Source organism: Streptomyces sp. NPDC052225 (assembly GCF_040679615.1).
Classification (GTDB): domain Bacteria; phylum Actinomycetota; class Actinomycetes; order Streptomycetales; family Streptomycetaceae; genus Streptomyces.
Window position 1 is genome coordinate 171,515 of sequence record NZ_JBFAVD010000011.1, and the last position, 55,701, is coordinate 227,215.

Sequence of the window (55,701 nt, forward strand, 5' to 3'; positions counted from 1 at the left end):
GCCGAGCAGCCGGTTGTAGACATGGTCGCCGAGGCCACCGCCGATGGACGGCTCTCCGGCGGCGGAAGGCATCTGAATCGTCACGTATCCACCTGCTCGTCTCTGACGGCTACGCGCCGTCTCGCGTCTCTAACTGAGGCCGGGCCCCTCACTCGGGGACTCCCCTGCCCTCGTATTCATGGACCCTAACGCGCGGGTCCCTCCGGGGAATCCCGCGAAGGGAACTGTTCGCTGTGAGCGCAGGTGGGGGTCGGCCCCGGGCAGGGGCGCGACAGGCCCCCGGGACGGTGTCCCGGGGGCCTGTCGCGTGACTACAGGGAGGCTCAGGCCTCCTTGGTCTCCTCGGCCTCGGCCTCGGTGGACTCGGTGGCGGCCTCGACGGTCTCCGCCGACTCCTCCTCGTCGTCCTCGAGGTCGACGATCTCGCCGTTGGTGTCCTTGACCGTGGCGGCCTCGACGACCACCGCGAGGGCCTTTCCGCGGGCGACCTCGCCGACGAGCATCGGCACCTGGCCACCCTCGACGACGGCCTGGGCGAACTGGTCGGGGGACATGCCGGAGGAGGCGGCGCGACGCATGAGGTGCTCGGTGAGCTCCTCCTGGTTCACGTTCAGCTTCTCCTTGTTGACGAGCTCGTCCAGGACGAACTGCGTCTTGATGCCCTTGACGGCCTGCTCGCGCGTCTCGGCGTCGAACTCCTCGACCGTCTTGCCCTGGATCTCGAGGTACTTCTCGATGTCCAGGCCCATCTGGCCGAGCTGGTGGTGCTCCAGGTTGTGCTTGCGGGTGTTGACCTCGTCCTCGAGGAGCTTCTCGGGGACGGGGACCTCGACGAGCTCCAGGAGCTTCTCGAGGACGCGCTCCTGGGCCTGCGTGGCCTGGTCGTACTGCTTCATGTTCTCGAGGCGCTTGCGGCTGTCGGCCTTCAGCTCGTCGAGGGTGTCGAACTCGGAGGCGAGCTGGGCGAACTCGTCGTCCAGGGCCGGGAGTTCACGGGCGGCGACCTGGGTGACCTTGACGGTGACCTCGGCGTCCTTGCCCTCGGCGCTGCCGCCCTTGAGCTGGGAGGTGAAGGTGGCCTCGCCACCGGCCTCCAGGCCCTTCACGGCGTCGTCGATGCCGTCGAGCAGCTCGCCCGAGCCGATGGTGTAGGAGACGCCGGACGCGACGCCGTCCTCGAGGACCTCGCCCTCGACCTTGGCCTCGAGGTCGATCGTCACGACGTCGCCGTCCTCGGCGGCGCGCTCGACCGGGGAGGTCGAGGCGAAGCGGTCGCGCAGCTGCTCGACCGACTTCTCGACGTCCTCGTCGGTGACCTCGACCGCGTCGACCTCGACCTCGATGCCGGAGTAGTCCGGGATCTCGATCGCCGGGCGGACGTCGACCTCGGCGGTGAAGTTCAGCGTCTCGCCGTCCTTCAGCTCCGTGATGTCGACCTCGGGCTGGCCCAGGACGTTCAGCTCGGCCTCGTTGACGGCCTCGGTGTAGAACTTCGGAAGCGCGTCGTTGACGGCCTCTTCGAGGACCGCACCGCGGCCGAACCGCTGGTCGATGACTCGGGCCGGGATCTTGCCCTTGCGGAAGCCCTTCACCGTGACCTGCTGGTTGATCTTCTTGTACGCCGCGTCGAGGCTGTCCTTGAGCTCCTCGAAGGGCACCTCGATGCTGAGCCGAACCCGGGTCGGGTTCAGGGTCTCCACGGCGCTCTTCACGGTTCGGTCTCCTTGGGGGCTGACTTCTTGGGTTCTGCCCGGCTTAGAGACACACGGGCATGCAGCTTGCATAGTAACGGCACGCCGCAGCGCACCCACAATGCGATCTTGATTCCCGGTTCGGTGAGGATGCCCGGATGCGGTCGGCGGCCGTGTGCCGCGGCGACAACGCTGGTCGGGGTGGCGGGATTTGAACCCACGGCCTTCCGCTCCCAAAGCGGACGCGCTACCAAGCTGCGCCACACCCCGTCGGTGCGACACGTAGGGTACATGCCCGCAGGCAGTGCGGCGCCCGCATTGCGGGGCCCTCGACGGGGGCCGGCAATGGGGTGTGCGGACGGGGGCCTGGACCCGCTACGATGCCTGCGTGCCGTGGTCACCGACCTGCGGCGCGCTCCGTGCGGGCGTAGCTCAATGGTAGAGCCCTAGTCTTCCAAACTAGCTACGCGGGTTCGATTCCCGTCGCCCGCTCTTCAGAACAAGGCCTCCGGGCCGGTTCCGCTCGCCGCGGACCGGGCCGGGGGCTTTTTCGTGTCCCCCGGCCTGGGTCTCAGAATTTGATCGCGCTGATGCTGTCCGCGACGGAGTTGAGGAAGTTGTTGATCGCAGGCGCCATTCCGGTCGAGGCCAGGAAGAAGCCGAAGAGGACCGCCACCACGGCAGGTCCCGCCTTGATCGAGCCGCCGCGCATCAGCACCACGAGGACGATCGCCAACAACAGCACCACTGACAGCGAAATGGCCACACTGATCACACCCTAGGTCGGTCCGCTCTCCCGGCCCGGGGGGCACAGCCCCGCACACCCCCCGCCAGAACCATCGTGCCACCAACACGGCCTCCGTATGCGGTCGGTGACGCATCGTCGGCCACGCGCGCGTGGGGGCGCGAGGCCCGCGCGCCCTTGGGGCGCATGAGCCGCGCACGTCGGCGGGGGCGCGGGGGCGCCCGGGGAGGCGCGGAATTCGGCTTGATCGTTTCTATTGGCGCACATGCGGCCCACACGTGCCCCTCGCATGGTCCGCGCACGCCGCTCGCGGTTTTCCCGCACTTTCTCCTTGAGTACGACACAGCGAATTCACGGGAATTCGGCGGCTCATTAATGCCGCCCGCCGATTCCGGCCTATCGGGCATATCGACGTAGTCAGTCGCGGGCGTTATGCGCCGTTTAAGAGGGATTAGAGGTGCGATAACGGACAGATCGGCAATGAGGGGCCGTCGTACGACTCTCTTTCGGCTCCATGTCGACTTTGCCGAATCCTGGGTACCCGGGGTCGATAAGGAGGAATCGAGTTGAGGGTTTTACGGAATCCCGCGGGCACCGCTAGGGTGCCTCAGATGTTCGACACTGCCTTGATCCCCACCGGCGCAGTGCGGTCCCCGGTCGTCCCCCCTCGTTCCTGGTGGGAGGGCCTGTGACCAACTCGCTGTACCCGCACGGCTCGCACCGCAGCCCGCTGCCCCCGGCCGCGCGGCCCGCGAGCCCAGTCCCCCCGCCCCCTGCCCCCGCTTCCACCACCGCTCCCGCGCCGGCCCCCGCTCAGGCCGCCGCCCCCAAGCCCAGGCAGCGGGACGCGTTCTTCGACAACGCCAAGTACCTGGCCATCGTCTTCGTCGCGATGGGCCACTGCTGGGAGCCGCTGACCGACGGCAGCCGTACCGCCGAAGCGCTGTACATGACCGTCTACACGTTCCACATGCCGGCGTTCATCCTGATCTCCGGCTACTTCTCGCGCAGCTTCGACATGCGGCCCGACCGGCTGCGCAGGCTGATCACCGGTGTCGCGGTGCCGTACGTGCTGTTCGAGATCGCGTACACCCTCTTCAAGCGGACCGCGGGGGACGACCCCTCGTACCCGATCAGCCTGCTCGACCCCTGGTACCTGACGTGGTTCCTGGTCGCGCTGTTCGTGTGGCGGCTGACCACGCCGCTGTGGAAGATCATCCGCTGGCCGATCCCGGTGGCGGTCGCCGTCGCCGTGCTCGCCTCGGTCTCCCCCGAACTCGGGGACGACCTGGACCTCCAGCGCGTCCTTCAGTTCCTGCCCTTCTTCGTGCTCGGCCTGTTCATGAAGCCGGAGCACTTCCAGCTGGTGCGGCGGCGCGAGGTGCGGATCCTGTCCGTGCCGATCGTGCTCGGCGCGCTCGCCCTCGCGTACTGGGCCGGGCCCCGGATGACGTCCGCCTGGTTCTACCACCGGGACAGCGCGCAGGAGCTGGGCGCCCCGTGGTGGGCCGGTGTCGTGATGACCCTTGCGCTGTTCGGCTGCTCGATCGTGCTCACCGCGTGCTTCTTCGCGTGGGTGCCGCGGCGCAAGATGTGGTTCACGGTGCTCGGCGCCGGGACCCTGTACGGGTACCTGCTGCACGGGTTCCTGGCGAAGGGCTCGCGCTTCTGGAACTGGTTCGACGCGGACTGGGTCCACACGCCGGCCGGTCAGATCGCCGTCACCGTGGTCGCCGCGGCCGTCGTCACGGTGCTGTGCACACCGCCGGTCCAGCGGATCTTCCGGTTCGCCATGGAGCCGAAGATGGAGTGGGCGTTCAAGAAGGACCCCGCCGAGGTGGCGCGGGCCCGGGCCCGCGCCTAGTCCTCAGTCGGTGAGTCTTTGAGGCCCAGGAGGGCGCGCATCGTCGCGTACTTCCGGGTCAGGCGGGCCCGGGTCGGTTCGTCCAGGACCGCGAGGCGGGCCGGGTCCGCGTTGTGTGCGAGGTCCGACTCCTTCACCAGGCGGGCCCCCGGGGTGGCGAGAATGCGCTGCGCGTACGCCTCCGGGGGCTCGCCCTTGTGTTTGGTGAGGGCCAGGACGATCGCCTTGGTCTGCTCCGGGAGTGCGGCTTCGGACAGCCAGGCGGGGGTGAGGGCGTCGTCCTCGATGGCGTCGTGGAGCCAGGCCGCGGCGATCTGCTCCGCGGTTCCGCCGCGCCTTCGTACTCCGTGGGCCACGGCTTCCAGGTGTTCTGCGTAGGGGCGGCCGGCCTTGTCGGTCTGGGTCGCGTGGGCTCGGCGGGCCAGGGCTTCTACCTCGGGCAGGGTCAGCATGGCGTTGACCTTAGGGGTGTAGAGCCGCCTGGGCGTCTGCCGTGTGCGGTTGCACGGCGGGTGCCGCTTTCGTCGTGGTTGCTCGCGCAGTTCCCCGCGCCCCTTAAGGGGCTGTCCTCAAGGCCCACTTTGCGGGGAAGGTTGTTGCTGCCAGGCCCAGGCACAGGGCTGTGCCTGCGAAAGCGGCGTAGAGGGCGGGTGGGATGTGGGGGGCCTGGCCTGTGAGGCCGGTCATCATGGGGATCAGGGTGGCCAGGGCGATTCCTGTGCCGAGGGTCACTCCCGCGCCCGCCACGAGGAGGGCTTCCCAGCGGAGCATGCGCAGGATCTGGCGGCGGGTCGAGCCGATGAGGCGGAGGGTGCCCAGTTCGCGGCGGCGGTCGAGGACCGTCATCGCGAGGGTGTTGACCGCGGCGATCGCCGCGAAGCCGCCGAGGACCGCCGCCATGGTGGTGTTGGCCCAGGCGTTCATCTCGCGGTCGAGGGACCGGGCGGTGGTGTAGTCGGCGCGGGCGAGGGGGGTGCCGATGCGGGCGAGGCCCTCGCCCGTGCCGCCCTTCGTCCAGACCTCCGTGTCGTACGGGTTGGTGACGTGGCCCGTCAACGCCGCGCGCGGGAGGGTGACTTGGGGCATGCCGAGGCCGCGTTCGTACGTCGCCGAGACCGTCGGGGCCGCCTTGGTGCCGTCGGGGAGGCGGAGGCTGAGCTTGTCGCCGACGCCGACGTGGGCGGCGTGGGCGAGGGTCGCGTCCAGGGCCACCGTGCCGGGGTCCGCGAGGTCGAGGGTGCCGTGGGTGACCTTGAGGTCCTGGACCCGGGCGAAGTCCTCGGCGGTGCCGGTGACGGCCTGGGTGGAGGCCGACTGCAGTTCGGAGCTCGCCGGGACGAGGACGGCGGTGTTGAGGATGCCGACGGCGGAGGTGACGCCGGGGGTCCTGGCCGCCTCGGCGGCCGCGCCGGGGGCGAGGCCCGTGTCGGACGTGACGATGTGGTCGGCGGTGATGGCCGCCTTCTGCTGGTCGGCCGCGACGTTGTCCTCGCTGGTGTGCATGAAGACGAGGACCGACGAGAAGGCCATGGCGAGCACGATCGGGGTGATCGCGGAGGCCAGACGGCGGGCGTTGGCACGGGAGTTGGCGGCCGCGAGCGAGGCGGACGCGCCCGCGCCGCGCAGCGGGAGGCCGAAGAGCGCGGCGCACAGCCGGGCCACGAGCGGGCCGAGCAGCGCCACCGCGAGCATGAAGCACATGACGATGCCGAGCGCGGTGTTGGCCGCGTCGTCACCGGTCAGGTTGGCGGCGACGAAGGAGAGGACCAGGCCGCCGACCGCCGCCGCGATGCCGAGCGGGGTGCGGATCCAGCCGACGCGCAGCCGTTCCACCGACGCCTCGGCCAGGGCCTGTCCCGGCTTGATGCGCGACGGGCGGCGGGCCGCCAGGTATCCGGCGAGCAGGCCGGTGAGGAGGGCCGTGCCGACGGCTGCTGTGAGGGGGATCCAGGAGACTGCCAGGTCGACCGCCTGCGGGACGGCGCCCTTGGCCTGGAGCTGTCCGAACCACCAGCGGGCCAGGGCGATGCCGGGCAGGCAGCCGAGGGCTCCGGCGAGCGGGGCGACGAGGAGGGTCTCGGTGGCGATGGAGCGGCGGATCTGGCGCGGGGTGGTGCCGATCGCGCGCAACAGGGCGTACTCGCGGGCGCGTTGGCCGACGGAGAGGGCGACGGCGCCGGCCGCGGTGAACACGGCGACCATGGTGGCGATGCCGCCGAACGAGCCGCCGATCCCGACCAGCATCTCCTTGGCGTAGGCGAGCGTGGAGTCCTCGACGGCGCCGCGGTCGTCGCCGGTGTGGACCTTGGCGCCGCCCGCGCCCGAAGTGGCCTTCTCCACCTGCGACTTGAGGGTGCCGGTGGAGACGCCGGCCTTGGGCCAGACGGCGACCGCGTCGACGCGTCCCGGGTGCCCTGACACGCGTACGGCCTCGGTGTCGGTGAACCAGGCGCCGGGGGCGGTCGTCGTGCCGGAGACGCGGTAGGTGTGGGGACCGTCGGGGGTGGTGAGGGTGACGCGGTCGCCGAGCGCGGCACCGGAGAGCACGACCTCGCCCGCGCGCGGGACGGCGCCCGCGGTCAGCTTGTCGCCGGTGAAGGCGGTGGAGCCCCAGTTGTGGGCGTCGAGCGCCTTGCCGTCGCGCTGGACGGGGAAGGTGACGTCGGCGACGGCCTCACGGGCGCCGGGGGCCGAAGCCGCCTTCGCCACCACGGAGTCGGGGATACGGGCGCGGTCCGGGAGCGGGACGGCCTCGTCCTCGCGGTCCTCTCCGGAGCCGGTGATGTGGTGGGCGCTCTGGTCGGCGGCAACGAGCACCGGGGCGCCCGCGTAGCGCTCCGGCGGGACCGAGGCGCGCAGGCCCGTCTCCAGGAGGATGCCGCACGCCGAGACGATCAGGGCGGACATCAGCAGGGCGACGAACGTGCCGACGAAGGCGGCCGGCTTGAAGCGGAGGGCGGAACGGGCGAGGCCGTTGGGGCGCAGCGACATCAGGCGGCCGCCCCTACCGGCGTGCGGACGGTCAGGGTGCGCATGCGGTGGGCGATGCGGTCGGCGCCCGCCCCTTCCAGGTGGTCGACGATCGCGCCGTCGGCGAGGAACAGGACCCGGTCCGCGTAGGCGGCGGCCGCCGGGTCGTGCGTGACCATGACGACGGTGGCGCCCATCCGGTCGACGGCGTCGCGCAGAAGTCCCAGGATCTCGGCGGCGGTTGTGGTGTCGAGGGCGCCGGTCGGCTCGTCGGCGAAGATCACGTCGGGCCGGGTGACGAGCGCGCGGGCGATGGCGACGCGCTGCTGCTGGCCGCCGGAGAGCTCGCCGGGACGGCGCCGGCCCTTGTCGCCGAGGCCGACGCGGGCCAGGACGTCGGCGGCGCGGCGCCGGTCGGGGCGCTCGCCCGCGAGGCGCATCGGGAGCAGCACGTTCTGTTCGACGGTGAGCGAGGGCAGCAGGTTGAACGCCTGGAAGACGAAGCCGAGGCGGGTGCGGCGCAGGGCGGTGAGCTTGTTCTCGCTCATGCCGGTGATGGTGGTGCCGCCGAGCGCGACGGTCCCCTCGGTGGGGCGGTCCAGGCCCGCGGCGCACTGAAGGAACGTGGACTTGCCGGAGCCGGACGGGCCCATCACCGCGGTGAACGAGCCGGTGGGCAGGGCGAGTTCGATCCCGCGCAGGGCGTGCACGGTCCCGCTGCCGCGGCCGTACCTGCGGCGGACTCCGCGCAGTTCGACCGCCCAGTTCCCGGTGGCGGGCGTCGCCGCCCCCTCCTGGTGGTGCCGCTTCTTGCGCAGGCCCATGGTCGCCCTCTCGTACGTGATCGATCGCCTTGTGCGCCGATGTCTCGAACGTACGGATCCGGAGGGTCCCGCAGCCATGAGGGCGGCTGGCGGATCCGGGGTGGGGTTATCCCCCACCAGGGCCTTCCGGCCCCTCTTCCCGGTCCTTTGGTAAGCTAACTATTGACGCTTTCTTGACGTTCTCTTTACCAAGACTCTCAGCTACGGCTCTTCACCAAGGAGGAACGGGCCCATCGGACACGCAGACACCTTGATAGCCATGGGTGGCGCCTTTCTCGCCGCCGCCGTCCTCGCCCGCCTCGGCGGGCGCATCGGACTTCCCACCATCCCTCTGTTCATCCTGGCCGGCATCCTGCTCGGCCCGCACACACCGGGCGTCGTGCTCGTCTCGGACCCGCACGACCTGGAGATGCTCTCCGCACTCGGCCTGGTGCTGCTGCTCTTCTACCTCGGCCTCGAGTTCCACATGGACGACCTCAAGGCGGGCGGCCGCAAGATGGCCGTCGCCGGCGGGACGTACCTCGCCCTGAACGTCGGCGCCGGCCTCGGTTTCGGATTCGCCCTCGGCTGGGGCACCTCCGAAGCTCTGGTCCTCGCCGGGGTGCTCGGCATCTCGTCGTCCGCGATCGTGACCAAGGTCCTCGTCGACACCGGGCGGCTCGGCAACCCGGAGACCAAGCCGATCCTCGGCATCATCGTGGTCGAGGACGTCTTCCTCGCGCTGTACCTGGCGGCGCTCCAGCCGATCCTGTCCGGGGCCGACTCACTGGCCGCGGCGGTGCTCGACGGCGGGAAGGCGTTCGGGTTCCTGCTGCTGCTCGCGCTCGCGGCACGGTTCGGGACGCGGGTCGTGGGGCGGCTGTTCGACGTGAAGGACGACGAGCTGCTCGTCATCTCGTTCCTCGGCGCGGCGGTGTTCGTCGCGGGGGTCTCCGAGTGGTTCGGGGTCGCCGACGCGATCGGGGCGTTCATGGTCGGGCTCATGCTCGGGTCGACCGCGTCCGGGGAGCGGATCCGGAAACTGGTGCATCCGCTGCGGGACGCGTTCGGGGCGATCTTCTTCTTCGCGTTCGGGTTGTCGATCGATCCCGGGGATCTGCCGAGTGTGGTGTGGCCCGTGCTGGCCGCTGTCGCGGTGACGCTGGTGATGAATGTGCTGGCCGGGCTGGGGGCGGCTCGGGTGTACGGGTTCGGGAGCGGGCCCGCGGCCAATATCTCCACGACGCTGTTGGCTCGGGGGGAGTTCGCGTTGATCCTCGCGACGATGGCGGCGGGGGCCGGGCTCGATGCGCGGCTGTCTCCGTTCATCGCGGGGTATGTGCTGGTGCTCGCCGTTCTCGGGCCGCTGGCGGCGGGGCGCTCCGCTTGGCTGGCCCGGGTTTTGCGGGCCGGGGTCTAGCGGCGGCTCGCCGCGGCTTCAGCGGTTCGTCGCCGGGTGCAGGTTCGGTGGGGCTGGCCGCGCAGTTCCCCGCGCCCCTAGAAGGCATGCGCTGCGCGCAGCCTACATCGGGGAACCGCGCGGCCAGCCACGACGAAAGCCGCAGCCGCACACCCGCCGACGCCGGACGGCGCTACGCGTCCCGGCAGATCAGCAGCAGAGCCCTGTCGTCGTTCACGTCCTTGGCCACCGCCTCGATGAGATGCCAGGCCGCGCCGTGGAACCCCCCGGTGACATAGCGGTCCGCCTCGCCGGTGAGGCGGTCCATGCCCTCCGCGATGTCGCGTTCCGACGTCTCGACGAGGCCGTCCGTGAAGAGCATCAGGACATCGCCGGGCCGCAGCGTGCCCTTCGTCGCGTCGAACTCGGCACCGTCGTAGACGCCGAGGAGCGGCCCTTCCGCGGCCTTCTCCTCCCAGCGGCCCGAACCCGCGCTGAGCTGAAGGCCCGGCGGGTGGCCCGCCGAGTAGAGCTCGTAGTCGCCGGATTCGAGGTCGAGGACGAGGTGGATGGAGGTCGCGAAGCCCTCGTCCCAGTCCTGGCGGAGCAGGTAGCCGTTGGCGGCGGGGAGGAAGGCGTGCGGCGGGAGCGAGCCGAGGAGGCCGCTGAAGGCGCCGGCGAGGAGCAGCGCGCGCGAGGCCGCGTCCATGCCCTTGCCGGAGACGTCGGTGAGGACGACTTCGAGGGTGCGGCCGTTGTTGGTGCGGGCGGCGACCACGAAGTCGCCGGAGAACGACTGGCCGCCGGCCGGGCGCAGCGCCATCTCGCGGTGCCAGCCGGGCGGGAGTTTGGGCAGGCGTGACTGGGTACGGATCCGCTCACGCAGGTCGAAGAGCATCGTGCCGCCGCGCCGCCAGGGCACGCCGACGCGGCTGCGGAACTGCGCTATCAGGAGGCCGAAGAAGCCGCAGGCCGCGACCGTGAGGACGGTGCCCGGCGTGACCGCGGCCGCGTGCTGCGAGTAGGGGCCGAGCTGGACCGACTCCACTATCAGGGCCGTCGCGGCGGCCGCGTACAGGCCGAGCAGGCTCGCGGGGCGCAGCAGCAGGCCGCCCGCGACGATCGGCAGGACCAGGACGGACGGCGAGCACCAGACCGGGTTGAGGATCGTGCCGCACGCGATCAGCGGCACCGTGATCAGGAGTCCGGCGAGCGCGATCCAGTCCGAGCCGTCGCCGCGGAAGTAGTCGACACCGGATCTGCGCACGGCGGTGCGGACCCGGTGCATACGCATCTTCATCCGGGCCGGAAACGTCTCGGCCTCCGCGCGCTGCTCGCGCCCGCGCCGCTCTCTTCGTACCGCCATTGCTCGTGGACCTTATCCGTGGAGCCTCCGACTGTGCACAGGAGGTCCCACTTGTCCCCCTTTCCGGGCATCAAAATGTCTCGCCCCGCGCCGGGTCCCCTGGTAGGGATGGCATATGACGACCGACCTGCGCACGCTGCGCCGCGACGAGTGGGAACACTGGTACTCCAGGCTTGAGTTGGCCTTCGGAGGGGTCGCGGAGCCGCCGCAGGAGCGGCAGCTGTGGGACGACCTGACCGAGCTCGACCGCTCGTACGGCGTGTGGGACGGGGACGAGTGCGTGGGCACCGCGGGCGCCTTCTCGTTCCGGGTCTCGGTCCCCGGCGGCGCCTTCGTGGACGCCGCGGGCGTGACGATGGTCACCGTCGCGGCGACGCACCGGCGGCGCGGCATCCTGACCTCGATGATGCGGCGCCAGCTCGACGACCTACGGGCCGGGGGCGAGCCCCTCGCCGTCCTGACGGCGTCCGAGCCCGCGATCTACGGACGGTTCGGGTACGGCATCGCGACCCGGCAGGCGGCACTGACCATCGACTCGACGCGCGTACGGATCCACGCCCCGGCCGGCACGGACGACGTACGGCTGCGGTTCGTGGACGCCGCCGAGGCCGCCGGGCGGTGCGAGGCCGTGTATCTGCGCACGGTCGGCACCCGGCCCGGGATGATCGCCCGCACGCCCGGCTGGGAGCGGCTGCCGCTGCTCGACGACGAGCAGAACCGCGGCGGCGCGTCGCCGCTGCTGTGCGTGGTCGCCGAGCGGGCCGGGGAGACGGTCGGGTTCGCCCGCTTCCACAACAAGCCGCAGTCCGCGCACTCCGTGCCGCACGGCCGGATCCAGGCGCGGGACGTCACGGCGCTCGACCCTGCGGCGTACGCGGCGCTGTGGCGGTTCCTGTGCGACATCGACCTGACGGAGACCGTGGAGGCCCGCAACCGGCCGGTCGACGACCCGGTCCTCTCGCTGGTCTCCGACATCCGGCGCTGCGAGGTGCGGGTGCGCGACTCCCTGCACGTACGGCTCGTGGACGTGGGCGCCGCGCTCGAAGCCCGTACGTATCTCGCCCCCGTGGACGTGGTGTTCGAGGTGGAGGACGCCTTCTGCCCCTGGAACCAGGGGCGTTGGCGGCTGTCCGGGGACGCCAAGGGCGCGTCCTGCGAGCGGACCGAGGAGCGGGCCGATCTCGCCCTGTCCGTAAGGGAGTTGGGCGCGGCGTATCTCGGCGACGTGTCACTGGCCGAGCTGGCCGGGGCCGGGCGGGTGCGCGAGCTGCGGCAGGGGGCGCTCGCCGAGGCGTCCGTGGCGTTCGGGTCGGTCGTCGCGCCCTGGCTGCCGCACGGGTTCTAGCGGGTGCGGGGCGGCTGGCAGGTCGGGCACCAGAAGAGATTGCGGGCCGCGAGTTCCGCCGTACGGATCTGCGTTCCGCACAGGTGACAGGGCTGCGGCGCGCGGCGGTACACGTAGACCTCGCCGCCGTGGTCGTCCACGCGGGGCGGGCGGTTCATCGCCTCGGGGGTGTGCTCGGGGCGGACCGTGTCGATGCGGTTCGCCCGGACGCCGTCGCGCATGAGCGCCACCAAGTCGTCCCAGATCGCGGTGAATTGGGGTTCCGTGATCGACCGGCCCGGGGTGTACGGGTCGATGCCGTGCCGGAAGAGGACCTCCGCGCGGTAGACGTTGCCGACGCCCGCGATGACCTTCTGGTCCATGAGCAGCGCCGCGATCGTCGTACGGCTGCGGGAGATACGGGCGTACGCCTTCTCGGGGGTGTCCGCGGCGCGCAGCGGGTCGGGGCCGAGGCGGTCGTGTATCGCCTGCTTCTCGGCGTCCGTGATCAGGGCGCAGGTGGTGGGGCCGCGCAGGTCCGCGTAGTGCGCGGCGTTGGCCAGGCGCAGGCGGACGGTGTCGGTGGGCGGCGGGGCGGGGGTGTCGCCGAGGGTGTACTTGCCGAAGAGGCCGAGGTGGATGTGGACCCAGGTGTCGGCTCCGCCGAAGCCGAGGAAGAGGTGCTTGCCGTGGGCCTCGGTGCGGGTCAGCTTCTGGCCGGTGAGGAGCGCTGCCGCGTCGGAGAACTTGCCCTGGGGGCTGGTGACCGTCGTCTTGCGGCCCGCGAACCGGTCGGCGTGATCCTGGGCCAGGCGGTGGATGGTGTGGCCCTCGGGCACGGCATTTCCTCTCGGGGCGGGCATGGCAACGGCGATTGAGGCGCGGGTCGCGGGGCTCTGCCCCGGGCCCCGCTCCTCAATCGCCGGAGGGGCTTACTTGTCCTGCGGGTGGTGGGGCGGGATCGCCGGGAGCTCGCCCGTCTCCTCGTACCGCGACAGCATGTCGATGCGGCGCTGGTGGCGCTCCTCGTTGGAGTACGGCGTCGACAGGAAGATCTCGACGAACTTCGTCGCCTCCTCCTGGGTGTGCATCCGGCCACCGATGGAGATCACGTTCGCGTCGTTGTGCTCGCGGCCGAGCGCGGCCGTCTGCTCGCTCCAGGCGAGGGCGGCACGGACGCCCTTGACCTTGTTCGCGGCGATCTGCTCACCGTTGCCGGAGCCGCCGATCACGATGCCGAGGGACTCGGGGTCCGCCGCCGTCCTCTCCGCGGCGCGGAGGCAGAACGGGGGGTAGTCGTCCAGGGCGTCGTAGATGTGGGGCCCGCAGTCGACGGGCTCGTGGCCGTGGGCCTTGAGCCACTCGACGAGGTGGTTCTTGAGTTCGTAGCCGGCATGATCCGAGCCGAGGTACACGCGCATGGGTCCGAGTGTGGCACGCCGGGGGCCGGGTAGCAGCGTCCGGGTGCGGCGTCGGAGGGGGCGCGGGCCCGTGAGGGGGTTGACGTGCTGTTGACAACAATCCGGACTCAAGCCTTCCGCCTGCGCCGCCCGCGTGCCTTCAATGCGACCGCACGTTGACACCAGACGTAAGGACCCGTGCATGACCACGCAGTCATCCCCCACCACGGACGCCGTACCGGGCACCCCTCCGGAGAACGGCGGCGACGGCCTCAAGGCAGGGCTGAAGAACCGGCACCTGTCCATGATCGCCATCGGTGGAGTGATCGGCGCCGGCCTCTTCGTGGGCTCCGGTTCCGGTATCGCGGCCGCAGGGCCCGCCATCCTCATCTCGTACGCACTCGTCGGCGCCATGGTCGTCTTCGTGATGCGGATGCTGGGTGAGATGGCCGCCGCCCGGCCGACCTCCGGCTCCTTCTCCGCCTACGCCGACCAGGCCCTCGGCCGCTGGGCCGGCTTCTCCATCGGCTGGCTCTACTGGTTCTTCTGGGTCGTCGTGCTCGCGGTGGAGGCCACGGCCGGAGCCAAGATCCTCAACGGGTGGATACCCGGGGTCCCGCAGTGGGGCTGGGCGCTGATCGTGATGGTCGTGCTCACCGCCGTGAACCTCGCGGCCGTCGGCTCGTACGGCGAGTTCGAGTTCTGGTTCGCGGGGATCAAGGTCGTCGCCATCGGCGCGTTCGTGGTCGTCGGCCTGCTCGCCGTCTTCGGTGTGCTGCCGGGTTCGGACAATCCGGGCAGCGGGCTCGCGCATCTGACGGACGCGGGCGGGTTCTTCCCCAAGGGGCCCGGCGCGATCCTCACCGGTGTGCTGATGGTCGTCTTCTCCTTCATGGGCTCCGAGATCGTCACGCTCGCCGCCGGGGAGTCGGAGGACCCGCAGAAGGCCGTCACCAAGGCCACGAACTCGGTGATCTGGCGTATCGGCATCTTCTACCTGGGCTCGATCTTCGTCGTGCTCACGCTGCTGCCGTGGAACGACAAGTCGATCGTCGACGAGGGCTCCTACGTCGCCGCCCTGAACTCCATCGGCATCCCGCACGCCGGCCAGGTCATGGACGTCATCGTGCTGACCGCCGTGCTGTCCTGCCTCAACTCGGGCCTGTACACCGCCTCCCGCATGGCGTTCTCGCTCGGGCAGCGCGGTGACGCGCCGAAGGCGTTCGCGAAGACCACGTCGCGCGGTGTGCCGCGGACCGCGATCCTCGGGTCCGTCGTCTTCGGCTTCCTGGCCGTGTGGTTCAACTACCAGTGGCCGGACACCGTCTTCAACTTCCTGCTGAACTCCTCCGGAGCCGTCGCACTGTTCGTGTGGCTCGTCATCTGCTTCACGCAGCTGAGGATGCGCGGGATCATCCTGCGCGAGACGCCGGAGAAGCTCGTCGTGAAGATGTGGCTGTTCCCGTATCTGACGTGGGCGACGATCGCGGCGATCTCGTTCGTGCTGGTGTACATGCTGACGGATGACGCCGGGCGGGAGCAGGTGTTGCTGTCGTTGCTGGTGGCCGCGTTCGTGGTCGGGTTCTCGCTGGTACGGGATCGGGTGCAGCGCGTTCAGAAGTGACCCGGTGTCGGGGCTGAGGTCTCGGGGCTCCGCCCCGGGCCCCGCTCCTCAATCGCCGGAGGGGCTTGACCTGTGCCCGGAGGGGCTTGATCCGTGCCCGGCGGGGCTCAAGGAATCGAGGGCGTGAAGGTTTTCTTCACGTTCGCGTACGTGCGGCGGGCCTGGGGCTCCCCCCGCCCCACCTCGTACCACGTACTGATCTGGTACGACTGCGAGCCCTGCTCGAACGCGAGTTGTTCCGCGTGCCAGCGCCTGCCGTCGAGGGTGAAGAGGTACTCCCAGATCACGGCCGGGCGGCCGCGGAACGTGGTGCGGCCGAGGCGGATCTTCTCGTAGGCCTGGCCCTGGTGGGCGTCGTGTTCGGACTTCCGCCAGGTCGCCAGGAGATCGTCCTTGGCGAGCGCCGACTGGGCGGCGAGTTCCTGGGAGCCGTCGGGCGACGTGTAATGGACCTCCGCCGCCGTCCTGACCGAGCGCTTCCAGTCCCTCGGCGGCACCCACGCGAAGCCGACCTCCTGCCGCGCGCCCGGGGGCAGGGTCGTCGACGGCGCGCGGGACGTGCCCGCGACCGTCGGCGGCCGGGACGTGGGCGTCGGGTCGCCGCCCGCCTCGGAGCCGCCGCCGGGCAGTGCGAGGGCCAGGGCGACCGCGGCGCCCGCGACGAGGACTCCCCCGGCCGCGAGAAGCGTGAGCCTGCGGCGCGGGCGAGGGCGCGGGGCCGGGGGCGGGGCCGGGGCGGGCTCCGGGGTCCGGCGGCGCGGGGTGAAGTCCAGCGTGTCGGCACGGGGGCGCGGCAGGTCCGGGGGCAGCGGTGTCAGCTCGCGCGCGATCTCGTCCAGGCCAGGGCGCGCCTGCGGGTCCTTCGCCAGCAGGCGGGCCAGGAGCGGGCTCAACCTGCCTGCCTCGGGCGGCAGTTGGGGCTCCTCGTACAGGACGGCGTGGAGGGTCGCGAGGGTCGTGTCGCGGGAGAAGGGCGAGCGGCCGCCGAGCGCCGCGCAGAGCGTCGCGCCGAGGGACCAGAGGTCGGACGGCGGACCCTGGGGGTGGCCGGAGACGCGCTCGGGGGCCATGTAGTCGGGCGAGCCGACGAGCATCCCGACGATGGTGAGCGCCTCGGCGTCCTGGATCGCGGCGATCCCGAAGTCGGTGAGCATGACGCGGCGCCGCCCGTTCCGCTCCACCAGGACGTTGCCCGGTTTGATGTCGCGGTGCAGGACGCCGCCCGCGTGCACCTCGCGCAGCGCCTGGGCCAGGCACATGCCGATCGCCGCGACCTCGCCCACGCTCAGCGGCCCGTCCTCGACGAGGACCTGCTCCAGGGAGCGGCCGTCGACCAGCTCCATCACGATCCACAGGCGCTCGCCCTGGTCCACGACGTCGTACACGCGCACCACGTTGGGATGGTCGATCCGGGCCGTCGCGCGGGCCTCGCGCAGGGTGCGCTCGCGGCGGGTGCGGGTGTCCTCGGGGTCGAGGCCGTCGATGCGCATCTCCTTGACGGCGACGGGCCGGTCGAGCACCTCGTCGACCGCGCGCCACACGCGCCCCATTCCGCCCTGGCCGATATGCGCGTCGAGGCGGTAGCGGTCCGCCACCATCAATCCCCTGACGCCTCCGCTCATATTCCCTGGCAATCCACTGCACCCCCGTATCCAACGAAACCGCCGAATCCCCCCGCCACACACAGGTGACACTTCACGCCGTCCCAGCATAGTGCGGAGAAATCTTGTGGTACCTCTTCAAGTACCGCGAATTCGGGCGCAGTTGCCCGGATGCGGTTGGGGGAACGCGAAAGACCATGAAAATCCCAGGGGGACGAACATGAGTGCACGGCGACAGGTCAAAACGGCCGGTTCACTGCTGGCGGTGACGGCTACGGCAATGCTGTTCCTGCCGGGTACGGCGGGGGCGGACGGCGGCCCCGGACCAGGCAGCGGCGAGGGCGGAAAGGCCATGGACAAAGCGCCGTCCGGCGTCAAACTGACCACGGGCCTGCCCAAGAAGATCAACGTCGACAATTCGACCCGGGAAACGCGGAACCTCGTCGCCACCGTGAACAACGAGGGCACGAAGGACAGCGGGCAGATCCATCTCGTCGTGGCCGGCTTCGACGGGCTCGTGATCAAAGACGTGCCGGGGTGCGCGGCGATTCCGGAGAACAAACTTCCGAAGGGCTCGAACAGCGCATTCGACTGCCCGATCGACAATCTCGCGGCCGGGAAATTCAAGTCGTACAAGGTCGCTGCGACATTCGATCTCTCGAAGACCGGAAAGATCTGCCTGCCGGTGCAGAGCGGGGACCAGAAGAAGACCTTCTGGCAGCAGGGCCCCGTGCCGTTCGGCACGACCAGCCCCTCGCCGAACGCGCCGGTGACGCCGCTGCTGCTCGACACGGAGAACAAGCCGGCGGCACCGGCCGGCGACAAGGACAAAGGGAACGACAAGAGGGAGCTGCCCTCCACCGGTCCCCGTGAGAACGTGCTGCCGCTCGGCGCCGCCGGCGCGGGGCTGCTCGCCGCCGGCGCCGCCGGCCTGTGGTGGACCCGGCGCCGCGCCGGGGAAGAGGGCGCGCAAAGCTGACGCTCCCTGTCAGGTTATGCGGGCACAGTACGTGCCATGACGACCACGCAGGACACGCAGGACAGGAACAGCTCGCCGATCACCTTCCGCCCGGGCGACGCCGGTTACGACGACGAACTCGCCGGATTCCAGACGGGGTTCGCCCAGCGGCCCGAGGTGATCTTCGCGGCGGTCACCGCGGACGACGTGGTGGCCGCCGTGCGGTACGCCGCCGAAGGCGACCTCCCGATCGGCGTCCAGGCCACCGGCCACGGGCTCCCGGGAGCGGCCGAGGGCGGCGTCCTCGTCAGCACCCGGCGGATGGACGCGGTCACCGTGGACCCGGCCGCCCGGACGGTACGCGTCGGCGCGGGCGCCCGCTGGGGTGCCGTCGCCGCGGCCGCCGCCGAGCACGGCCTCGCCCCGCTGAACGGCTCCGCGCCGGGCGTGGGCGCCGTCGGCTACACGCTGGGCGGCGGACTCGGCATCCTGGCACGGAAGTTCGGGTACACCGCCGACCACGTGAGGGCCGTGGACGTCGTGACCGCCGACGCCGCCCACCGCCATGTCACCGCCGACAGCGATCCGGACCTCTTTTGGGGCCTACTCGGCGGCGGCGCGAACCTCGGAGTCGTGACCGGCCTGGAGGTCGGCCTGGTACCGGTGACCCGGCTCTACGGAGGCGCGCTCGCCTACGACGGACGCGTGAACGACCCGGCGGACATCCTGCGCGCCTACGCGCACTGGACGGCGACGCTCCCCGACACCCTCACCTCGTCGCTCGCCGCGCTCGTCCACCCGGACCTGCCGCAGCTCCCGCCGCACCTGCGCGGCTCCTACCTGGTCTCGGTGCGGATCGCCTTCACCGGCTCCGCAGCGGAGGGCGAGCGGCTCGTGGCCCCACTGCGCGCCGCGCTCGGGCCCGCCGTCAGCGACACCGTGCGCGAGATGCCGTACGGCGAGAGCCACACCATCCACAGCGACCCGGACTTCCCGCACGCCTACTACGGGGACAGCGTCTTCCTCGACGAGCTGGACGTCGCGGGCGCCGCCGAACTGTTCGCGCTGTCCGGGCCCGCCGCCGACGCCATGCACGTCGTCCAGCTCAACCACCTCGGCGGCGCGCTGTCGCGGCCCGCGCCGAACGCGGTGCCGTACCGGGACGCGGGCTGGCTGGTGCGGATCCTGTCGCCGCTGGACGGGACTTCGCGGGAGGCGGCGCGGGCGCATCACGCGAGGGCGTTCGGCGCCGTGGCGGAGCACGCCCTGGGGCGCTCGCTCAACTTCGCCTTCGGCGGCGGCGACCGTACGGAAGGTCTGTACGACGCCGAGACGCGAAAGAGGCTCGCCGATGTGAAGGCCGCGTACGACCCGGCGAACCTCTTCCGGAGGAACTACAACGTGCAGTAAGGGACTTGAAGCCGCTTGCTTGAGGCGCTTACTTGTCGGCGAACTTCCAGGCGGTGGGCAGCGCGCCCATCGCCAGGGCCGCCTTCAGGGCGTCGCCGAGCAGGAACGGGGTCAGGCCCGCGGCGATCGCGGCCGACGCGCTCATGCCGGTGGACAGCGCGAGGTACGGGACGCCGACCGCGTAGACGATCGCCTCGCCGAGCAGGAACGTGAGCGCGGTGCGCCACACCGAGCGGTCGGCGCCGCGGCGGGCCAGCGCGCCGACGGCCGCGGAGGCGAGCATCAGGCCGATGACGTAACCGAACGAGGGCATCGAGAAGCCCGAGCCGCCCTCGGCGAACCACGGCATGCCGGCCATGCCCGCGAGCGCGTACACGGCGAGCGCGAGGAAGCCGCGGCGGGCGCCGAGCGCGGTGCCGACGAGGAGCGCGGCGAAGGTCTGCCCGGTGACCGGCACCGGCGAGCCCGGCACCGGCACGGCGATCTGCGCGGCGAGGCCGGTGAGGGCGGCGCCACCGACGACCAGCGCCGCGCTCCGCGCCACTACGGCGGACTTCGTGCGGGAGGCGGGCAGCAGGTCGGCCAGGACCTTGCCCGGACGGGCGGCGACAGCAGCGGTGGCGGTACTCATGGGGACTCCGCGATGTGTGTACGTGTCTACGGGCAGGGTGGGACTCCGTGACGCTATCCCAGGGGAGTTGAGCGGATCACGGTCGCCGATCGACAAAGGCGGAGGCGCGGTCTTGGTGGGCTCCGCACAAAGGGGCGGCTGTACACCTCGCACGGGGTGATGCTCGTCACTGAGGCCAGGGGTGGACGGCCGCGTTTTGCGTACGAGGGTGCCGGGCCGGAAGACTGTAGGTTCCTGCCAAACCCTGCACGACACCCCGCAGCGCCAGAGATCGGCTGAAGCCCCCCATGCACGACAGCCCCACGCCCGACGAACCGCTCTCCGCCGGGCTGAAGCAGCGGCACCTGACCATGCTGGGGCTCGGCGGCGTCATCGGGGCCGGGCTCTTCGTCGGCTCGGGCGCCGGGATCGAGGTCGCCGGGCCGGGGATCGTCGTCTCGTACCTGATCGCGGGCGCGCTCGCGATGTGCGTGATGCGGATGCTCGGCGAGATGTCGGCGGCGATGCCCGCGTCGGGTTCGTTCTCCGTGCACGCCGAGCGGGCGCTCGGGCGGTGGGCCGGGTTCAGCGTCGGCTGGCTCTACTGGTTCCTGCTCGTCGTCGTCCTCGCCGTGGAGGCGACGGGCGCCGCGCAGATCGCCAACGGGTGGGTGCCGGGGATTCCGCAGTGGGCGTGGGTGCTCCTGTTCATGGTGGTGTTCACCGTGACGAACCTGGCGGCCGTGAAGAACTTCGGCGAGTTCGAGTTCTGGTTCGCGACCTTGAAGGTCTTCGCGATCATCGCGTTCCTGGTGCTCGGCACGCTCGCGATCTTCGGCCTGCTCCCGGACACGGATCCGGTCGGCCTCACCCACCTCACCGGCGACGGCGGCTTCCTGCCGCACGGCTGGCAGGGCGTCGTCTCCGGCGTCCTCGCGGTGATCTTCGCGTTCGGCGGTCTGGAGGTCGTCACCATCGCGGCGGCCGAGTCCGCCGACCCGGTGCGCTCGGTGGCGCGGGCGGTGCGCAGCGCGGTCTTCCGGATCCTCTTCTTCTACGTCGGGTCGATGCTGGTCATCGTCACCGTCATGCCCTGGACCGCGCAGCACGCCGGCATCAGCCCGTACGTGACGGTCCTGGACTCGATCGGGGTCCCGTCGGCGGGCCAGATCATGAACATCGTGGTGTTCGTGGCGCTGCTGTCCGCGCTCAACGCCAACCTCTACGGCTCGTCCCGCATGATCTTCTCGCTGGCCGAGCGCGACGAGGCGCCGAAGGCGCTGCTCAAGGTCAGCGGGGGCGGGGTGCCGCGCCGCGCGGTGCTCGCGTCGGTGGCGTTCGGCTTCGTGTCCGTCCTGCTCAATCTGAAGTGGCCCGACTCGGTCTTCCTCTACATGCTCAACTCGGTCGGCGCGGTGCTGCTGTTCGTGTGGGCGCTGATCGCCGCGTCGCAACTGCGCCTGCGGCCCCGTATCGAGGCCGAGGCGCCCGAGCGGCTCGTGCTGAGGATGTGGGCGTTCCCGTGGCTGACCTGGGCGGCGCTCGCGGCGATGGCGGCGGTGTTCGGGCTGATGCTGACGGACGACACCGCGCGGCCGCAGCTGCTGTGGTCGACAGGAGCTACCGCAGCCGTACTCCTTACTGCGGGTGCACGGGAGTGGCGCGACCGTCACCGTGCGTGAGCCGGGTGTCCGCATAGCGGTCGCCCACTTCTCCTGAACGGACGTCGCCCGCAGACTTCCGGAACGCCCCCGTCTCACCAGGTGAACCGACGGGGGCGGTAACCGTCTCACGTACTGAACAGGGTGCCCCCATGACCAGCACCACCGCTCCGGAGAAGTCGCAGGCCCAGACGCCTGCCGACGGCGATTCCGGCTCCCAGTTGACGCACGGCCTCAAGCGCCGCCACCTGTCGATGATCGCCCTCGGTGGCGTCATCGGCGCCGGGCTCTTCGTAGGGTCGGGCGCGGGCATCGCCGCTTCGGGCCCGGCCATCGTGCTGCTCTTCGCGGGCGCCGGCGCGGTCGTCATGCTCATCATGCGCATGCTCGGCGAGATGTCCGCGGCCCGTCCGGCCACCGGCTCGTTCTCGGTGCACGCCGAGAAGGAGATCGGCGTCTGGGCCGGCGTCACCTCGGGCTGGATGTACTGGGTGATGCTCTGCTGCGGAGTCGCGGCCGAGGCCACCGCGGCCGGCACGATCATGCACGGCTGGGTCGGGTTCATCCCGGCCTACGGCTGGGTCGCGATCTTCATGGCGTTCTTCTGCCTCACGAACCTGGCCGCGGTGAAGAACTTCGGCGAGTTCGAGTTCGTCTTCTCCGGCATCAAGGTCCTGGCCATCTCGGTCTTCCTGGTCCTCGGCGTGCTCGGCATCTGCGGCGTCTTCGGCGACGCGCCGGGCACCTCGAACCTCACCGGTGACGGCGGCTTCACGCCGACCGGCAGCGCCGGCCTGATCGCCGGTCTGCTGACGGCGGTGTTCGCGTACGGCGGCCTGGAGACGGTGACCATCGCGGCCGCCGAGTCCGACGACCCGCGCAAGAACGTGGCGCGTGCCGTGCGCACCGCCGTGTGGCGCATCGCGATCTTCTACATCGGCTCGATGGCCGTCATCGTCACGATGGTCCCGTGGAACGACCCGCAGGTCGTCTCCGACGGCCCGTACGTCACCGTCCTCGACGAGCTGGGCGTCCCGGGCGCCGGCACGATCATGCAGGTCGTGGTCCTCATCGCCCTGCTGTCCGCGATGAACGCCAACATCTACGGCTCCTCGCGCATGGCCTACTCGCTCGTCCAGCGCGGCCAGGGCCCCCGCTTCCTCGGCAAGGTGATCAAGGGCGTCCCGATGCCGGCCGTCGTCGGCTCCTGCGTATTCGGCTTCCTCGCCGTGCTGGCCGGGATCTACTGGCCCGACACCGTCTTCACGTGGCTGATGAACACCACGGGCTGCGCCGTCCTGGTCGTCTGGTCCTTCATCTGCCTCACCCAGCTGAAGATGCGCCGCCGCCTGAACCGCGAGGCGCCCGAGCTGCTCACCGTGAAGATGTGGGGCTTCCCGTACCTGACGTGGGTCGCCTTCGTCGCGATCATCGGTGTCTTCGTGGCGATGGGCACGACCGACTCCGGCCGTGACCAGCTGGTCGTCTCGGCGGTCCTGGTCGCCGCGCTCGCCGCCGCCGGGTACGCCAGCCAGCGCCGCCAGGAGGCGCGGAGCTGACGCTCCCGCTCCCCTCACTCCTCGAAGGACCCCCGGGCCAGTTCAACTGGCCCGGGGGTCCTTCGCGTTGTGCCCGGCACTCTTGCTGCTAGCCTGCACTTGCGAATAACTTGCAATAAGCAGTCGGAGGGCACGGACGGACATGGCCATCTACACACTTCCTGAACTTCCGTACGACTACGCGGCGCTCGAGCCGGTCATCAACCCGCAGATCATCGAGCTGCACCACGACAAGCACCACGCGGCGTACGTGAAGGGCGCGAACGACACCCTTGAGCAGCTGGCCGAGGCCCGCGACAAGGAGCAGTGGGGTGCGCTCAACGGGCTGGAGAAGAGCCTGGCCTTCCATCTCTCCGGCCACATCCTGCACAGCATCTACTGGCACAACATGAGCGGCGAGGGCGGCGGCGAGCCGCTCGCGGCGGACGGGGTCGGCGAGCTGGCCGACGCGCTGGCCGAGTCGTTCGGCTCGTTCGCGGGGTTCAAGGCGCAGCTGACGAAGGCCGCGGCGACGACGCAGGGTTCGGGCTGGGGCGTCCTCGCCTACGAGCCGCTCAGCGGGCGCCTCGTCGTCGAGCAGATCTACGACCACCAGGGCAACGTCGGCCAGGGCTCGACCCCGATCCTCGTCTTCGACGCCTGGGAGCACGCCTTCTACCTCCAGTACAAGAACCAGAAGGTCGACTTCATCGAGGCGATGTGGCAGGTCGTCAACTGGCAGGACGTGGCGCGGCGTTACGCGGCCGCGAAGGAACGGGGCAACACCCTGCTGCTCGCCCCGTGACCCCTTGAGACGCCCCGCCTCGTGATCGTCTTCTCAGCCTTCACGCCGGCGGGCGGAGGAAGCGAAGGGCCCCGCGAGGACGTGACTCGCGGGGCCCTTCGCCGTGCCGCGGCCCGGAATCCGTCCCGGCGGGACGCATTCCGGGCTGCCCCGCGACGCGCGGGCGGCGTAGCCTCACGACGCCGGGTGTTCGGCCGCGAGGAGGGCACGGTGTACAAGCACTTGAACTGCAAGAACTGTGGCGGCATGCAGGACTTCCGCCGAGTCCGCTGGGAGCCGGAGAAGGAAGCCATCCGGGCCGACAAAGGCGTCAGCAACGTCGAGGCCTACTGGATCTGCACCCGCAAGGGGTGCGTCCGCTACCAGCACTACGCCAACGCGCAGGACGGCGGCGACCTCCCCGAGGCCTTCCGCAACTGACGTCAGTCGAAGATCGGCCCCTGCGTGCGCGTGCGCTTGATCTCGTAGAAGCCGGGGACGGACGCGACCAGGAGGGTGCCGTCCCAGAGCTTGGCCGCGTCCTCGCCCTTCGGGGTGGGGGTGACGACCGGGCCGAAGAAGGCGATCTGCTCGCCGTCGGCGCCGGGGACGGCGATGACCGGGGTGCCGACGTCCTGGCCGACCTTGTCGATGCCCTCCTTGTGGGAGGCGCGGAGTTCGGCCTCGTACTTGGTGCCGTCCCAGTGGTCGAGGAGGGAGGCGGGCAGGCCGACCTCCTCCAGGGCGCCGGCGACGGCCTCCTTGGTCGGGCCCTGGCCCTGGTTGTGGATCCGGGTGCCGAGCGCGGTGTACAGGTCGCCGAGGACCTCCGCACCGTGCTCCTCCTGCGCGGCGATGACGACGCGGACCGGGCCCCAGGCCTGGGTGCGCATCATCTCCTGGTACTCCTCCGGCAGCTCGTCGAGGCGCGGCTCGTTCAGGACCGCGAGGCTCATCAGGTGCCAGCTGACCTTGATGTCGCGGAGCTTCTCGACTTCAAGGACCCAGCGCGACGTCATCCAGGCCCAGGGGCACAGCGGGTCGAACCAGAAGTCGACGGGGGTCTTCGCAGACGCTTCGGCCGTAGCGGACATGGGTCTCCTCAGAAAGTCACCAAGTGGTCTCGGCTGCGGCAACGCGGCCCGCGCCGGACGCATTCCCGGATGTCCGCCCTCACAGCCGCGTGCGAGGATCGTAGGCGTTCGAACCCGGAGACCGACCTGGGGACCGAACGCAGAGAACGACCCTTGAGAACGTCACGAAGGAGTGCCGCCCGTGCCCGGTGAGAATCTGTCCCGCGACGAGGCCCGCGAGCGGGCGGGTCTGCTGTCCGTCGACGGGTACGAGGTCGCCCTCGACCTGCGCTCCGCCGTCGGCGAGGCCACCGGTGAGGGGCCGCGCACGTTCCGCTCCGTGACCACGATCCGGTTCCGGGCGAACGAGGCGGGGGCGAGCACCTTCGTCGACCTCGTCGCCCCGTCCGTGACCGCGGTGTCGCTGAACGGCGAGGACCTCGACCCGGCCGCCGTGTTCGACGGCACCCGCATCCACCTCGAAGGCCTCGCCGAGGACAACGAACTGGTCGTCGACGCCCAGTGCGCCTACTCCCGCACCGGCGAGGGCATGCACCGCTTCGTCGACCCCGAGGACGGCGAGGTGTACCTGTACACCCAGTACGAGCCGGCCGACGCCCGCCGCGTCTTCGCCAACTTCGAGCAGCCGAACCTCAAGGCCCCGTACCGGTTCAGCGTGCAGACCCCGGACGGCTGGACCGCGTGGTCCAACGGCGTGGGTGAACTCGTCGACGGTGTATGGCAGTTCGCGGAGACCAAGCCGATCTCGACGTACATCACCGCCGTCGTCGCCGGCCCCTACCACTACGTGACGGACACCTACGAGCGGTCCTTCGACGACGGTTCGAAGCTCGTCGTGCCGCTCGGCGCCATGTGCCGCAAGGGCCTCGCGCCGTACTTCGACGCCGACGACGTGTTCCTGGTGACGAAGCAGGGGCTCGACTTCTTCCACGACAACTTCGACTACCCGTACCCCTTCGGGAAGTACGACCAGGCGTTCGTGCCCGAGTACAACCTCGGCGCCATGGAGAACCCGGGCATGGTCACCTTCCGCGAGGAGTTCATCTTCCGCGGCAAGGTCACGCAGGCGTCGTACGAGCGCCGGGCGAACGTGATCCTGCACGAGATGGCCCACATGTGGTTCGGCGACCTCGTCACCATGCAGTGGTGGGACGACCTGTGGCTGAAGGAGTCCTTCGCCGACTTCATGGGCTCCTTCTCGATGGTCGAGGCGACCCGCTTCACCAACGGCTGGATCACCTTCGCCAACAACCGCAAGTCGTGGGCGTACCGCGCGGACCAGCTGCCGAGCACGCACCCGGTGACGGCCGACATCCGTGACCTGGAGGACGCGAAGCTCAACTTCGACGGGATCACGTACGCCAAGGGCGCCTCGGTGCTCAAGCAGCTCGTCGCGTACGTGGGCCGGGACGCGTTCCTGGAGGGCGCGCGCCGCTACTTCAAGCGGCACGCGTACGGGAACACGCAGCTCGGCGATCTCCTGTCGGTCCTTGAGGAGACCAGCGGGCGCGACATGGCGGCGTGGTCGCGGTCGTGGTTGCAGACGGCCGGGGTCAACTCCCTGACTCCGCAGGTGATCCTGAACGCGGACGGCCGGATCACCGAGCTGTCCGTCCTCCAGGAGGCCGCCGAGTCGCACCCCGAACTGCGGCCGCACCGCGTCGCCGTCGGCCTGTACCGGCGTACGAGCGCGGGCGCGCTGGAGCGGTACGCACGCGCCGAGGTCGACGTGGACGGGCCGCGGACCGTGGTCGGCGAGCTGGCCGGGGCGGACGCTCCCGAGCTCGTTCTCGTCAACGACGACGACCTCACGTACTGCAAGATCCGCTTCGACGAGACGTCCCTCGCCACGCTGCGCGAGCACCTCGGCGACCTCACGGACCCGCTGGCGCGGGCGCTGTGCTGGAGCGCGCTGTGGAACCTGACGCGGGACGCGCTCATGCCCGCGCGGGACTTCATCGGGCTCGTGCTGCGGTTCGCCGGGCGGGAGAGCGACATCGGCGTGCTCCAGATGCTGCACGCGTGGGCGCGTTCGGCGCTCGTGCACTACGCGGCGCCCGCGTGGCGCGAGGAGGGCGGGGCGCTGCTCGCCGAGGGCGCGCTGCGGGAGCTGCGGACGGCCGGTCCCGGCAGTCAGCACCAGCTGACGTGGGCGCGGTTCTTCACGTCGGTCGCGTCGCGCGAGGCCGATCTCCAGCTGCTTCAGGGGCTGTTGGAGGGCACCGGGAAGATCGACGGACTTGAGGTCGACCAGGAGCTGCGGTGGGCGCTGCTCGACACGCTCACCACGTACGGGGTCGCCGACGAGGCGGCGCTCGCGGCGGAGCTGGCGCGTGACGACACGGCGTCCGGCAAGCGGCACCAGGTGCGGTGCCTGGCGTCGCGGCCGTCGGCGGCCGTGAAGGCGCAGGCGTGGGCGCAGGTCGTGGAGTCGGACGCGCTGTCGAACGCGTTGGTGGAGGCGACGATCGCCGGGTTCCAGCAGCCGTCGCAGCGGGAGCTCGTGGCGCCGTACGCGGAGAAGTACTTCGCGGTGATCGAGCGGGTGTGGGACGAGCGGTCGATCCAGATCGGGATGGATGTGGTGCGGGGGCTGTTCCCCGGGTTGCAGGATTCCCAGGGGACGTTGGACGCGACCGATGCGTGGCTCTCCTCGCACGAGGGGGCGGCGCCTGCGCTGCGGCGGCTTGTCCTTGAGGCTCGGGATGATCTGGCTCGGGGGTTGCGGGGGCAGGCGTGTGACACGGGTGCGGCGGCGGGTTAGTCGCTGAGCGGGGGTGGGGCGGGCGCCTGTTGGAGCGCTCGCCCCGCGCTGGGGGGCCGCCTTGCCCACCCTGCCGCCCTTGGCGGCAGATTGCCCAAGGCGGGGGCGGCGGCTTGCCCAAGGCGAGGGTGTTACCGAAAGCGAGCAATTCGCGCCGTAACCCCTTGCGTCGCCTGCGCTTTTCGGCACATCGGCGGGGGGACTTTAGGGCGAGCTCGTCCGGTTTTGTCGACGGGACTGTAACAGCGGTTAGCGGAGCGGATCCGGGCGGGAATGTCCGGGTCATGAACCACAACACCCCGGCATCCGTGTCCCCCCGGCCTCTCCGTCACCTCATCAAGACCCAGCGGCGCGTCATGAGCGGCGCGCAGCTGAAGGCGCACGGGGTCTCCGCCGCCTCGGCGCAGGAGCAGTGCCGGGCCGGCGGGCCCTGGCAGCAGGTGCTGCCGGGGGTCTTTCTGCTCCACCCCGGCCCGGCGACCAGTGACGAGCGGCTGCACGCGGTGCTGCTGTACGCGGGCCGGGTCGCGGAACGGCAGGGGCAGCTGGACGCGGTGCCCGTGCAGCCCGCCGCCGGCGAGGCGCACACGGCGCCCGCCGTGCCGTACACCGACGCCCTGGTCACCGGCCTCGCGGCGCTGGCCCTGCACGGATTCTCGTCCGCTCCCCCGCTGCTCTCCCTGGACCACATCGACGTGCTCGTGCCGCGCACCCGGCGGCTGCGCTCCACGGAGTTCGTGCGCCTGATCCGGGCGACGGGGCTGCCGACTCCGGTACAGATCGGCGGAGTTCCGGTGGCTCCGGTGCCGCGGGCGCTCGCGGACGCGGTGGCGCAGCTGTCCGACGCGGGGGCGGTCCGGCGGCTGCTCACGGAGGCGGTGCGGGGCGGGCACTGCGAACCGGCATCGGTGGTACGGGAGTTGACGCAGGCCCGGCTGCTCACGCGGCCGCACGTCGTGGACGCGGTGGACTCCCTGCTCGCCGAGGGCCGTGCCATCGCCGAGGACCGCCTCTACACGATGGTCCGCGCGCACGGCCTGCCCGACCCGGTGTGGAACGTGGACCTGCGCCTGCCCGGCGGCCCTCACCTCGGCGGCCTCGACGCGTACTGGCCCGATCAGGCCGTGGCCGTCGAACTCGACACCCGGGCGCCGCGCCAGGACGAGGACGCCCTGTGGAGCGAATACGCCCGTAAGCGGGAGCACTTGGAGCGCCTGGGCATCACGGTCGTGTACATCACCCCGCGCAAACTGCGCGACTCGCTCGAACAGCAGGCCGCCGTCGTCCGTACTGCCCTGATGGCGGCGGGCGACCGGGATCCGGCGGCGTATGTCGTGGTGCTGCCCCGGTAGACGGGGCGGTAGCCAGGAGGGGAGTGAAGGGGTGGACCCGGGTCCCGGGTCCACCCCTTCACCTGTCGGTCGCTCGTCAGCCTTTTCGCAGCACGAGTTCCGTGTTGCGGTCCCCCGGTGTGCCGGAGAGGGTCGCCCGTGAGCCCGGGGCGTTGAAGGAGAGTTCGCGGTAGAGGGCCGCGAGGCCTGTCTGGGTCAGGTCGGTGAAGTCGGTGCGGTGGGGGGCCGAGGACTCGATGAGGGTGGTGAAGAGGGAGAGCGTGCCGTCGCGGTTGTCGGCGACCTCGATGATGCGGGCCAGCTGGGGGAAGTCGACGTGGGAGGCGGTGGAGATCTCCCAGTAGCCGCGGCCCGCGCCCTGGCCGGGGTGCGGGGTGATGTCGTTCTTGTGGCTGTGGCCGTTGACCCAGGCGAGGACCGGGCGGTGGGCGGCGAGGAGGGACGCGAGTTCCTTGCCTCCGTGGCGTTGCTCGCCGGGATGGTGCGGGTCCTCGCGGAGGTTGCGCATCGTCTTGCTGGTGTGGTGGGAGAAGACGACGACGTGGTCGCCGGCGGCCGCGGCCGACTTCAACTGGGCTTTCAGCCATGCCAGTTGAGTCGCGCCGATCGAGCCCTCGTAGTGGCCGCCGGGGTCCGTCGTGTCGAGGCTGATGCCCAGGACGTCGTCGGAGACGCGGAACGCGTAGTACTGGGTGGTGGCGGCCAGGTTGGCCTGGGTGTAGCCGTGGCCGACCGGGCCGGGGCCCGTGTGGGCCGGGTCCAGGTGGGCTGCCAGGTACTGGGCCGGGGTGAAGGGGGCGCGGGACTCGTCGGGGGTGACGGAGCGCATGTGGCGGGCCTGGGAGCGCAGCAGCTCCTTGAACGCCTTGCCCCGGGGGTCGCCGCCGTTCTTGACGTTGTCCCAGATCGCCTTGGCCGCGGAGGACGGGAGGTCCATCAACTTCCGGCCGCCTGCCGCGAATTCGGCGAAGAAGCCGTCGCCGGGGGCGTAGCAGCCGCCGGGCAGTGCGTCGTGGTTGCCGACCGTGGAGTACCAGGGGAGGTTCAGGCCGGGGCTGCGCAGTTCGGCGATGGCGGCGGCGAGGAAGCCGTCGATGCGCGGGAAGTGGTGGTCGCGCTTGTCGGTGTCGCGCAGGGCGGCGTCCGGGTGCCAGTAGAGCGGGAGGCCGCTGTTCTGGACGCCCTCGTAGTGGCGCGGGTCGCCGGTGTTGGGGGTGATGCGGCCGCCGCTCATCGCCGTGAGGAACCAGTCGAGTTCGGAGCGGGCGTTGTTGTCCGTGTTGTCGCCGGTCGTCATCACGAAGTGGAGCGGCGAGGCGGTGACGGGGGCGCCGCGCAACGCGTTGACGCGCTCGACCAGGGCCACCGCTCCGGCGACCGACAGTGCCTCCTGCGGGCGCCAGGCGCTGGCGGTCTGGGAGCGCAAGTACTCGTAGCGCAACGGGTGTTGGACGTCGACCAGGTGCAGGTCGGTGAACTGGACGAAGGCGGCGAGCGCGGTGCGGCGGGCCTCGCGGCCGGAGCGCGGGGACGCCAGGTCGGAGCGGACGACGCGCTGCCAGGCGGGCCCGTCGCCGAGCCGGCGGAATCCGGAGCCGGACGCGGTCGCGACCGAGGCGAGGGTCGTGCCGCGCGTGTAGGGGGCGAGGGGCGCGGCGGGCGCCTTGCGGGAGACGGCCTGAACGGCGGTGGCCGGTCCCGAGGAGGAGGTGGCGGCGGCCGAGTCGCCGGGCCGCAGGGCGTAGCCGATCCCGGCGCTCAGCGTCACGGCGCCGGTCGCGGCCAGGATCGTACGGCGGTCGAAGTCTGCGGCGGCTTTGGTGACAGAGCGTATGCGCGGCATGGCGCGGTCTCCCCGAGTGCGAACGCATCGACAGTGGCGGCCGGGCGGCGGTGCTCGAACCGCCCGTCCGTACTGGATCGTTGGCATCGGGGATGGCCTGCGCGTTAACGGTGACGCAACGCGCGACGCCGATCACCGTACGTGGATCACCGGGGGGAGGGCACGGGTCCGCATCGTCATGCGCATGTACGTGACCGGCGCCCTGTCGGTCACTTTGCGTTCACTTTCCGGGGAAGGGAATGCCCGGTCGACCTGGTTCCGGCTGGGGGTCCGGGAGTCATCCCCCGGGAAGCTGCGGCATCTTCCGGGGAACGAGATGCCCGTTCGGCGGGCGGTCGCGCCACATGTCGAGTCCTACGTCGACGAGCTCGACCCGCGGCAGCTCGGCGACGGAGTCGAGGTCGTGCCAGGCGGCCATGTCCGTCGAGCCGTTCTCCTCGTGGCGCAGGGTGCCTCCGGTGATCTCGCCCTCGTAGACGATCCGCAGCCCGTGGAAGTCGGCGACCGTGCCGAGCTTGCGCGGGTAGCGGCGCAGCACGGAGTGGACGCCGAGCAGGGCGGTCGGCACGAGGGTGTAGCCGGTCTCCTCGTCGACCTCGCGGATCACGGTGTCGTACGGGTCCTCGCCGTGGTCCATGCCGCCGCCGGGCAGCGTCCAGCGCCGCGTCCCGTCGCCGGCGACCCAGCGGGCGAGGAGTACCTGTCCGTCGCGTACGCACACCGCGTACGCCGCCACCCTCAGCTCTTTGTGCATCCCCCGACGCTAGAGGTATCGGGAGGCGTGCGCAGGAGATACGCCCGCAGGGGCCGAGCCCGCCAACCGGTCACGTAGGCTTGAGCGGTTAGTTCCGGGAGGGAGCCCCATCATGCGTTCCGCCACGACCGGTGCCGATCCGCGGCCGCTCACCGGCGAGCCGCTCGCGCTCGACCTGCTGAACACGCGCTGGCGCCAGGACGGCGAGGTCCACGACCTGCTCGCCGACGAGGCCGGGCTCGGCGTGTGGCTGCGGGCGGCCGGCCTCGACCGCACGCCCGACGCCGCGACCCTGCGGCACACGCTGAGCGCGCGGGACGCCCTGCTCGCGGCGGTGGACGGCGCGGACGACGGCGTCGCGCGGGTGGACGCCGTGCTCGGCCACGGGCGGATCCGGGCGACGCTCACGGCGGCCGGTCCTGGCGAGGTGCCCGAGTTCGAGGACCCGGCACGGGCCCCCGGCTGGCTGGCCGCGCGGAACTACCTGGAACTGCTGCGCACCGCCCCCGACCGGATCAGGCCCTGCGCGCACGAGGCGTGCCTGCTGCACTTCCTCGACACCTCGCGCAACGGCACCCGGCGCTGGTGCTCCATGGCCCTGTGCGGCAATCGCGCCAAGGCGTCACGGCACTACGCCCGGTCACGCGAGAGCTGAACTCGCGCGCCACCGGGGGTGTTTCGGGGCGGTTTGACCTTCCTGGCGTATGGCGGAAGTACGCCATGGCCTCATCACGTCACGGGCAACTCTCCCCAAACTGTGGTCACTTACGTAAAGCTGAGCGGTCATCCGGCACCGAATTCCGGATCAATTTCGAACCAGCTCCACCCATCCATATGGTGTCTCACCTTTACGTACAGGGATGCTGATGACCCCCGATCCCCAGCGCGCACCGATATCCGGCGCGAGACGCGCGGCCCGGCTCGCGGCCGCCGCCGGCCTGGTGGCCGCCCTCACCGCGGCCGGGCCGATACCCATGGCCTTGGCCGCGGACACCGACACCGCTCCGGCCGCCGACCCGGCCGTCAAGTCCGCCGGCGACAAGCTCGGTTCGCACGACGCCGAACTGCTCGCCGACGCCAAGGCCGACCGCAAGAAGAACGTGACCCTCATGGTCGCGACCGCCCCCGGCAGGACGGAGGAGGTCGCCCGTCAGCTCGACTCCGTGAAGGGCGGCTCCGTCGGGCGGACCTACGACAAGCTCGGCTACGTACGGGCGACCGTGCCGACCGGCCGGGCCGACGCCGCCATCAAGTCCGCCGAGAAGCTCGACTCCGTGCACGGCATCGACCTGCGCCAGGAGATCGCCCTCGACGACCCGACGCCGACGGCGGACCGGGCGAAGGGCGCCTCGGACGCGGCGGCCGGCTCCTACAGCGGGCCCGGCGCGAACACCCCGGCGAAGAACCCGTACAACCCGTCCTTCGAGACGGGCGCCGTCGACTTCGTGAAGGACAACCCGAAGGCCGACGGCCGCGGTGTCACCATCGGCATCCTCGACTCCGGTGTCGACCTCGGGCACCCCGCCCTCCAGAAGACCACCACCGGCGAGCGCAAGATCGTCGACTGGGTCACCGCGACCGACCCGATCCTCGACAGCGACGCCACCTGGCGCCCGATGGTCACGCAGGTCTCAGGCCCGACGTTCACGTACGCCGGCCGCACCTGGAAGGCCGCCGCGGGCTCGTACGGGGTCAGCACCTTCTCGGAGGCGGCCACCGCCGGCGGCGACGCCAAGGGTGACGCGAACCGGGACGGCGACACCACCGACAAGTGGGGCGTCCTGTACGACGCCGCCTCGGGCACGGTGACCGTCGACCTCAACGACAACGGCGACTTCACGGACGACACCCCGATGAAGCCGTACAAGGACGGCTACCAGGTCGGCTACTTCGGCAAGGACGACCCGTCCACCGACGTCGTCGAGCGCCAGCCGTTCGTCGTGGAGATCCGCAAGGACGTCCCGATGGACCCGTACGGCGGCGACTGGGTCGGCAAGAAGGCCGACTTCGTCAACATCGGCGTCATCGAGTCGGAGCACGGGACGCACGTCGCGGGCATCACCGCGGCCAACTCCCTGTTCGGCAACAAGAACATGAACGGTGCCGCCCCCGGCGCCAAGCTCGTCTCGTCCCGTGCCTGCACGTGGACCGGCGGCTGCACGAACATCGCGCTGACCGAGGGCATGATCGACCTCGTCACCAAGCGCGGCGTCGACATCGTCAACATGTCGATCGGCGGTCTGCCGGCGCTCAACGACGGCAACAACGCCCGTTCCGAGCTGTACACGCGCCTCATCGACGAGTACGGCGTGCAGCTGGTCATCTCGGCCGGCAACTCGGGCCCGGGTGCCAACACCATCGGTGACCCCGGCCTCGCCGACAAGGTCGTCTCCGTGGGCGCCTCGATCTCGAAGGCCACGTGGGCGTCCAACTACGGCTCCCAGGTCGACAAGTCGTACGCGATGATGCCGTTCTCCTCGCGCGGCCCGCGTGAGGACGGCGGCTTCGCGCCGGTCATCACCGCGCCCGGTGCCGCGATCAACACCACCCAGACCTGGCTGCCCGGTTCGCCGGTCGCCGAGGCGGGCTACACGCTGCCGGCCGGCTACTCGATGCTCCAGGGCACCTCGATGGCGTCGCCGCAGGCCGCCGGCGCCTCGGCGCTGCTGCTCTCGGCCGCCAAGCGCGAGCACATCGGCCTGACCCCGGCGAAGCTGCGCACCGCGCTCACCTCGACCGCGCACCACATCCCGGGCGAGCAGGCGTACGCGGAGGGCTCCGGCCTGATCGACATCGTCGACGCCTGGGACTCCATCGAGGACGGGGCGAGCGCGCACACGTACACCGTGAAGGCGCCCGTCGACACCGCCATCGACTACGCGCTCAAGACGCCGGGCTTCGGCACCGGCATCTACGACCGCGAGGGCGGTCTGAAGGCCGGCGAGAAGAAGACGTACGACGTGACGATCACGCGCACGTCCGGTTCGGCCAAGCCGGTCCTGCACAAGCTGTCGCTGAAGAACAACTCCGGTGACACCTTCGCCGTCGCGGGCTCCAGCTACGTGTACCTGCCGCTGAACAAGGCCGTCACCGTGAAGGTGCAGGCCCGTCCCTCCTCGGCCGGTCTGCGCAGCGCGATCCTGAACGTCGACGACCCGAAGACCGAGGGCGTCGACCAGCAGGTCATGGCGACCGTCGTCGTCTCGACGCCGCTGGCCAAGCCGTCGTACACGTTCACCGCCAAGAGCTCCGTGCAGCGCAACAGCACGAAGTCGTACTTCCTGACGGTGCCCGAGGGCGCGTCCGCGCTCCAGGTGCGGATGAGCGGTCTCGCCGACAAGAGCCAGACCCGCTTCATCTCCATCCACCCGTACGGGGTGCCGGTCGACGACACGTCGACGCCGAGCTGCTACCCGAACTACAACCCGGCCAACACCTGCCGTCCCGACCTGCGTTCGTACGCGGACCCGCAGGCCGGTGTCTGGGAGATCGAGGTCGAGTCGCGCCGTACGTCGCCGCTGCTCGACAACCCGTACACGCTGGACGTGTCCGTGCTCGGCGCCGCGTTCGACCCGGCCGTGCAGACGCTGCCCGAGGCGAAGGTCAACACCCCGGCCGCCGTCTCGTGGAAGGTCACGAACAACTTCGCGGCCATCAGCGGCGGCAAGCTCCAGGGCGGTGCGCTCGGCTCGTCGAAGACCGCGCGTCCGACCATCGCGAACGGTGCCACGCAGACGTCCACGGTCGACGTGCCCGCGGGCACCGACAAGCTCGACGTCACGATCGGCAACGTCTCCGACCAGGCCGCCGACCTGGACCTCACGGTCTACGACGCGTCCGGGAAGGTCGTCGCCCAGTCCGCCGACGGCGACTCGGAGGAGTCGGTGAGCATCGCGAAGCCGGCCGCCGGCACGTACACGGTGGAGGTCGCCGGTTACTCGGTGCCGTCCGGTTCGACCGCGTACGACTACGTCGACGTCTTCTTCTCCCCGTCGCTCGGCACGGTGAAGGTCGACGAGACGAAGACGGTCTCGCTGGCCAACGGGGCGTCCACGGACGTCTCCGCCGAGGTCACGGCCGCGGCCGCGGCGCCGGAGGGCCGGGAGTTCTTCGGCCAGGTGCAGCTGCTCAACGAGCGCGGTGTCGCCGCGGGCGTCGGCAGCGTGAAGATCGAGAAGGTCACGCCGTAACGGCCTGAATGATCCGGGGGGGCGGGCGCCATGGGCGTCCGCCCCCTTCGCCGTCCCGGTCAGCCGCGGCCCAGGTTCGGCCCCGGGCACGTCAGGTCGCGGGCCTCGGGCAGCGCCTTGACCAGCTCGGGCCGTACGTCGCCCACGCCCCGCCCGAGCTCCCAGTCCTGCCCGTCCTCGGGGTACAGCGGGACGGTGATCAGGGCGAGCGTGCCGGGTTTCAGCTCCTTGCGGGCCGCCCCGTCGAGCGTGAGGCTCACCGTCGGGTACGTCGCGGCCGACCGCTCCGGCCGGTAGTAGCGCTTCACCTTCAGGACGACCTGTACGTCTCCGTCGTCGCGCGGCGTGACGCTGCGCACGGTGCCTTCGACCGTCCAGCGCGAGCAGGCCAGTTGCAGGGCGCGGAAGTGCGTGATGCCGCCCTTCGCCGACTTGTCCTGGGCGGCGGAGCCCGCGGCGTCGTCGTTCCCGCCGCCAGGCGCGTTGGCGCCCAGCCACAGCAGTCCGCCCACGAACGAGGCCGCGCAGGCCACGGCCAGCGCGCCGAGGGCGATACGCAGCGGGCGGCGCCTGCGGACGGGGGCGCGTGCGGGCGCGCGTACAGGAGCCGGAGCCGGTGCGGGGCGGGAGGCCAGTGCGTCGCCGAGGCCCTTGACCTGGTCCCGCAGCAGCGCGATGTCGGCCGCCACGGCCGCCGCGTCGGGATCGTCGTCCGGCAGCGGCTCCCCGGTCAGGGCGAGCATCAGAAGCTGGTCCTCGCGGGCATCGCCGGTCACGTCACACCACCTCCTGCTCGTGCAGCCGGGCCCTGAGCGCACGGACCGCGGTGTGCAGCCGGCTCTTGACGGTGCCCTCGGGCACGCCGAGCTCGGCCGCGATGTCCCTGACCGGCAGATCCGCGTAGAACCGCAGAACCACGACCTGCCGCTGCTGGTCGGGCAGCTCGTCGAGGCCCTTCGCCACGGCGAGGGAGAGGACGCGGGTGTCGGCGGCGTCCCGGGCGTCCTCCTGGCGCAGCGAGGCCAGGCGCTCGCCGAGCCGTTCCTGGCGGCGGCGCGCCCGGTGCCAGTCCATGGCCAGGTTCGAGGCGACGACCGCCGCCCACGCGGAGACGTCGCGCGGCTCCTCCTGCCCCTTCGCCGCCCGTTCCAGGAGCCGCAGCCGCACCTGCTGGACGCCGTCCGGAAGATCCGCGTACGGCACGCCGCCCAGCGACAGCACGGCCCGCACCCGGTCCTCGACGGCCTTGTCCAACGGGTCGCCCGGCCGTCCCCTCGGCTTTCTGCGCAGCACTGACCCTCCCCTCCCACCCCTTTGCCCTACGACGCCGTACGCCACGAAAACGTTCGCCGTGTGCCATGAGCATGCTGGGGGATGCGCTGTGGGATGTACCACGCCGTCCCGACCACCGGACAATGGATTGGACAAGGCGGGCCTGGACAGACGCATCATGGACGCACCCGCAGGCCGGAGGGCCGCTCGCACGTACGGAGGAAGTTCCTGTGAAGGTCGGAATCGTCGGAGCCACCGGTCAGGTCGGCACGGTCATGCGCAAGATCCTCGCCGAGCGGGACTTCCCGGTGGACGAGCTGCGCCTGTTCGCGTCGGCGCGCAGTGCGGGCAAGGTCCTGGACGGCGTGACGATCGAGGACGCGGCGACGGCCGACTACACGGGCCTCGACATCGTGCTGTTCTCCGCGGGCGGCGCCACCTCCAAGGCCCTCGCCGAGAAGGTCGCCTCGCAGGGCGCCGTCGTGATCGACAACTCCTCCGCCTGGCGCAGGGACCCCGAGGTGCCGCTCGTCGTCTCCGAGGTCAACCCGCACGCGATCGCGGACCGCCCCAAGGGCATCATCGCCAACCCGAACTGCACGACGATGGCCGCGATGCCGGTCCTCAAGCCGCTGCACGCGGAGGCGGGCCTCGAAGCCCTCGTCGTCGCCACGTACCAGGCGGTCTCCGGCTCCGGTCTCGCCGGTGTGGAGGAGCTGTTCGAGCAGGTCCAGAAGGTCGGCGAGGACGCCCCGAAGCTCACGCACGACGGCTCGGCCGCCGAGTTCCCCGCGCCGAACAAGTACGTCGCGCCCATCGCCTACAACGTGCTGCCGATGGCCGGCTCCATCGTCGACGACGGCCTGAACGAGACGGACGAGGAGCAGAAGCTCCGCCACGAGTCCCGCAAGATCCTGGAGATCCCCGAGCTGAAGGTCTCCGGCACCTGCGTGCGCGTCCCGGTCTTCACCGGTCACTCGCTCCAGATCAACGCCCGCTTCGCCCGGCCGCTGAGCCCGGAGCGCGCCACCGAGATCCTCTCCTCGGCCGAGGGCGTCGTCGTCACGGACGTACCGACGCCGCTGGTCGCCGCGGGCAAGGACGACTCGTTCGTCGGCCGTATCCGCAATGACGAGACGGTGGAGAACGGTCTGGCGTTCTTCGTCTCCGACGACAACCTCCGCAAGGGCGCCGCGCTGAACGCGGTGCAGATCGCGGAGCTCGTCGCGCAGGAGCTGTCCGCCAAGCAGTGATCAGGGGGCTGTCGGCCGCCGCACCGCGTAGTGCAGGCAGCCGTACTCCAGCGCCCTGACATGTACGAGCACCACGGCCGGGTCGGCGAACGCCTCATCGAGGGCGGCGTCGAACCCGGCCGTCGCGTTCTGCGGGATCTCCAGGAGCGCGCCGCCCGCGATGTGCCCGCGGGCGTCGTAGCGCCGCAGGGTGCGCCGCGCTCCGGGCCGGTCGAACGGGTAGCGGCCGGGGTCGGGGGTGTACCCGGGGCAGTCCTCGTCCGTGACGTGGATGAAGACGGGGCCCTGTTCGTCGTACGCCCCAGGACGCGCGCCCGTCTCAGCCGCCCAGCGCCGCAGCGGCGCGTACGAGACGAGGGCGATCCGCTCGCACTCCTCGACGGGCTTGAGACAGCAGCGCAGCGGGGAGCCCGCCTCGGCGGTGGTCGCGGTGTACGGGACGCAGGGGCGGCCCGCGTCGTCGGTCGTGCGCAGCTCCTCGAGGGCCACGGCGTCGATGGGCAGTGCGGTGTACCTGGTCATACGTCCAGGCTGGCTTCGCGCGCCCGTGTTCACCGGCGGAAAACGGACATCGCGTTCGCCCATCCCGCGTGGAAGGATGACCGAAAACGTCATGAACGTAGACCGCACTAGGAGATGACCGCGTGCCTGGCACCAATCTGACCCGTGAAGAGGCGCAGCAGCGGGCGAAGCTGCTCACCGTTGACTCTTACGAGATCGATCTCGACCTCTCGGGCGCGCAGGAGGGCGGCACGTTCCGGTCCGCGACCACCGTGCGCTTCGACAGCGCCGAGGCGGGCGCCGAGACCTTCATCGACCTCATCGCGGACGCCGTGCACGAGGTGGTCCTCAACGGCCGCTCGCTGGATGTCGCCGCCGTCTTCCGTGACTCGCGGATCGCCCTTGCCCACCTGGAGGCGGGCCCGAACGAACTGCGGGTCGTCGCCGACTGCGCGTACACCAACACCGGTGAGGGCCTGCACCGCTTCGTCGACCCGGTCGACCAACAGGCCTACCTGTACACGCAGTTCGAGGTCCCGGACGCCCGCCGCGTCTTCGCGTCCTTCGAGCAGCCGGACCTCAAGGCCACCTTCCAGTTCACGGTGAAGGCGCCCACCGGCTGGACCGTGATCTCCAACTCCCCCACGCCGGAGCCCAAGGACGACCTCTGGGTCTTCGAGCCGACGCAGCGCATGTCGACGTACATCACGGCGCTCATCGTCGGCCCGTACCACAGCGTCCACTCCTCGTACGAGGGTCCGGGCGGCCAGAGCGTGCCGCTGGGCATCTACTGCCGCCCGTCGCTCGCCGAGCACCTCGACTCGGACGCGATCTTCGAGGTGACGCGGCAGGGCTTCGACTGGTTCCAGGAGAAGTTCGACTACAAGTACCCCTTCCCCAAGTACGACCAGCTGTTCGTCCCCGAGTTCAACGCGGGCGCGATGGAGAACGCGGGCGCGGTCACCATCCGCGACCAGTACGTGTTCCGCTCGAAGGTGACGGACGCCGCGTACGAGGTGCGCGCGGCCACGATCCTGCACGAGCTGGCGCACATGTGGTTCGGCGACCTCGTCACCATGGAGTGGTGGAACGACCTGTGGCTGAACGAGTCGTTCGCGACGTTCGCCGAGGCCGCCTGCCAGGCGTACGCGCCGGACTCGAAGTGGCCGCACTCGTGGACGACGTTCGCCAACTCCATGAAGACGTGGGCGTACCGCCAGGACCAGCTCCCGTCCACGCACCCGATCATGGCGGACATCACCGACCTCGACGACGTGCTCGTCAACTTCGACGGCATCACGTACGCGAAGGGTGCCTCGGTCCTCAAGCAGCTCGTCGCCTACGTCGGCATGGACGAGTTCTTCCAGGGCGTGCAGGCGTACTTCAAGCGGCACGCGTTCGGCAACACGCGGCTTTCGGATCTGCTCGGCGCTCTTGAGGAGACCAGCGGCCGTGACCTGAAGTCGTGGTCGAAGGCGTGGCTGGAGACGGCCGGCATCAACGTCCTGCGGCCCGAGATCGAGACGGACGAGCACGGCGTCATCACGTCGTTCGCGATCCGCCAGGAGGCCCCCGCGCTGCCCGAGGGCGCCAAGGGCACGTCGACGCTGCGCCCGCACCGCATCGCGATCGGCTTCTACGACCTCGACGACGACAGCGGCAAGCTGCTGCGCGGCGAGCGCGTCGAACTCGACGTCACCGCGACGGAGTTGACGCAGGTCCCCGACCTCGTCGGCAAGCGCCGCCCGGCCGTGATCCTGCTCAACGACGACGACCTGTCGTACGCGAAGGTCCGCCTCGACGAGCAGTCCCTCGCCTTCGTCACCGAGCACCTCGGCGACTTCGAGTCGTCGCTGCCGCGCGCGCTGTGCTGGGCGTCGGCGTGGGACATGACGCGCGACGCCGAGCTGTCGGCCAGCGCGTACCTCGACCTCGTCCTGTCGGGCATCGCCAAGGAGTCCGACATCGGCGTCGTCCAGTCCCTGCACCGTCAGGTGAAGCTGGCCATCGACCTGTACGCGGCCCCCGCCCACCGGGACACGCTCCTCGCCCGCTGGACCGAGGCCTCGCTCACGCACTTGCGTACGGCCGAGGCGGGCAGCGACCACCAGCTGGCCTGGGCCCGCGCCTTCGCGGCGACGGCCCGCACCCCGCAGCAACTCGACCTGCTCGTCGCCCTGTTGGAGGGCCGCGAGTCCATCGAGGGCCTGGCCGTCGACACCGAGCTGCGCTGGGCGTTCGTGCAGCGCCTCGCCGCGACCGGGCGGTACGACGAGGCGGAGATCGGCGCGGAGTACGACCGCGACAGGACCGCCGCGGGGGAGCGCCACGCGGCGACCGCGCGCGCGGCGCGGCCGACGCCGGAGGCCAAGGCGGAGGCGTGGGCGTCGGTCGTCGACTCCGACCAGCTGCCGAACGCGGTGCAGGAAGCGGTGATCGGCGGCTTCGTCCAGACCGACCAGCGGGAGCTGCTCGCGCCGTACACCGAGAAGTACTTCGCGGCGCTCAAGGACGTCTGGGACTCGCGCTCGCACGAGATGGCTCAGCAGATCGTGGTGGGCCTGTATCCGTCGGTGCAGGTGTCTGGCGACACTTTGGCGCTGACGGATGAGTGGCTGTCGTCGGCGGAGCCCAGCGCTGCGCTGCGGCGGCTGGTGTCGGAGTCGCGGTCCGGGGTGGAGCGCGCGCTTCGGGCGCAGGCCGCGGACGTGTAGCCGGATTCCGTTCCCGTCTGCCGGGTCGCTGTCTGATTGCGGACTGCGGCCCGGTGGGGGCTGGTCGCGCCCCGCGGCGGAGCCGCTAATGACACAGCCCCGCGCCCCTGAAATGCAGACGCTTCGCGTCGCATTTCCCCGATAGAGGCTGAGGTCATCGGGGAGATGCCGCACCGAAGGTGCGCATCTCAGGGGCGCGGGGAACTGCGCGACCAGCCCCCACGCACCCGCACCCGGCGACGAACCGGTGTCACCCCCGACGGAACCGCTCCTCCAGCGCCGAGCGCCCCGCCTCCGTCAGAACGCCGTGCACCCGCATCCGCGCCACACCCCCGTCAGGGAACGCGTCCAACCGCACATGCGTCGCCACCGCCTGCGCGGCCAGCGGAAAACGGTGCAGCGTGTCGGGCTGCAACCGGGTCCGCGGGATGATCTCGAACCACTCCCCCGTCTCCCCGTTCCGCCCGCTCAACGCGATCCACCCGGCCGAATTCCCCTTCAGATACGCCGTGTCGATCTCGACGGCCCGGATCGCCCCCTGGGCGGCGAGCCGGAACCGCACCCAGTCGTTCGTGCCGTGCACGCGGCGCCGCCGGTTCTCCCAGCCGTCGTCCATCTTCCGTGACGTACCGGGCAGGATGATCTGCGTCGGCGACGAGTAGAACTTGTCGGACGCGTCCTCGTACACACCCCCGTTGAGTACGGAGACGAGGTCGAACGTGCCGAGCAGGCCGAGCCACTCCGGATCAGGGACGACCTCGCCGTGAACCCGCAGCCGCGCGATCCCGCCGTCGGGGTGCTGGCAGACGCGGACGTGCGTGTAGCGGCGCTCGGAGGTGACGGCGAACGCGTTGGCGGCGTGGCCGCGGACCTGGCTCGGCGGGACGATCTCCTCCCACTTCACGTCGTCGGCGAGCAGTTCGTCGGGGCCGGGGGCGCCCGGCACCGAGGCGGCCTGGAGGCTGACGCGCTGCGGGTAGTTGCCGCGGAAGTGGGCGGTGTCGACGATCACGCCGCGGACGACACCGGCGGCGCCGAGCCGCACGATCGCCCAGTCGTGGTCCTCGGGGGCCGGGAACGGCGAGTCGGCGGTGCCGCGCCGGCGCCGGGTCTCCCAGCCGTCCATGACCTTGCCCTTGTGCCCGAAGTGCTCGGGGTCGAAGACGGCCCGCTCGCGCACGAGGAGGTTCTCGCGCATCGCGAAGAACTCGTCGTTGGCGGCGATGACCCCGGCGCCGAGCCGCCGGTCGGCGAGGTCGACGAGGTCGGTGAAGGCGTCGGCGTCACCGAAGGTGCGGTAGTCGGCGTACGGGTCGCCGCCGCCGTAGGGGGCGGCGTCGTTGGCGTGCGGATCCTGGTCGTTCGGGGCCTGGGCGTTCGGGGTCGTCGTCATGGACCCACCATCGGACCGGGCGACCCCTCAGGTCCATCGAAAGTTTTCGAGGATCCTTTTCAGCAGAACTGAACGTTTGTCTACGAGACCCGCAACGCGTCCAGCACCCGCCGCACGGCACCGCCCTCCTCCGCCCCCTTCCGCACGGCCGCCACCACATGCCGTACGGGCCGGTCGGCGCCCAGCGCGCACATGGTGACGCCGTCCCGCCGCGCCGCCGCCATCCGCGGCACCAGGGCGACACCCATCCCCGCCTCCACCATGGCGAGGATCGCCGTCCACCCGGCCGCGCTGTGGGCCTGCTCGGGCACGAACCCGGCGGCCTCGCAGGCGGCGGTGGTGATCTCCGACCAGGGCCCGGACCCGCCGAAGATCCACGGTTCACCGGCGAGGTCGGCGAGCCGCAGCTCCGGCTCGGCGGCGAGCGGGTGCCCGGCGGGCAGGGCGACGTCCAGCGGGTCGGCGAGCAGCGGCACCCGGGTGAACTTCGGGTCGCGGGCGGTCGGCGCGTGCGCGGCGAGGGACAGGGCGAGGTCGACGTCACCGGCGGCAAGCAGTTCGTACGCCTCCCCCGCCTCGGCCTCGCGCACCCGCACGGTGATCCCCGGGTGCGCGGCGCGCAGCGCCCGTACGGCGGGCACGACGAGGGCGGGCACGGCGGTGGAGAACGCGGCGACCCGCACGACGCCCACCTCCCCGTGCGCGTACGCGGCCAACTCGGCGTCGGCGCGCTCCAGTTGGGCGAACACGGCCTCGGCGTGCCGCAGCACCAGATACGCGGCATCGGTGAGCCGCACGCGCCGCCCCTGCGCTTCGAGCAGCGTCACACCGAGCTGCTTCGCCAGATTCGTGAGCTGCTGCGAGACGGCGGACGGCGTCATGAGCAGGGCCTGCGCGGTGGCGGTCACGGTCCCGCGCTCGCGCAGGGTGCGCAGGATGACCAGCTTCTTCACGTCCCACCGGTCGGGCCCCGGCACTCGCTCGCTCATACGGCACAACGTAACGCGGCCTACGCTGAGCCCATGACGCGGACGAACACGGTACGGATCCGCCCGGCCCGCCCCGAGGAGGCGCCGGAGCTCACGGCGCTGGCCCTGCGATCGAAGGCGCACTGGGGGTACGACGAGGCGTTCATGGCGGCGTGCGTGGCCGAGCTGACGCTCACGCCGGAGGACATCGCGCCGCGCCGCACGGCGGTGGCGGAGTCCCCCGACGGCGGCCGGATCCTGGGCCTCGCGACGCTCGAAGGGGAGCCGCCCCGGGGCGAGTTGGGCCTGATGTTCGTGGCCCCGGAGGCGATGGGGCTGGGTGTGGGCCGGCTCCTCTTCGAGCACGTACGCACGGCGGCGGCAGCCGAGGGCTTCACGACGATTCGCTGGGCGGCGGACCCGAACGCGGTGCCGTTCTACGAGGCGATGGGCGGCCGCCACACGGGAACGATCCCGTCGGGCTCGATCCCGGGCCGCACCCTCCCCCTCATGGAGCTGGGCGTGTGACGACGCCCAGCCACTCCACCAGCAACCGACCGACCTCGTCGGCGCGCTCCTGCTGGATCCAGTGCCCGGCGCCGTCGAGCAGATGCGAGCCGACGAGCCCGGGGAGCGTCTTCGGGAACGCGTCGATGGCGTCGCGGAGCCACATGGTGGAGGCGTCCCGGGTGCCGCCGACGAACAGCGAGGGCTGCTCGATCGGCGCCCCGTCGAAGCGGGCCAGATCCTCCCAGTCCCGGTCCATGTTCCGGTACCGGGCGAGGGCTCCCCGCATCCCCGTACGCTCGAACTCCCCGGCGTACACGTCGAGTTCGGCCTCCCCCAGCCACTCCGGGAGCCGGCCCGGGAACCGGTCCCGCATCCGCCCGCCGCGCGTGACGAAGTGCGGATCGGGGGCGTCGGGTCCCGGCATGGTGTCGGCGGACAGCGCGGCGTAGAACCCGGCGAGCCACCCCCGCACATCCGGCTCGATCTCCGCCTCCGCGCGCCCCGCCTCCTGGAAGTACGACACGTAGAACTCCTGCTCCCCGCCCGCCATCCCGGCGAACACCTCACTGGGCCGGGGCCCGCCGCGCGGGGCGAACGGCACGCTCAGCATCCCGACGGCACGGAACACGTCGGGCCGCGCGAGGGCGGAGTTGGCGGCGATCCCGGCACCCCAGTCGTGCCCGACGACCACGGCACTCGTCTCCCCCAGCGCCTCGACGACGGCAACGCCGTCCTCGACGAGCTCCAGCATCCGGTACGCCTCGACCTCGTCGGGCCGCGACGACCGCCCGTACCCGCGTACGTCGACGGCGACGGCCCGATACCCGGCGCGGGCAAGGACGGGCAACTGCCGCCGCCACGAGTACCAGGACTCCGGGAACCCGTGAACGAGCAGTACGAGGGGCCCCTCCCCTTGCTCCACGAGGTGGATCCGTCCGGCGGGCGAGGGGACGAGCCGGTGGACGGGGTCGGGGACGGGTGCGTGGGCGGACGGCGGCTGCACCATGGAGACCTCCGGATACGGGATGCGGATACGGCTACGCGTAGGCAACACCTCGATCATGCCTCCGGGTCCCGGCCGCCCCGCGCCCGTTTTGCCGTTCCGGCAAACGCCGGTCAGTTGATGATCTCGGCCCGTCCGTCCGCCCGCATCGCGTCGAGGCGGTCCCGCCACGCCTGAAGGGCCTCGGGCGTCTGGCGCACCCAGTCGGTGACCTCCCCGATGATCCGGAGCGGTTCGCTGCTGCGGTAGGAGCGCGTGGGATTGCCGGGGAACTTCTTGTCCGTGACGTTGGGGTCGTTCTCGAACTCCCCGGTCGGCTCGACGAGGTACACGCGCGGCTCACCGTCCCCGGCGGCCAGCTCGGCGGCAAGTCCCGCGCCGTCGCGCAGCGCGGTGAAGTAGATGTGGTTCATCACGATCTCGGGCCGGTAATTGGACCGAAAGCCGGCGGTGAGCTCGTCCCCGACCCGAAGCTCGGCCTTGGTCCCGTGAAAGAACGGCCCCTCATCCAACACGTCGTCCATCGCCGCAGGCTATCAACGAGGGGGCGCTTCAGAGCGAGTCGATGAACGTGGCCCATGCGGTGCGGGGGACGGTGATCACGGGGCCGGTGGGGTTCTTGCTGTCGCGGATCGGGAGGCGGGGGCCGGGGATGTTGTCGGCGACCTCCAGGCAGTCGCCGCCCCCGCCGTTGCTCCGGCTGGACTTCCGCCAGACGGCCGTCCTCAGGTCGGCTCCGGGGTGCGTGCGCATGATCGGTACTCCTCAATCGCTGTCTGGATCAGGTCGATTGACGCCTCGGGGGTCAGCGCCTTGACGCGCAACAGGTCGTACCGGAAAGAGTAATCCGACACCGCCTCGGCGGACTCCACGAGGCTGCCGGAGTCGATTCCCTCGCGGTAGACCACGTCCGATCCCCGCGGGAAGGACAGAATGGTGAGCGATCCTCCCTCCAGACCTCGGGCACCCGCCGAGAAGGGCAACACCTGGATCGTGACGTCGGGTTGTCCCGCCGCCTGGGCAACACGCTCCAGTTGGCGGACCATCACCGAGGCGCCGCCCATCGGGCACCGGATCACCGCCTCGTCCAGCACTGCCCACAAGAGCGGAGGCTCCTCCCGGCGCAGGATGCGTTGCCTCGCGACGCGGGCAACGACCAGCTCCTCCACCTGTTCCGCCGACAGCCTGGGGCGCGAAGCGCCGATCAGCGCGCGGGCGTAGGACTCTGTCTGCAAGATGCCGGGGATCGTCTGCGCCATGTACTTGTGCATCTTCGACGCCCGCTGCTCAAGCTCCATGAAGCGCCGCGCGTAATCGTCGATGCTGCCGCTGACAGCCAGGAGCCAGAGCCGTTCAAGGAGCCCCCGCGCCCCCAGCGCCTCGTCCAGCGCCGCGGCCACCGACTCCTTCGGGAACTTCTCCCCCCTCTCGATACGGCTCACGTAGCCCTTGTCGCACCGGGCGACCTCCCCCACCCGCGTCAGCGAGAGCCCCGCCTCCTCCCTCAGGCGCCGCGCCTCGGACGCGAACATCCCGCGGGCCGTCACGAACAGGATCGAGTCGTCCGGCGCAGCGGTCACGGCACCAACCCCCTTGCTTGCACGCCTGCTTGGGCAACGCTCCCCACCTACCCAAACCGACCACGCCACGTAACGCTACGTACACGAACAGCACCCGAAGGAGCCCCATGCCGAACGACCAGGATCACGACCTCGACGAAGCCCTCAAGGTGCGGGACGAGTTGCGCACGGCCCTCGAAGGCGCCGGGATGACCTTCCCCTCCCTCGCCGTCGACCTCGTCGCCTACGTACGCGAAACGCCCCTCCCCCTCCTGGAGTTGGGGCGCTGCGACCTGTCCACCGCCCGGCTACTGGCGAAGGCTCTGCGGGGATGGGCGCGTTGACGCGAGGACGACTCCGGCGAGGATCAGCACCATGCACGCCGCCTGGAGCCGGCCCAGCCCTTCGCCGAGCACCGCGTACGAGAGCAGCGCCACGCACACCGGCTGGACGTAGTACACGACTCCGGCCCGCGCCGCCCCGATCAGCGCGATCGCCTTGTTCCAGGCGAAGAAGGCCACCGCCGACGAGACCACGCCGACGTACAGCAGGGGGCCGACCGTACCGGGGCGGACCTCGAAGCCGCCCTGGACCGTGACGCTCGCCGCGTACGCCGGGAGCAGCATCAGCGCGCCGAGCACGAACGTCGCGAACAGGAACGCCACGCCCCCGATCTCCTTCGGCCTGCGCCGCAGCAACGCGCTGTACGAGCCGAAGCAGACGGCCGCCGCGACCACCCACAGGTCGCCGGGCGAGAAGTCGGGGGCCAGGGTTCCCTTGCTGACGAGGAGCACAACTCCCGCGCAGGCGATGAGAGTTCCCGAGACGCGCCGGCTTCCCAGGCGGGCGCCGCCGAGGCGTTCGTACAGTGCCATCAGAACCGGGGACGCGGCCATGATCATGCCCATGTTGCCGGCGGAGGTCGTCAGGCCCGCCTGGTTGACGAGGGTGTTGTAGACGGTGACCCCGAGCAGGGCGGCGACGGTCAGGTAGCCCAAGTGGCGGCGGAGCAGCGCCCGTTCGCGCCAGGCGGCCCGCATCCCGAACGGGGCCACCGCCGCGATCGCCACGATCCAGCGCCAGAACGCGTGCTGGACCGGCGGGACGCTGTCGTGCAGCGCGCGGGACGTGACGAAGCTGCCGGACCAGACGACGGTGGCGAGCGCCGCGAGGGCGAGGCCCGCGCCGAGCCCTCGGGTGGGCGCGGGACGCGCCTTCGCCGCGCGCTCGACCTGCTCGGTCCGGACCGGGGGTGTCACCGTCGTCGTCTTCATGTCACTCACCGTCGCAGCGAGCGACCTGTCACGTCCATCGAAACCTTTTGGGCAGTTTGTTTAGGAGAAACGAACGTACGGGGTACGGGGCGACCGATCTGGCCCGCCACCGTCGCACCGAACGCCAGCCCCATCCCCACCAGTTGGACCGCCGAGAGACCCTGCCCCAGCGCCGCCCAGCCGATGACCGCCGCCGTCAGCGGGGAGAGCGGGCCGAGGAACGTGACCTGCGTGGCCGTGAGGCGGCCGATGCCGCGGAACCAGAGCCAGTACGCCACCGCCGTGTTCGCCACGGCCAGGTAGGCGTAGCCCGTCAGGGCCCGGCCGTCGAGGGCCGGCGGGGCGCCCTCGACCAGCCAGGCGAGCGGGGCGATGAGCAGGCCGCCCGCCGTGAGCTGCCAGCCGGTGAGGGCCAGGGGTCCTGTGCCCTCGGGGCGGCCCCACTTCTTGGTGAGGACCGTGCCCGTCGACATGGAGGCCGTCGAGGCCAGAGCCGCCGCCACGCCGAGTGCGTCGAGCGCGCCCGCCGCCCGCAGCACCACCAGGCTGACCCCGAACGCCGCCACGACGCCCGTCAACAGCGTGCGCCGGGTGGGGCGCTGGCCGAGCAGGCCCGCCGAGAGGGCCGCCACGAACAGCGGGCCGACCGAGCCGACCACCGCCGCGAGACCGCCCGGCAGCCGGTACGCGGAGAGGAAGAGGAGCGGGAAGAACGCGCCGATGTTGAGGGCGCCCAGGACCGCCGACTTCCACCACCACTGCCCCTTCGGCAGCCGGCGCGCCAGCGCCAGGAGCAGCAGGCCCGCGGGCAGGGCCCGTACCGTCGCAGTGAACAACGGGCGGTCCGGGGGCAGGAGTTCGGTCGTGACCGCGTAGGTCGAGCCCCAGGAGACGGGCGCGAGGGCGGTGAGCAGGATCGTCGTCGCGCGGCTCATGACGCCACCGCCACGGACTCGCGACGCAGGACGCGGCCCGCGCCCGCCACGACCACCGACTCGGCGGGGAGCCGACGTTCGACCCGGATCAGCATCACGGCGGCCATCGCCGACGTGCCGATCAGGAACAGCCACGGGACGCGGCCGTCGAGGGCGAGCAGCCCCGTGAAGAGCGACGGCGAGACCGACTTCGCGAGGGACCAGGAGAGTTGGTACGTGGCCATGTAGCGGCCGCGCGTCTCCTCCGGCGCCGCCGAGACGGCGAGGACTTCCGCGGACGGGCTGTGGACGAGTTCGCCGAGCGTGTAGACGACGACCAGGGCGACCAGGAGCGTGCCGATCAGCCAGCCCTGCGCCGGGCGGACCGTGCCGAGGAGCGCGAGGCCCGCGAAGGACAGTGCGAAGAGCATCCCGCCGAGCGCCGCCGCCCGGGTGCGCCGCGCCCCGGCCCCGCGCACGCGGCCCGCGACGAACATCCCGGCGACCGCGCACAGCACGGTGTTGACGGTGAAGGCGGTGCCGGTCAGGGCGGCGGGGCCGTGCAGCCACTGCACGATGAAGAGCGGGAAGAGGACCGAAAGGGCCGAGTAGGACAGGGCGTTGAGGAAGTTCGCCGCGGTGAGGGTGAGGAAGGGGCGGTCGGCGGCGACCATCCGGTAGCCCGCCTTGCGGCGCGGCCCGGTCGCCTCCGTGCGGACCGGGCGCAGCGGGCGCAGCAGCAGGGCGGCGAGCGTGCACGTCGCCGCGTTACCCCAGGCCGCGTACGTGTACGCGCCGCTGCCCGCCACACCGATGACCAGGGTCGCGAGCAGCGCCCCCGCACCGCTGCCGCCGTTGGTCAGCGCCCGCAGCGCCGCCTGGAGCCGGTCCCGGTCGGCGCCCCGCGCCACCTCGCCGATCAGGGCGGACTGGGCCGCGGGGAACGCCCGGTCGGCGGCCGCCGTCACGAACGCCACCGCCGCGAACGCGGGCAGCGAGTGGGCCGCCGGGTAGAGCAGGAAGCCGAGCGCGCGGACCGTGTAGAGGACGTACTGGACGGGGCGTGCCCCGAACCGGTCGACAGCCGCGCCCGCCAGGGGCAGTGCCGCCATCCCGGCCAGGCCCGTCACCGTCAGGACCGCGCCGACGACCGGGAAGGAGAGCCCGGTGACGTAGTGGAAGAAGACGAGGGTGAACGGGACGTACATGCCGTTGCCGACACCGTTCACGGCGGCGGCGAAGGTCATCGACCGCTCTCCCGGTATGCGCTGATACGTCTTCTGCTTCCGCACGGGATCTCCTCAAGTAGCTCGATGGAAAGTAGCTTAGTCGCAAGTTACTTTTCGTCAAGCTACTTTCTTGCTCCCGACCGATCCGGCGCGGATACTCGTCCCATGAGCAGCGACAGGAGCGCCGACGAGGCAGGCGGCAAGGCAGACGGCAAGGACGCGGTGGACGCGATCATCGAGCAGTGGGCCGCGGTCAGGCCCGATCTCGACACCACCGCCATGGAGGTCTTCGGGCGCGTCTACCGGCTCTCGCGCGGCATGGGCGACCGGATCGAGAAGACGTACGCGCGGCTCGGCATCTCGCGCGGCGAGTTCGACGTGCTCGCGACGCTGCGCCGCGCCGACGCCCCGTACACGCTCTCGCCGCGGCAGCTGTCGGCGACGCTGATGCTGACGACGGGCGGGATGACGGGACGGCTCGACAAGCTGGAGCGGCGCGGCCTCGTGCGCCGCTCGCCCGATCCGCACGACCGGCGCGGGCTCCAGGTGACGCTCACCGACGAGGGCCTCGCGATCGTCGACGAGGCGGTCGGCGCCGGGCTCGACGAGCAGCGCAAGGCCCTGGAGGCCGCGCTCGACGGGCCGCAGGCCGCGCAACTGGCCGACCTCCTGCGGAAGTTGCTGGCCACGACGGCGCCCGGCGACTGACCGGACCCGAAGAGGGACTCTCAGGTCTCCAGATACGCCAGGACGGCGAGGACGCGGCGGTTGTCGCTCTCGCCGGGGTAGAGGCCGAGCTTCGTGAAGATGTTGCCGATGTGCTTGGTCACGGCCTTCTCGCTGACGACGAGCGCCTCGGCCACGCCCGCGTTCGAGCGGCCCTGCGCGAGCAGTCCGAGGACCTCGCGCTCGCGGGCGGTCAGCGAGCCGACGCGCTGGTCGCGGACCTTGCGGGCGAGGAGCTTGGACACCACCTCGGGGTCCATCACGGTTCCGCCGTCGGCGACCTGCCCGATGGTGCGCAGGAACTCGGCGCCGTTCGTGACCCGGTCCTTGAGGACGTAGCCGACGGCGCCGGCGCCGTCGGCCAGCAACTCCCGCGCGTACAAGGGCTCCACGTACTGCGAGAGCAGCAGCACCGGGAGCCCCGGGACCTGTTGGCGTGCCTCCAGTGCCGCGCGCAGACCCTCGTCGGAGAAGTCCGGCGGCAGGCGTACGTCGACGATCGCGACGTCGGGCTTCTCGGCGACGAGGGCGCCGAGCAGCTCCGGGCCGTTGTCCACGGCGGCGACGACCTCATGGCCGTACGCCGCCAGGAGCCGTACGAGACCGTCCCTCAGCAGGAAGTGGTCTTCGGCGACGACAACGCGCACGGCACCTCCATCGAGATCTGGGTCGGGCCGCCGGCGGGGCTGCGCACGGCGAGGATGCCGTCGAAGGTGGCGAGGCGGCGCTCGACGCCCGCGAGGCCGGTGCCGCGCGACGGGTCGGCGCCGCCGCGGCCGTCGTCCCCGACGCTGACCCGCAGGGCGGTGCGCTCGGTGTCGTAGGCGATGTCGATCCACAGGCGCTCGGCGTCCGCGTGCTTGGCCGCGTTCGTGACGGTCTCGGCGATCGCGAAGTAGACGGCGGACTCGACCGGCGGTTCGGGCCGCGCGGGCAGGTCGATGGTGACCTCGGCGGTCAGCGGGCTCAGGAGCGCCAACGACCGTACGGCGTCGGCGAGTCCGCGGTCGGCGAGGACCGGCGGGTGGATGCCGCGGACGAGGTCACGCAGCTCCTGGAGCGCGGCGACGGACGAGGCACGGGCCTCCGCGAGCAGGGCGCGTACGGCCTCGGGGTCCTCGGCCAGGCGGTGCTCGGCGGCGTCCAGGGTCATGCCCATCGCGACGAGCCTGGCCTGCGCCCCGTCGTGCAAGTCCCGTTCGATACGGCGCAGTTCGGCGGCGGAGGTGTCGACGGCGTCGGAGCGGGTCGCGGCGAGGTGCGCGATGCGGGCGGCCATCAGCTCCTGCTCGCTGGGGGCGAGGGCGGCCTTCACGAAGCGGGCGTTGACGGAGGCGACGGCGGGGGCCAGGGCGATGCCCGCGACCCCGATGGCCACGCCGAACACGCCCGCCATCGCGGCGGTCACACCGTCCGTGGCCTCGAAGCCGGTGTACCAGAGGCTGCCCTCCCAGTACCGGCCGCTCGTCGCGAGGGACGGGCCGAACGCGGCGAGGAACAGGCCGTAGAGCCCGTAGGCGACGAACGACAGGGGGACGCAGGCGAGGAGTCCCGCCGGCAGCGAGTGCACCGCCGCCCAGCGCCAGCCGCGCACGTCCTGCGGGTCGCGCATCAGCCACTTCCAGCGGGCGACCAGGCCGTACGGCGGCCGGCCGACGCCGCCGGGCGGGCGGGGCGGCGACTCGATCGCGGTGCCCGTCCAGGCGCCCGCCAGCGCCCGCTGCCGGTCCGCGAGGCGGCGCATGCCACCCACGGACCAGCGCAGCAGCCACCCGCGCGGCAGCAGGGCGGCGACGGCGGCCGTCGTCGTCCAGTGCGCCGCGACCATCCACAGCCACACCTGCTCATGGCACCGCCGCAACCCCCTGAATGCCTTCATCTCCCTGAACCCCCTGCTCGATCCGGCTACTTCAAGGAGTATCCGGCGAACTCCCCGGGCACGTCGGTGGACTTAACTCCCCCATTCGGGACTCCATTCGGGACCGCGTCCGCGCCCCCGTCGGGGGCCGCGTCCCGCGCCCACGCCGCGTATCCGTCGGGTCGCACGAGCAGCGCCGTGCGGCGGTCGCTCGCCCAGTGCTCGACGCGGACCGGGCCGCCCTTGTGCTCGGCCCCCTCGGGCAGGATCAGCACGAACTGGCCGTCGCGCAAGGCCTCGTAGAGCCGGGTGCCGCCGCGCAGCGCGATGTCGGGGACGCGCTTGCCGACGAGGGCGTGGGATCCCTTGGGCGCCGGGTAGCTGAAGCCGATCCCGGTGATCTGGCCGACGGCGCGGGTGCGGGCGGGGCGGACGCGGTTGAGAAGGCCGGTGAGTCCGGCGCGGGCCGCGAGGGTCCACGGGTACTTCGCCATCGCCATCCGCACGATGCCGCCGCTGCTGCGCAGGACCGCCTTGCCGATGGGGTGGCGTTCGGCCTCGTACGTGTCCAACAGGGCAGCGTCCGCACGGCCGTTGAGGACGGCGGCCAGCTTCCAGCCGAGGTTCGCGGCGTCCTGGAGGCCGGTGTTCATGCCCTGGCCGCCGGCCGGGGTGTGCACGTGCGCGGCGTCCCCGGCGAGCAGGACGCGGCCCACGCGGTAGTGCGGGGCCTGGCGTTCGTCGCTGTGGAAGCGGGACATCCAGCGGGCGTCGTGCATGCCGAAGTCGCGGCCGAGGGCGAGCCGGGCGATCTCCTTGATCTCGTCGAGGTCGAGGGGAGTGTCGTCCGAAACGTCGTGGGCGCGGTTCCAGCCGATGACGCGGTAGTAGCCGTCGCCGAAGGGCGCGATGAAGGCGAAGGCGTCGCCGACCGCGTTCACGGTGAGCAGGTTCTCCGGCTGCTCGGCGAGCTTCACGTCGGCGAGGACGACGGAGCGGATGACGGACTTGCCGGGGAAGGGCAGCCCCACGGCCTCCCGCACGGCGCTGCGCATCCCGTCGGTGCCGACGACGTACGCGGCGCTCATCTCCTTCGACTCCCCGTCCCCCGTGCGGACGTGGAGGGTGACGCCGTCCGTGCCCTGCGTCAGGCCCGTCACCTCGGTCTCGTACGAGAAGGAGACCCCGGCCTCGACGGCGCGCCGCTCCAGCGCCTTCTCGACCTCGTACTGCGGGACGACGAGGAGGTGGTTGAACCGGGAGGGCAGGTCGGTGAGTTCGACGGTGAGGTGCCCGAACAGCCGCAGCCTGTCCAGGACTTGGCCTTTCGCCTCGATCTCGTCGGCCAGGCCCCGCGCGTCGAGCTGCTCCAGGGTGCGGGCGTGGACGACGAAGGCGCGGGAGAGGTTGCTGATCTTGTGGGGGCGCTTCTCGACGAGGGTGACGGGGACGCCTGCGGCGGCCAGGTCTCCGGCGAGCAGCAGCCCGGTGGGTCCTGAGCCGACGACGATCACTCGGTGCGCGGTGCCGTTCATGGGGGCCTCCTCGGGCCAACACTTGCCGGTCAACACTTGTTGGCGAACGCTTGTTGGCAAACGTAGAACCGCACGTCTGGACTGTCAACACGTGTTGGCCTACGTTTGTTGGCATGAGCGAGAAGCAGCAGGCGACGCAGGTGGCCCGGCGTTCCGACGCCACCCGCGCCGCGATCCTCGGCGCGGCCCGCGAGCGGTTCGCGGCGGACGGGTACGAGCGGGCCACGATCCGCGCCATCGCACGCGACGCCCGGATCGACCCGTCCATGGTGATGCGTTACTTCGGGAACAAGGAAGGGCTCTTCGCGTCGGCCGTCGCCCTCGATCTGGAGCTGCCCGACCCGGCGGGCGTCGCGCGCGAGGAGCTCGGCCGCACGCTGGTGGGCCACTTCGTGGCGCTGTGGGAGGAGAACGAGGTGCTCACCGCGCTGATGCGGGTCGGCGCCACCAACCCGGCCGCCGCCGAGCGGATGCAGGGCGTCCTGCGCGACCAGCTGATCCCGGTGGCCCGGCAGGTCTGCCCCGACCCCGGGCAGGCGCCACTGCGGGCGGCGCTGAGCGCATCACAGGTGCTCGGGCTCGCCCTGACGCGGTACGTGCTGCGGTTCCCGGCGAGCGTGGCGATGAGCCGCGAGGAGATCGTGGACTGGCTCGGCCCCACGGTGCAGCGCTACCTGACGGCCGAGACCCCGTGAACGCCGTGAACGCCTGACGAACGCGTCGAGGGCACCCGTGGCGCGCATGAACGCCACGGATGCCCTCGACGGAAAACGGAAAAGCGGAGAACCGGTGTGCGGGTCAGCCCTGCTTCTGCTGCTTGCGGGACTTGTCGCCCAGCATCACCAGACCGGCGATGACCAGGAACAGCACGATCGGAGCGGCCACGTAGAGGCCGAGCGTCTCGATCACGCTCAGGCCGTTACCCGGGTCGTCGCCGTCGTCGCGCGTGAGCGCGAGCGCGGGGGACGACATGAGCAGCATCATCAGCGTCGTACCGGAGGCCAGGGCGCCGGCGCGCAGGGCGTTCTTCTTGTCCACGGTGCAAACGTAGCGAACGCCTAAGCGCGCCGCGCGCCCGGGGGGCCTGTAAGGGGCACGGCGCCCTCCCCGAACACCTGGAGCAGGGCGTGTGCGCGAGGCGATGCGGCCAGTTCCTCCAGGGTCACGGGGCGTCCGGCCGGGTCGGCCACGGGCAGCCGCCAGTTGGGGTACTCGGCCCAGGTCCCCGGCAGGTTCTGCGGGCGCCG

General features: G+C 71.3%; 51 protein-coding genes and 2 tRNA genes (2 of these 53 only partly in view). 21 read left to right on the plus strand and 32 right to left on the minus strand.

Annotation, left to right across the window (positions count from 1 at the left end; all coding sequences use genetic code 11):
* The 3 genes from AB0L37_RS18620 to AB0L37_RS18630 all read right to left on the minus strand — a co-directional run.
* A protein-coding gene (locus AB0L37_RS18620; protein ID WP_365506229.1) for an ATP-dependent Clp protease proteolytic subunit crosses the window boundary here: on the minus strand, positions 1-72 show its start. Its footprint begins 534 nt before the window's first position; only the first 72 of its 606 coding nucleotides appear in the window; it begins with the start codon at positions 70-72; its stop codon lies beyond the left edge, outside the window.
* Positions 73-323: 251 nt separating this feature from the next.
* Positions 324-1,712: a trigger factor gene (gene tig, locus AB0L37_RS18625; protein WP_365506061.1), complete on the minus strand. Its 1,389-nt coding sequence runs from the start codon at positions 1,710-1,712 to the stop codon at positions 324-326.
* A 172-nt stretch (positions 1,713-1,884) separates the two neighbouring features.
* Positions 1,885-1,961 (minus strand) — tRNA-Pro (locus AB0L37_RS18630).
* 151 nt (positions 1,962-2,112) lie between these two features.
* Here AB0L37_RS18630 and AB0L37_RS18635 point away from each other — a divergent pair.
* Positions 2,113-2,183, plus strand: a tRNA-Gly gene (locus AB0L37_RS18635).
* 79 nt (positions 2,184-2,262) lie between these two features.
* Here AB0L37_RS18635 and AB0L37_RS18640 read toward each other — a convergent pair.
* Positions 2,263-2,457, minus strand: coding sequence for a hypothetical protein (locus AB0L37_RS18640; RefSeq protein ID WP_207822950.1), 195 nt, complete (start codon positions 2,455-2,457; stop codon positions 2,263-2,265).
* A gap of 667 nt (positions 2,458-3,124) precedes the next feature.
* On the opposite strand from AB0L37_RS18640, the gene AB0L37_RS18645 reads away from it, so the two are divergent.
* Positions 3,125-4,300, plus strand: a complete 1,176-nt coding sequence (locus AB0L37_RS18645; protein WP_365506064.1) for an acyltransferase family protein — start codon at positions 3,125-3,127, stop codon at positions 4,298-4,300.
* Here AB0L37_RS18645 and AB0L37_RS18650 read toward each other — a convergent pair.
* From AB0L37_RS18650 to AB0L37_RS18660, 3 genes are all read right to left on the minus strand, one after another.
* Positions 4,297-4,752, minus strand: a complete 456-nt coding sequence (locus AB0L37_RS18650) for an HD domain-containing protein (RefSeq protein WP_365506067.1) — start codon at positions 4,750-4,752, stop codon at positions 4,297-4,299. The two genes, AB0L37_RS18645 and AB0L37_RS18650, sit on opposite strands and share 4 nt — an antisense overlap.
* A 103-nt stretch (positions 4,753-4,855) precedes the next feature.
* Positions 4,856-7,291 (minus strand): FtsX-like permease family protein, encoded by a 2,436-nt coding sequence (locus tag AB0L37_RS18655; RefSeq protein ID WP_365506070.1) that lies wholly within the window; start codon positions 7,289-7,291, stop codon positions 4,856-4,858.
* Entirely contained in the window at positions 7,291-8,094 is an 804-nt protein-coding gene (locus tag AB0L37_RS18660) for an ABC transporter ATP-binding protein (protein ID WP_365506073.1), read from the minus strand. The genes AB0L37_RS18655 and AB0L37_RS18660 overlap by 1 nt, the downstream gene beginning before the upstream one ends.
* Positions 8,095-8,353: 259 nt before the next feature.
* Here AB0L37_RS18660 and AB0L37_RS18665 point away from each other — a divergent pair, with 259 nt between their 5' ends.
* Entirely contained in the window at positions 8,354-9,493 is a 1,140-nt protein-coding gene (locus AB0L37_RS18665) for a cation:proton antiporter (protein ID WP_365506076.1), read from the plus strand.
* Between the two features lie 172 nt (positions 9,494-9,665).
* Here AB0L37_RS18665 and AB0L37_RS18670 read toward each other — a convergent pair whose 3' ends face one another.
* The gene (locus tag AB0L37_RS18670; protein ID WP_365506079.1) at positions 9,666-10,838 is read right to left on the minus strand and encodes a PP2C family protein-serine/threonine phosphatase; all 1,173 of its coding nucleotides are present in this window, start codon (positions 10,836-10,838) and stop codon (positions 9,666-9,668) included.
* A gap of 115 nt (positions 10,839-10,953) precedes the next feature.
* Between AB0L37_RS18670 and AB0L37_RS18675 the strand changes: the two genes are divergently transcribed.
* Entirely contained in the window at positions 10,954-12,183 is a 1,230-nt protein-coding gene (locus AB0L37_RS18675; protein ID WP_365506082.1) for a GNAT family N-acetyltransferase, read from the plus strand.
* Here the strand turns inward: AB0L37_RS18675 and AB0L37_RS18680 are convergent.
* Both AB0L37_RS18680 and AB0L37_RS18685 read right to left on the minus strand, forming a co-directional pair.
* The gene (locus AB0L37_RS18680) at positions 12,180-13,001 is read right to left on the minus strand and encodes a DNA-formamidopyrimidine glycosylase family protein (RefSeq protein ID WP_365506085.1); all 822 of its coding nucleotides are present in this window, start codon (positions 12,999-13,001) and stop codon (positions 12,180-12,182) included. The genes AB0L37_RS18675 and AB0L37_RS18680 overlap by 4 nt on opposite strands.
* Before the next feature lie 93 nt (positions 13,002-13,094).
* A complete protein-coding gene (locus AB0L37_RS18685) occupies positions 13,095-13,583 on the minus strand; it encodes a ribose-5-phosphate isomerase (RefSeq protein ID WP_365506088.1) in 489 nt (162 codons plus the stop codon).
* A gap of 181 nt (positions 13,584-13,764) precedes the next feature.
* Between AB0L37_RS18685 and AB0L37_RS18690 the strand changes: the two genes are divergently transcribed.
* A complete protein-coding gene (locus AB0L37_RS18690; RefSeq protein ID WP_365506091.1) occupies positions 13,765-15,186 on the plus strand; it encodes an amino acid permease in 1,422 nt (473 codons plus the stop codon).
* 107 nt (positions 15,187-15,293) lie between these two features.
* Here AB0L37_RS18690 and AB0L37_RS18695 read toward each other — a convergent pair whose 3' ends face one another.
* On the minus strand, positions 15,294-16,784 hold the full coding sequence (locus tag AB0L37_RS18695) for a serine/threonine-protein kinase (protein WP_365506232.1): 1,491 nt from the start codon (positions 16,782-16,784) through the stop codon (positions 15,294-15,296).
* Positions 16,785-17,007: 223 nt separating this feature from the next.
* Here AB0L37_RS18695 and AB0L37_RS18700 point away from each other — a divergent pair, with 223 nt between their 5' ends.
* Positions 17,008-17,766 carry an LPXTG cell wall anchor domain-containing protein gene (locus tag AB0L37_RS18700; protein ID WP_365506094.1) on the plus strand — a complete coding sequence of 253 codons (759 nt, stop codon included), beginning with the start codon at positions 17,008-17,010 and terminating at the stop codon, positions 17,764-17,766.
* 36 nt (positions 17,767-17,802) lie between these two features.
* Complete coding sequence (locus tag AB0L37_RS18705; protein ID WP_365506097.1) at positions 17,803-19,155, plus strand: FAD-binding protein; 1,353 nt, start codon at positions 17,803-17,805, stop codon at positions 19,153-19,155.
* A 28-nt stretch (positions 19,156-19,183) separates the two neighbouring features.
* Here AB0L37_RS18705 and AB0L37_RS18710 read toward each other — a convergent pair whose 3' ends face one another.
* Positions 19,184-19,786, minus strand: coding sequence for a biotin transporter BioY (locus AB0L37_RS18710; protein ID WP_365506100.1), 603 nt, complete (start codon positions 19,784-19,786; stop codon positions 19,184-19,186).
* A gap of 287 nt (positions 19,787-20,073) precedes the next feature.
* Here AB0L37_RS18710 and AB0L37_RS18715 point away from each other — a divergent pair, with 287 nt between their 5' ends.
* The 4 genes from AB0L37_RS18715 to AB0L37_RS18730 all read left to right on the plus strand — a co-directional run bounded on the left by AB0L37_RS18715 (position 20,074) and on the right by AB0L37_RS18730 (position 24,189).
* Positions 20,074-21,447, plus strand: coding sequence for an amino acid permease (locus AB0L37_RS18715; RefSeq protein WP_365506103.1), 1,374 nt, complete (start codon positions 20,074-20,076; stop codon positions 21,445-21,447).
* A gap of 131 nt (positions 21,448-21,578) precedes the next feature.
* Positions 21,579-22,985, plus strand: coding sequence for an amino acid permease (locus AB0L37_RS18720; RefSeq protein ID WP_365506106.1), 1,407 nt, complete (start codon positions 21,579-21,581; stop codon positions 22,983-22,985).
* A 142-nt stretch (positions 22,986-23,127) separates the two neighbouring features.
* Positions 23,128-23,769, plus strand: coding sequence for a superoxide dismutase (locus AB0L37_RS18725; protein WP_365506109.1), 642 nt, complete (start codon positions 23,128-23,130; stop codon positions 23,767-23,769).
* Positions 23,770-23,979: 210 nt separating this feature from the next.
* On the plus strand, positions 23,980-24,189 hold the full coding sequence (locus AB0L37_RS18730) for a hypothetical protein (RefSeq protein ID WP_365506112.1): 210 nt from the start codon (positions 23,980-23,982) through the stop codon (positions 24,187-24,189).
* A gap of 2 nt (positions 24,190-24,191) precedes the next feature.
* On the opposite strand, the gene AB0L37_RS18735 is transcribed toward AB0L37_RS18730, so the two are convergent.
* Positions 24,192-24,842, minus strand: coding sequence for a DsbA family protein (locus tag AB0L37_RS18735; protein WP_365506115.1), 651 nt, complete (start codon positions 24,840-24,842; stop codon positions 24,192-24,194).
* Positions 24,843-25,023: 181 nt separating this feature from the next.
* On the opposite strand from AB0L37_RS18735, the gene pepN (AB0L37_RS18740) reads away from it, so the two are divergent.
* Together pepN (AB0L37_RS18740) and AB0L37_RS18745 are read left to right on the plus strand one after the other, a co-directional pair.
* Positions 25,024-27,606, plus strand: coding sequence for an aminopeptidase N (gene pepN, locus AB0L37_RS18740; protein ID WP_365506118.1), 2,583 nt, complete (start codon positions 25,024-25,026; stop codon positions 27,604-27,606).
* 284 nt (positions 27,607-27,890) lie between these two features.
* Positions 27,891-28,958 (plus strand): hypothetical protein, encoded by a 1,068-nt coding sequence (locus AB0L37_RS18745; RefSeq protein ID WP_365506121.1) that lies wholly within the window; start codon positions 27,891-27,893, stop codon positions 28,956-28,958.
* Positions 28,959-29,034: 76 nt separating this feature from the next.
* Here the strand turns inward: AB0L37_RS18745 and AB0L37_RS18750 are convergent, their stop codons facing one another.
* Together AB0L37_RS18750 and AB0L37_RS18755 are read right to left on the minus strand one after the other, a co-directional pair.
* Entirely contained in the window at positions 29,035-30,801 is a 1,767-nt protein-coding gene (locus AB0L37_RS18750) for a TIGR03767 family metallophosphoesterase (protein WP_365506124.1), read from the minus strand.
* A gap of 277 nt (positions 30,802-31,078) precedes the next feature.
* Positions 31,079-31,555: an NUDIX hydrolase gene (locus AB0L37_RS18755; protein WP_365506127.1), complete on the minus strand. Its 477-nt coding sequence runs from the start codon at positions 31,553-31,555 to the stop codon at positions 31,079-31,081.
* Between the two features lie 112 nt (positions 31,556-31,667).
* On the opposite strand from AB0L37_RS18755, the gene AB0L37_RS18760 reads away from it, so the two are divergent.
* The gene (locus AB0L37_RS18760; protein ID WP_365506130.1) at positions 31,668-32,210 is read left to right on the plus strand and encodes a CGNR zinc finger domain-containing protein; all 543 of its coding nucleotides are present in this window, start codon (positions 31,668-31,670) and stop codon (positions 32,208-32,210) included.
* Positions 32,211-32,421: 211 nt separating this feature from the next.
* On the plus strand, positions 32,422-35,745 hold the full coding sequence (locus AB0L37_RS18765; protein WP_365506133.1) for a S8 family serine peptidase: 3,324 nt from the start codon (positions 32,422-32,424) through the stop codon (positions 35,743-35,745).
* 59 nt (positions 35,746-35,804) lie between these two features.
* Here the strand turns inward: AB0L37_RS18765 and AB0L37_RS18770 are convergent, their stop codons facing one another.
* Together AB0L37_RS18770 and AB0L37_RS18775 are read right to left on the minus strand one after the other, a co-directional pair.
* Positions 35,805-36,521, minus strand: a complete 717-nt coding sequence (locus AB0L37_RS18770; protein WP_365506135.1) for a hypothetical protein — start codon at positions 36,519-36,521, stop codon at positions 35,805-35,807.
* Position 36,522: 1 nt separating this feature from the next.
* The gene (locus AB0L37_RS18775; RefSeq protein WP_365506138.1) at positions 36,523-37,038 is read right to left on the minus strand and encodes a sigma-70 family RNA polymerase sigma factor; all 516 of its coding nucleotides are present in this window, start codon (positions 37,036-37,038) and stop codon (positions 36,523-36,525) included.
* A gap of 209 nt (positions 37,039-37,247) precedes the next feature.
* Here AB0L37_RS18775 and AB0L37_RS18780 point away from each other — a divergent pair, with 209 nt between their 5' ends.
* Positions 37,248-38,270: an aspartate-semialdehyde dehydrogenase gene (locus AB0L37_RS18780; RefSeq protein ID WP_365506141.1), complete on the plus strand. Its 1,023-nt coding sequence runs from the start codon at positions 37,248-37,250 to the stop codon at positions 38,268-38,270.
* Here the strand turns inward: AB0L37_RS18780 and AB0L37_RS18785 are convergent, their stop codons facing one another.
* Positions 38,271-38,792 (minus strand): DUF1203 domain-containing protein, encoded by a 522-nt coding sequence (locus AB0L37_RS18785; protein WP_365506144.1) that lies wholly within the window; start codon positions 38,790-38,792, stop codon positions 38,271-38,273.
* Between the two features lie 122 nt (positions 38,793-38,914).
* Between AB0L37_RS18785 and pepN (AB0L37_RS18790) the strand changes: the two genes are divergently transcribed.
* Positions 38,915-41,485 carry an aminopeptidase N gene (gene pepN, locus AB0L37_RS18790; protein ID WP_365506146.1) on the plus strand — a complete coding sequence of 857 codons (2,571 nt, stop codon included), beginning with the start codon at positions 38,915-38,917 and terminating at the stop codon, positions 41,483-41,485.
* A gap of 250 nt (positions 41,486-41,735) precedes the next feature.
* On the opposite strand, the gene alc is transcribed toward pepN (AB0L37_RS18790), so the two are convergent.
* On the minus strand, positions 41,736-42,878 hold the full coding sequence (alc, locus tag AB0L37_RS18795; protein WP_365506149.1) for an allantoicase: 1,143 nt from the start codon (positions 42,876-42,878) through the stop codon (positions 41,736-41,738).
* Between the two features lie 80 nt (positions 42,879-42,958).
* On the minus strand, positions 42,959-43,867 hold the full coding sequence (locus AB0L37_RS18800) for a LysR family transcriptional regulator (protein ID WP_365506152.1): 909 nt from the start codon (positions 43,865-43,867) through the stop codon (positions 42,959-42,961).
* A 33-nt stretch (positions 43,868-43,900) separates the two neighbouring features.
* On the opposite strand from AB0L37_RS18800, the gene AB0L37_RS18805 reads away from it, so the two are divergent.
* Entirely contained in the window at positions 43,901-44,374 is a 474-nt protein-coding gene (locus AB0L37_RS18805) for a GNAT family N-acetyltransferase (RefSeq protein WP_365506154.1), read from the plus strand.
* Here the strand turns inward: AB0L37_RS18805 and AB0L37_RS18810 are convergent.
* From AB0L37_RS18810 to AB0L37_RS18825, 4 genes are all read right to left on the minus strand, one after another.
* Positions 44,355-45,362 carry an alpha/beta hydrolase gene (locus AB0L37_RS18810; RefSeq protein ID WP_365506235.1) on the minus strand — a complete coding sequence of 336 codons (1,008 nt, stop codon included), beginning with the start codon at positions 45,360-45,362 and terminating at the stop codon, positions 44,355-44,357. The two genes, AB0L37_RS18805 and AB0L37_RS18810, sit on opposite strands and share 20 nt — an antisense overlap.
* A gap of 110 nt (positions 45,363-45,472) precedes the next feature.
* Entirely contained in the window at positions 45,473-45,883 is a 411-nt protein-coding gene (gene arr / locus AB0L37_RS18815) for an NAD(+)--rifampin ADP-ribosyltransferase (protein WP_365506157.1), read from the minus strand.
* Positions 45,884-45,911: 28 nt separating this feature from the next.
* Positions 45,912-46,112: a DUF397 domain-containing protein gene (locus tag AB0L37_RS18820; protein ID WP_365506160.1), complete on the minus strand. Its 201-nt coding sequence runs from the start codon at positions 46,110-46,112 to the stop codon at positions 45,912-45,914.
* On the minus strand, positions 46,085-46,939 hold the full coding sequence (locus AB0L37_RS18825; protein ID WP_365506163.1) for a helix-turn-helix transcriptional regulator: 855 nt from the start codon (positions 46,937-46,939) through the stop codon (positions 46,085-46,087). The genes AB0L37_RS18820 and AB0L37_RS18825 overlap by 28 nt, the downstream gene beginning before the upstream one ends.
* Before the next feature lie 107 nt (positions 46,940-47,046).
* Between AB0L37_RS18825 and AB0L37_RS18830 the strand changes: the two genes are divergently transcribed.
* Positions 47,047-47,262, plus strand: coding sequence for a hypothetical protein (locus AB0L37_RS18830; protein ID WP_365506166.1), 216 nt, complete (start codon positions 47,047-47,049; stop codon positions 47,260-47,262).
* Here the strand turns inward: AB0L37_RS18830 and AB0L37_RS18835 are convergent.
* Genes AB0L37_RS18835 through AB0L37_RS18845 form a run of 3 tightly spaced genes read right to left on the minus strand, consistent with a single transcriptional unit; the run spans position 47,227 to position 50,398 of the window.
* On the minus strand, positions 47,227-48,192 hold the full coding sequence (locus tag AB0L37_RS18835) for a DMT family transporter (protein WP_365506169.1): 966 nt from the start codon (positions 48,190-48,192) through the stop codon (positions 47,227-47,229). The genes AB0L37_RS18830 and AB0L37_RS18835 overlap by 36 nt on opposite strands.
* A 5-nt stretch (positions 48,193-48,197) precedes the next feature.
* A complete protein-coding gene (locus tag AB0L37_RS18840) occupies positions 48,198-49,127 on the minus strand; it encodes an EamA family transporter (protein ID WP_365506172.1) in 930 nt (309 codons plus the stop codon).
* Positions 49,124-50,398, minus strand: a complete 1,275-nt coding sequence (locus tag AB0L37_RS18845) for an MFS transporter (RefSeq protein WP_365506175.1) — start codon at positions 50,396-50,398, stop codon at positions 49,124-49,126. The genes AB0L37_RS18840 and AB0L37_RS18845 overlap by 4 nt, the downstream gene beginning before the upstream one ends.
* Positions 50,399-50,500: 102 nt before the next feature.
* On the opposite strand from AB0L37_RS18845, the gene AB0L37_RS18850 reads away from it, so the two are divergent.
* Positions 50,501-51,043 carry a MarR family transcriptional regulator gene (locus AB0L37_RS18850; RefSeq protein WP_365506178.1) on the plus strand — a complete coding sequence of 181 codons (543 nt, stop codon included), beginning with the start codon at positions 50,501-50,503 and terminating at the stop codon, positions 51,041-51,043.
* Positions 51,044-51,063: 20 nt separating this feature from the next.
* Here AB0L37_RS18850 and AB0L37_RS18855 read toward each other — a convergent pair whose 3' ends face one another.
* The 3 genes from AB0L37_RS18855 to AB0L37_RS18865 are packed head-to-tail and all read right to left on the minus strand — an operon-like array spanning position 51,064 to position 54,454.
* The gene (locus AB0L37_RS18855; RefSeq protein ID WP_365506181.1) at positions 51,064-51,708 is read right to left on the minus strand and encodes a response regulator transcription factor; all 645 of its coding nucleotides are present in this window, start codon (positions 51,706-51,708) and stop codon (positions 51,064-51,066) included.
* The gene (locus AB0L37_RS18860) at positions 51,672-52,940 is read right to left on the minus strand and encodes a histidine kinase (RefSeq protein WP_365506184.1); all 1,269 of its coding nucleotides are present in this window, start codon (positions 52,938-52,940) and stop codon (positions 51,672-51,674) included. The genes AB0L37_RS18855 and AB0L37_RS18860 overlap by 37 nt, the downstream gene beginning before the upstream one ends.
* 26 nt (positions 52,941-52,966) lie before the next feature.
* A complete protein-coding gene (locus AB0L37_RS18865) occupies positions 52,967-54,454 on the minus strand; it encodes an FAD-dependent monooxygenase (protein WP_365506186.1) in 1,488 nt (495 codons plus the stop codon).
* A 113-nt stretch (positions 54,455-54,567) separates the two neighbouring features.
* Between AB0L37_RS18865 and AB0L37_RS18870 the strand changes: the two genes are divergently transcribed.
* On the plus strand, positions 54,568-55,149 hold the full coding sequence (locus AB0L37_RS18870; protein WP_365506189.1) for a TetR family transcriptional regulator: 582 nt from the start codon (positions 54,568-54,570) through the stop codon (positions 55,147-55,149).
* A gap of 103 nt (positions 55,150-55,252) precedes the next feature.
* Here the strand turns inward: AB0L37_RS18870 and AB0L37_RS18875 are convergent, their stop codons facing one another.
* Both AB0L37_RS18875 and malQ read right to left on the minus strand, forming a co-directional pair.
* Positions 55,253-55,492, minus strand: a complete 240-nt coding sequence (locus AB0L37_RS18875; protein ID WP_365506192.1) for a hypothetical protein — start codon at positions 55,490-55,492, stop codon at positions 55,253-55,255.
* Between the two features lie 20 nt (positions 55,493-55,512).
* Positions 55,513-55,701 carry the final stretch of a 4-alpha-glucanotransferase gene (gene malQ, locus AB0L37_RS18880; RefSeq protein ID WP_365506195.1) on the minus strand. Its footprint extends 1,857 nt past the window's final position, so only the last 189 of its 2,046 coding nucleotides appear in the window; its start codon lies beyond the right edge, outside the window — the gene reads right to left on this strand; the stop codon is at positions 55,513-55,515.

What these genes read in the sequence shown, in the direction of transcription:
- AB0L37_RS18650 (WP_365506067.1), bottom strand. Translation starts at nt 4,752, where the DNA reads ATGCTGACCCTGCCCGAGGTAGAAGCCCTGGCCCGCCGAGCCCACGCG.
- AB0L37_RS18655 (WP_365506070.1), bottom strand. Translation starts at nt 7,291, where the DNA reads ATGTCGCTGCGCCCCAACGGCCTCGCCCGTTCCGCCCTCCGCTTCAAG.
- AB0L37_RS18660 (WP_365506073.1), bottom strand. Translation starts at nt 8,094, where the DNA reads ATGGGCCTGCGCAAGAAGCGGCACCACCAGGAGGGGGCGGCGACGCCC.
- AB0L37_RS18665 (WP_365506076.1), top strand. Translation starts at nt 8,354, where the DNA reads ATGGGTGGCGCCTTTCTCGCCGCCGCCGTCCTCGCCCGCCTCGGCGGG.
- AB0L37_RS18670 (WP_365506079.1), bottom strand. Translation starts at nt 10,838, where the DNA reads ATGGCGGTACGAAGAGAGCGGCGCGGGCGCGAGCAGCGCGCGGAGGCC.
- AB0L37_RS18675 (WP_365506082.1), top strand. Translation starts at nt 10,954, where the DNA reads ATGACGACCGACCTGCGCACGCTGCGCCGCGACGAGTGGGAACACTGG.
- AB0L37_RS18685 (WP_365506088.1), bottom strand. Translation starts at nt 13,583, where the DNA reads ATGCGCGTGTACCTCGGCTCGGATCATGCCGGCTACGAACTCAAGAAC.
- AB0L37_RS18690 (WP_365506091.1), top strand. Translation starts at nt 13,765, where the DNA reads ATGACCACGCAGTCATCCCCCACCACGGACGCCGTACCGGGCACCCCT.
- AB0L37_RS18695 (WP_365506232.1), bottom strand. Translation starts at nt 16,784, where the DNA reads ATGGTGGCGGACCGCTACCGCCTCGACGCGCATATCGGCCAGGGCGGA.
- AB0L37_RS18700 (WP_365506094.1), top strand. Translation starts at nt 17,008, where the DNA reads ATGAGTGCACGGCGACAGGTCAAAACGGCCGGTTCACTGCTGGCGGTG.
- AB0L37_RS18705 (WP_365506097.1), top strand. Translation starts at nt 17,803, where the DNA reads ATGACGACCACGCAGGACACGCAGGACAGGAACAGCTCGCCGATCACC.
- AB0L37_RS18710 (WP_365506100.1), bottom strand. Translation starts at nt 19,786, where the DNA reads ATGAGTACCGCCACCGCTGCTGTCGCCGCCCGTCCGGGCAAGGTCCTG.
- AB0L37_RS18715 (WP_365506103.1), top strand. Translation starts at nt 20,074, where the DNA reads ATGCACGACAGCCCCACGCCCGACGAACCGCTCTCCGCCGGGCTGAAG.
- AB0L37_RS18720 (WP_365506106.1), top strand. Translation starts at nt 21,579, where the DNA reads ATGACCAGCACCACCGCTCCGGAGAAGTCGCAGGCCCAGACGCCTGCC.
- AB0L37_RS18725 (WP_365506109.1), top strand. Translation starts at nt 23,128, where the DNA reads ATGGCCATCTACACACTTCCTGAACTTCCGTACGACTACGCGGCGCTC.
- AB0L37_RS18735 (WP_365506115.1), bottom strand. Translation starts at nt 24,842, where the DNA reads ATGTCCGCTACGGCCGAAGCGTCTGCGAAGACCCCCGTCGACTTCTGG.
- AB0L37_RS18745 (WP_365506121.1), top strand. Translation starts at nt 27,891, where the DNA reads ATGAACCACAACACCCCGGCATCCGTGTCCCCCCGGCCTCTCCGTCAC.
- AB0L37_RS18750 (WP_365506124.1), bottom strand. Translation starts at nt 30,801, where the DNA reads ATGCCGCGCATACGCTCTGTCACCAAAGCCGCCGCAGACTTCGACCGC.
- AB0L37_RS18755 (WP_365506127.1), bottom strand. Translation starts at nt 31,555, where the DNA reads ATGCACAAAGAGCTGAGGGTGGCGGCGTACGCGGTGTGCGTACGCGAC.
- AB0L37_RS18760 (WP_365506130.1), top strand. Translation starts at nt 31,668, where the DNA reads ATGCGTTCCGCCACGACCGGTGCCGATCCGCGGCCGCTCACCGGCGAG.
- AB0L37_RS18765 (WP_365506133.1), top strand. Translation starts at nt 32,422, where the DNA reads ATGACCCCCGATCCCCAGCGCGCACCGATATCCGGCGCGAGACGCGCG.
- AB0L37_RS18785 (WP_365506144.1), bottom strand. Translation starts at nt 38,792, where the DNA reads ATGACCAGGTACACCGCACTGCCCATCGACGCCGTGGCCCTCGAGGAG.
- alc (WP_365506149.1), bottom strand. Translation starts at nt 42,878, where the DNA reads ATGACGACGACCCCGAACGCCCAGGCCCCGAACGACCAGGATCCGCAC.
- AB0L37_RS18800 (WP_365506152.1), bottom strand. Translation starts at nt 43,867, where the DNA reads ATGAGCGAGCGAGTGCCGGGGCCCGACCGGTGGGACGTGAAGAAGCTG.
- AB0L37_RS18805 (WP_365506154.1), top strand. Translation starts at nt 43,901, where the DNA reads ATGACGCGGACGAACACGGTACGGATCCGCCCGGCCCGCCCCGAGGAG.
- AB0L37_RS18810 (WP_365506235.1), bottom strand. Translation starts at nt 45,362, where the DNA reads ATGGTGCAGCCGCCGTCCGCCCACGCACCCGTCCCCGACCCCGTCCAC.
- arr (WP_365506157.1), bottom strand. Translation starts at nt 45,883, where the DNA reads ATGGACGACGTGTTGGATGAGGGGCCGTTCTTTCACGGGACCAAGGCC.
- AB0L37_RS18820 (WP_365506160.1), bottom strand. Translation starts at nt 46,112, where the DNA reads ATGCGCACGCACCCCGGAGCCGACCTGAGGACGGCCGTCTGGCGGAAG.
- AB0L37_RS18830 (WP_365506166.1), top strand. Translation starts at nt 47,047, where the DNA reads ATGCCGAACGACCAGGATCACGACCTCGACGAAGCCCTCAAGGTGCGG.
- AB0L37_RS18835 (WP_365506169.1), bottom strand. Translation starts at nt 48,192, where the DNA reads ATGAAGACGACGACGGTGACACCCCCGGTCCGGACCGAGCAGGTCGAG.
- AB0L37_RS18840 (WP_365506172.1), bottom strand. Translation starts at nt 49,127, where the DNA reads ATGAGCCGCGCGACGACGATCCTGCTCACCGCCCTCGCGCCCGTCTCC.
- AB0L37_RS18850 (WP_365506178.1), top strand. Translation starts at nt 50,501, where the DNA reads ATGAGCAGCGACAGGAGCGCCGACGAGGCAGGCGGCAAGGCAGACGGC.
- AB0L37_RS18860 (WP_365506184.1), bottom strand. Translation starts at nt 52,940, where the DNA reads ATGAAGGCATTCAGGGGGTTGCGGCGGTGCCATGAGCAGGTGTGGCTG.
- AB0L37_RS18865 (WP_365506186.1), bottom strand. Translation starts at nt 54,454, where the DNA reads ATGAACGGCACCGCGCACCGAGTGATCGTCGTCGGCTCAGGACCCACC.
- AB0L37_RS18870 (WP_365506189.1), top strand. Translation starts at nt 54,568, where the DNA reads ATGAGCGAGAAGCAGCAGGCGACGCAGGTGGCCCGGCGTTCCGACGCC.